The sequence below is a fragment of the Woodsholea maritima DSM 17123 genome, from assembly GCF_000382325.1.
GTDB classification, from domain to species: Bacteria; Pseudomonadota; Alphaproteobacteria; order Caulobacterales; family Maricaulaceae; genus Woodsholea; species Woodsholea maritima.
Window position 1 is genome coordinate 625,148 of record NZ_KB908056.1, and the last position, 57,671, is coordinate 682,818.

Consider the following 57,671-nt stretch of genomic DNA (forward strand, 5'->3'; position numbering starts at 1 on the left):
ATCCTCGCTTACGCTGCGGGCGGCCTTTGGCCTTGCGGGCTGATCGCCCGGTTATCCCAATCCTCGCTTACGCTGCGGGCGCGCGTTCGCGCTTGCGGGCTGATCGCCCGTTATGTCCTCCCCTGCGAAGCGGGGGAGGTGGCCTGAAAGGCCGGAGAGGGCGTTCTAATAAACGCAAGCCGGTTGAGGAAAAGCCTAGTCTGTCATCCCGGACGAACAACAGTGAGATCCGGGACCTATAAACTTTTCCATAAACGCTACAGATCCCGGATGTGCGCTTCGCTTTTCCGGGATGACACTATGGTTTTAGCGGCGAGTGCGCAGGTGCGCAGGCAAACCCTGTCTGATTTCGATTTGGACCCCAAATCAAGTCCGCAATGTCACGATACCCCCCAACCCCGACGCCTTAGCCTCATGTAGGCGATAGCCGGTCGCGCGCTAAAAGTCGCGATCCGGGATCTATTGAGTGTGCCATGAATGATCATAGATCCCCGATTAAATCGGGGATGACAGGTTGTGAGAGCTTTCTGCTTAAATATCTGGCAATTGTGGAATGGACCCCGGATCAAGTCCGGGGTCGTATTCTTAAAGCGGACTATTTTAAAATACCGGGCAGATTAAGACCGTGCTCACGCGCGCACTCTTTCGCGATGTCATACCCGGCATCGGCGTGACGCATGACCCCCGTCGCGGGGTCATTCCACAAGACGCGCTCAATCCGCTCGGCCGCTTCATCCGTGCCATCACAGCAAATCACCATGCCGGAATGTTGCGAGAAGCCCATGCCGACCCCGCCGCCATGGTGCAGCGAGACCCAGGTCGCGCCCGAGGCACAATTTAAAAGCGCGTTGAGCAAAGGCCAATCGGACACCGCATCCGAACCATCTTTCATGGCTTCCGTTTCGCGGTTCGGCGAGGCCACAGAGCCTGAATCCAAGTGGTCACGGCCAATCACAACGGGAGCCTTTAATTCACCCTTGGCCACCATTTCATTGAAGGCGAGGCCCAGGCGATGACGATCGCCCAGACCGACCCAGCAAATGCGCGCCGGTAAGCCCTGAAAGGCGATGCGCTCGCGCGCCATATCCAGCCAGTTATGAAGGTGGGTGTTGTCCGGCAACAGCTCTTTGACTTTCTGGTCGGTCTTATAAATATCTTCCGGATCACCCGACAGCGCCGCCCAGCGGAAAGGCCCAATACCCTTACAAAACAGCGGACGGATATAGGCGGGAACAAAACCGGGGAAGGCGAAGGCCCGCTCCAGCCCCTCATCCAAAGCCACTTGGCGGATATTATTGCCATAATCAAGGGTTGGAATACCCTGATCCCAAAACGCCACCATGGCCGCTACATGCTCTTTCATTGAGGCGCGCGCGGCGGCCTCAACCGCTTTGGGATCGCTTTCGCGTTTCTCATGCCATTCGCCAAGGCTCCACCCCTTGGGCAGATAGCCGTTCAAAGGATCGTGGGCGGAGGTTTGATCGGTCACAATGTCAGGGCGAACCCCGCGGCGCACCAGCTCTGGGAAAATCTCCGCGGCATTGCCGACCAAGCCTACGGACTTGGCTTCACCGGCGGCCGTCCAGCGCGCGATCATCGCCAAGGCCTCATCCAAGGTCTCGGCCTTCTCATCAACATAGCGGGTGCGGATGCGGAAATCGATCCGCTCTGGATCACATTCCACGGCCAGACAGCAGGCGCCCGCCATCACTGCGGCTAGGGGTTGCGCCCCGCCCATCCCGCCAAGGCCCGCGGTCAAAATCCACTTTCCGGTGAGATCACCTTGATAGTGCTGACGACCGGCCTCAACGAAGGTTTCATACGTGCCCTGAACAATGCCTTGCGAGCCGATATAGATCCAGGACCCGGCGGTCATCTGGCCATACATCATCAAACCGGCTCTATCGAGGGCATTGAAATGGTCCCAATTGGCCCAATGCGGCACCAGATTGGAATTGGCGATCAGAACGCGCGGCGCATCGGCATGGGTTTTAAAAACGCCCACCGGCTTACCCGATTGCACCAATAAAGTCTCAGTCTCATCAAGGGTTTTGAGGCTATCAACGATCGCGTCAAAGTCTTGCCAGGTGCGCGCCGCGCGACCAATCCCGCCATAGACCACCAGCTCATTGGGGTTCTCCGCCACATCGGGATCGAGATTATTCATCAACATCCGCAAAGGCGCTTCGGTGAGCCAGGATTTGGTGGTGAGCGTGGCACCGTGAGGCGCACGAATGGTGCGGATATTGTGACGCGGATCAGACATGGGAATTATCCTTTCTGGCCAAGGCCAAAGGCTTCCAACCCCTCAAGGAGCGGACGTAAATGAGCGCGAAGGCGCGCGGTTTTCGAAAGCGAGAGATCAAAGGGGCGTGTTTCATGGATCAGATAGGCGCGCTGAGCGATCTCCATCTGAACCGCATGAACATTCTTCGCGGGCTGGCCATAATGGCGCGTGGTCCAGCCGCCCTTGAAGCGGCCATTGACGACAGAGGTAAAGTCTGTCTGGCCCACTAGGGCCTGTTCGGCCAGCGCCTGAATGGCAGAATCACAAGACTTCCCTGAGAATGTGCCAAGATTGAGATCCGGCAATTGCCCCTCAAACAGGAACGGCAAACGCGAACGGATCGAGTGACAATCATAGAGAATGGCCACGCCAAAGCGATCCAAGGCCCGCGCGATCAAGGCGTCTAGGGCGCGGTGATAGGGCGCGTGAAACCGGCGCAAGCGCTCTTGAACCTCATCTTCGCCGGGGGCTTGATCCTCTTGCCAGATCGGTTTGCCTTCAAAGTCCACCTCAGGCACCAAGCCGGTGGTGTTCTGCCCCGGATAAAGGCTCCCCCCCGATGGATCACGATTAGGATCAATAACATAGCGATGAAACAAGGCCCGCACACGGCTCGCGCCTGGGATCAGATCATCATAGACGCGGTCGATATGCCAATCGGTATCGGCCAAGGTCTGACCGCGCGCATTTAACCGCGCAAACATCGTGTCGGGCACATAGGTCCCACTATGGGGTGAGGCGAGAATGAGCGGGCTATCGCCCTCATAAATATCAACCCAATCCGTCATCGAACTTCTCCAACGGATCAGCCATATGCTCATTCACATGGATGGCGAGTGAGGGCAGAACATCAATCACGGGAATGATCAACGCGCCGGTATGGACCAGCTGCGCCGCCGCTTCCAGATCGGGGGCGAGATAGCGATCCTCCTGCAATGTCGGACTGACCTGACGAATAATATCAATGGCCTTTTGAAGACGCGGCGAGGTGCGTAAAGGCGCGCGCAATTCAACCCCTTGCGCGGCACACAGCGCTTCAATGCCGACAATTCTTTCCAAATTCGTCGTCATATCCCACAAACGGCGGGCCCCGTGACAGGCCATGGAGACATGATCTTCCTGATTGGCACTGGTCGGGGTGGAATCGACACTGGCCGGATGGCTGCGCTGTTTATTTTCACTCATCAAGGCCGCAGAGGTCACTTCCGCAATCATAAAGCCTGAATTGAGCCCCGGCTTGGGCGTTAGGAAAGCGGGCAGACCAAAGCTGAGCGCAGGGTCAACCAACAGCGCAATCCGGCGCTGGGTCACCGCCCCGATTTCACTCACCGCCATGGCGATCATATCCGCAGCGAAGGCCACAGGCTCGGCATGGAAGTTGCCGCCCGAAATGATTGATCCATCAGTCAGGACCAGCGGATTATCGGTCGCGGCATTGGCTTCGCGCTGCAAAGTCTCCCCGGCCTGACGCAAAACATCCAGCGCCGCCCCCATCACCTGCGGCTGGCAGCGCAGGCAATAGGGATCTTGGACCCGCTCATCCCCATCCAAATGGCTATCGCGGATGAGCGAGCCCTCTAAAAGCTTGCGCAAGGCCTGACCGGCGGCGATCTGGCCAGGTTGGCCGCGCAACAGATGAATTTCTTCGTGGAAGGGCGCGGACGAGCCCATGGCTGCATCGGTGGACATCGCGCCGGTGACCAGCGCATTGAGCCCCGCCCACCAGGCCCGGAATAGCCCCGCCAAGGCCAAAGCTGTTGAGACTTGAGTACCATTGATGAGCGCCAAGCCCTCCTTGGCGGCCAGCGCGATGGGGCTCAACCCTGCGGCGCGCAAAGCCTCCCCACCGGGCAGAATGTGACCGTCATACTCGGCCTCGCCCTCCCCCATCATGACCGCGGCCATATGGGCCAGCGGGGCGAGATCACCCGAAGCCCCGACCGAGCCTTGACCCGGGATGACCGGATAAACCCCGCGCGCAAGCATGCCTTCAAGCAGCTCAACCAAGCTCCAGCGCACACCCGACGCCCCGCGGCCCAGCGAGATCAATTTGATCGCCATGATCAAACGCACGACCTGATTGGGCAGACGATCGCCCACACCGCAGCAATGCGACAGGATCAAATTACGTTGCAAAGTCGCGACATCTTCGGGCGGGATCCGCACACTGGCGAGCTTCCCAAAACCGGTATTGATCCCATAGACGGCTGCGTCCCCGGCGGCGACCTCGGCCACGCGCTGCGCGCTCGCCTCAACCTGGGGTTGGCAGGCGCGATCCAAAATGACTGAGTGATCAGTCAGATAAATATCCCTGAGATCATCAAGGGTTACAGAGCCTGGCACCAGGATCAAAGCTGTATCATCGCTCATGCTGAGCCTCCATAAAGACGAGAGTGCAAGGGGTTGAACCCCAGCCGATAGATCAGATCGATGGGCGCTGCCGCATTCCAGATCGCCAGATCGGCGCGCTGGCCCGGCGCAATCTGGCCCACCTCACCGGCCAGGCCCAAGGCTTTCGCCGCATGCACCGTCATCCCTTTCAGGGCTTCTTCCGGGGTCATATGAAACAGGGTGCAGGCCATGTTGAGCATCAAGAGCGGCGAGGTCACAGGCGATGAGCCAGGATTGCAATCCGTCGCAATCGCCATGGCGACACCGGCTTCGCGCAGAGCCGCCACGGGGGGCTTCTGGCTCTCGCGCAGGGTATAAAACGCGCCGGGTAAGAGCACGGCAACCGTGCCCGCTGCGGCCAGCGCACCGACGCCTTCAGGGCACAGATACTCCAAATGCTCGGCTGACAATGCCCCGCGCCGCGCGGCCATAATCGCGCCGCGCTGATTGGTCAATTGCTCGGCGTGCAGCTTGATGGGAAGGCCCAGCGCCTGCGCCTGATCAAAGACCCGCTCCATCTGCACAACGCTAAACGCGATGCTTTCACAGAACCCATCAACCGCATCGATCAGGCCCTGTTGATGGCCCGCAATCATGCCGGGCAGCACAATATCAGTGATGTAATCATCACCGCGGCCTTTATATTCGGGCGGGATCGCATGGGCGGCGAGATAGGTGGTTTTGATCCGAACCGGACGCAAGCTTTCCAATTGACGCGCCGCGCGTAGCAAGTTGAGCTCACTCTCTACGCTCAATCCATAGCCAGACTTAATCTCGATCGTGGCCACGCCTTCGCCGAGCAAGGCATCCAAGCGCGGCAAAGCGGCCGTAACCAAATCCTCAACGCGCGCATCGCGGGTCGCCTTGACCGTGGAGAGAATACCCCCGCCCGCCTTGGCAATTTCGCTATAAGGCCGGCCTTCCAGGCGCATTTCAAACTCACGCGCGCGATCCCCACCAAACACCAGATGAGTGTGGCAATCCACAAAGGCCGGAGTGATCAAACGCCCGTCATGGTCTTCACGCGGCCAGTTTTGATAGATCTCCGGCAAATCATCCTGCGCCCCGACCCAGACGATAGAGCCATCCTTAACCGCGATCGCGCCTTTATCTATCAAACCATAGGGCGCAGCGTTATCGACCAAAGTGGCCAAGCGCGCGCCGGTTAAAACTCGACCCGTCATGAGCTATCCTCAAAATACGAGGCCACGGCCCCGGTCCGGTGAAAAGGATTGCGCAACTTGATTATGTATGCACATATTTGTCAATCCGCTTCGCGATCACAAAACACATCAGGCGCGCCGTCATGACACAAGTTTGGGCAAAAACTGCATTAACATCTGAAGGTTGGCAAAATGACGTTCGCCTAACTTTTGACGAAAACGGCGTCATTCTGGCGCTGGCTGCGAACGCAGAACCGGCCAATGCCTTTAAATGCGATATCTTGCTGCCCGCCCTGGGCAATCTACATTCCCATGCCTTTCAACGCGCGATGGCGGGCCTCACTGAAGCGCGCGCCAGCCGTATGGGCGATGATTTCTGGAGCTGGCGCACCTTGATGTATCGCTTCTTAGAGGTGCTCGACCCCAGCGCCGTCGAAGCCATCGCCGCCCAGGTGCAAATGGAAATGCTGGAAGCGGGCTATGCCAGTATCGGTGAGTTTCACTATCTGCATAACCAAGTCGGCGGTGTGGCCTATGACCAGCCTGAAGAAATGTCCGCGCGCATCTTCGCCGCCGCCGCCCAGACCGGGATCGGCCTGACGCATCTGCCGGTGTATTACACCCGCGCCGGGATGAGCGATCAGCCGTTGGAAGGCGGCCAGCTGCGCTTTCGCCATGATCTGGGCAGTTTCGTGGAAATGCTCGATTACACGGCCAAGCTGTTAGACACCCACCCTCAAGATTATCGCCTGGGCCTTGCGCCCCACTCGCTGCGTGCCGTCACTCAAGGCGATTTGAAGACCTTGCCTGCGCTACGCCCCGATGATCCGGTTCATATCCATATCGCTGAGCAAATCGCCGAGGTTCAAGCGGTACAGGAACGCTATGGCGCACGTCCGATTGAATGGTTGGCGCAAAACCTAGACCTCAATCCACGCTGGTGCCTGGTCCACGCCACCCATATGACACCCCACGAAATCCAAACCCTGGCTCAATCGGGGGCCATTGCGGGACTTTGTCCAATCACCGAAGCCAATCTGGGCGATGGCGTCTTTGCGGGTGCGGATTATCTGGCCGCCAAAGGCATGTTCGGCATAGGCTCAGACAGCAATGTGCGCATCTCCCTCAGCGAAGAATTACGCCTGTTGGAATATTCCCAACGCCTGACCCATCGTGCGCGCAATGTGATGAGTGGCGAGCCCCATCTAAGCGTCGGACGCACCCTTTATGAAGGCGCGGCCCAGGGCGGCGCGCGCGCCTTGGGGCGCAAAGCGGGCCGGCTTAGCGTCGGTCAGCTGGCCGACATGATCGCGCTGGATGGCGAGCACGCATCTGTTATGGATCTTAAAGGCGATACCCTTCTGGATGGCTTCATCTTCGCAGGCGATGACCGCGCTGTGCGTGAGGTTTGGAGCGCCGGGCGACACATGGTCAAAGAGGGCCGTCACATCCATCACGATGCCATTGAGGCGCGCTTTAAAATCGTGATGCGCCAGCTTCGCCAGAGCCTGTAAGCCCTTCATGTCGCCCGCATCCCGCATCAAATCCTATAGCGATGTCAAGGCCGAGATCTTGCGTCGGATTGCGGCTAAAGTCTGGGCTGTGGGTGATCCCATCCCCAATGAGGAAGACTTGGCGCGTGAATTTCAATGCGCGCGCACTACGGTCAATCGGGCACTGCGCGAATTGGCCGAGGCCGGAATTGTGGAGCGTAAACGGCGCGCGGGCACACGGGTCGCCGAAGCCCCGGCCCAGGATATGCGCTTTAAAATCCCCTTGGTCGAAGATGAGGTCGCCGCCATCCCGGCGTGCTATCGCTATCGCCGTTTAATCCGAGAAACGCTGAGTGATGAGGCGATCGCCCACACGATGAAGCTCGCGCCCGACGCGCCGCTATTGCATATCTGCGCGCTGCATTATGGCGATGATGCGCCCTTCCAGATTGAAGAACGCTGGATCAATCTCAGCGCTATTCCTCAAGCGCGCGAAGAAAGCTTCCAAGATATCAGCGCCAATGCCTGGCTGGTGCGTGAAGTGCCGCTTTCGCGCCTCGACACTCAACTTTATGCCAGCGCAGCCAGCGCAGAGATTGCAAAACGGCTCGCCATAAAAGCCCAAAGTCCGATTTTGGTGATTGAGCGCACCACCTGGCGCGCCGATCAGGCCCTGACCCATGCCAAACTAAGCTATCGCGGCGATCATAAGATTTCAGCAACCAGCGCTTAAAAACTGGCCTCCTCACCCTCACCGCTCATTTCAATAACCGCTTCAACAATTGAGCCGTCGCCCAAATGGATCACCTTGTCGAACGCCAACTCTTTGGCCATTAGAATGCCACGCCCACGATAAGCATTGGTATCAGAAGTTTTGTTCTCATAGAGACTGTAATCAAACCCTGAACCCTCGTCTTCAATAACGATGGTAATTAAACGCTCGCCCCGGCGAAAGCGAACATGGGCTTGGCGATGCGAGTAATGAGGATCCTTTAAACGGCGCTCGACCTCTTCACGCCATTGCCCCTCTTTCAACAATCGGTCTTTGGTCTCTGCATCGATTTCTAAATTGCCGTGCTCAATGGCATTGATCAACAACTCTTGAAGGCCCACAGCCACCAATTCCTGTTGCGGACACGCCAAAGACAACATCGTGGATAAATTACGCGCTTCCTCCAGTGTGCGGATGGAGAACTCCCCTGAAATGATAGAGCCAATGGCAGATTTACGCCTCTGAACATCTTTTTTCAGGGACAAGACCTGTTCGCGAAATTCCCCCGCTGCGCGGATCACAGACAGGATTGACCCCACATCGGAATCCGGGCGGAGTAAAAAGTCTGCCCCACGGCGGCTCGAGGTATTTTCTGTCAATAAAATGGTTTGAAACGCATCGGCCATATGCGCCTGGTCGGCATTCAAACGCGCGACGCTTTCATCATTAAAAAGGGCGATACCGACGCGCTCTACGGGCGGATCCATCTGACAATATAGACGATATTCATCTGGATCATCCAAAGCCTCGCAAATGGCTTGACTTCGAATTTGATCATCAAGGGCAATCCATATGACCTGCCCTGTCCAATCGTCAGTGAGAGAACCATTCGTCATTCGGCCTCCAATGTCACCAGAGTTAAGTCATCACGCCAAGGCCCCTCCAGCGTGCCAAACTGGCCCTCGACAAACTGCGCGGGAAAATCCCTCCAGTCGATCTGACGTCGGACAAATTGTGCACGCGCTCCCAACTCACGATCTGTTATCTGCTCATTCTCATTATCAAAGTCTTCCACCAAAGCGTCACTATAGAGCATAAGGCAATCGCCGGGCTTTAAGGATATAGTTTGATTAGTGTAACTCGCTTCTTCAATACACCCTAAAGGCAAGCCACTGGCATCGCAGATATCAACTGCGCCGTCCTGACGCAAAACCAAGGGGGATGGCGCGCCGGCACCGGCAAAAGTCATGGTCAAAGTCCGCCGATCATAAATGCCGTAAAAGGCTGTGGCAAAATGCTCTACGGGGAAAATTTCATACAAGAACCGGCTCATATGGCTCAGCCATTCCGCGGGCAAACATGAAATCTTGGACATTTCCTGAACAAGCATATGAAGGCGAAATGCATTAATCGCCGCACTGACACCATGCCCGGAAATATCAACAACAAGCACGGCGAGACGATGCTCATCTAAAGACCAAATGTCCCAAAAATCACCGCCAATCTGATCTGAAGGTTCAAAGAATGTCGCAATCTTCAAACCGTGACGCGTCCCTAAGCGTTCAACGCTGTCAGGGTCTTTAAATAAAGCACGCTGCATGGCTTGCGCAGTACGCAGTTCATCAACCATGCGTGATTTATAAGCCTTCAAGGTCTCAATGACGCGGCGCTTTTCCAAGTGCAATTTAATGCGCGAAATCAACTCTGGCGGATTAATAGGCTTAATGACAAGATCAGACGCCCCGACGTCAAAGGCCTTTGCGCGATGTAGATTGTCCTCTAAACCCGATTGCACCAAGATCGGACATTCAAGTTTAAGAACCTCACGAACTTCCTGGCAGACTTCGAATCCCGATTTACGAGGCATGACGAGATCAAGAATAATGATATCAGGGGGATGTGCAGCGATCTTCTCCAAAGCATCCACCCCGTCAATAGCAAACAAGATGTTACTAAATCCCGCAGATCGCAAGACCGAGGCGATTAGATTACGGGTTGAGGCCAAATCATCAACAACCATGATTGCTGAATCATAAACTTCAAGACTGTAATTTGATGGAGCAGAATCACTCACTGCGCGTCCATTCAATTAACTTTTATTATCTGATCAATCTTGGACAGTTGAAGAACTTTTTCCACATGCCCCTTAACACCACTTAGCCTCATGGTCTTATTGGCCTTTTTTGCTTTATCATTGGCCAAAATCAACATCCCAACCCCCGCAGAGTCGATCATCGTCAATTCAGCGAGACTAACTTCAACTTGATTATTGTCGCTCTCATTGATCGCGCGAATAACGCCCTTAAACTTCTCATGATCGTCAAAAGTTAAAATTCCCGTCAGCGCAATATGCAAATGGGAGTCACGCGGTGAGCAAGCATAATCCATCTCAGACCTCAAAACAGTTCGATGTTGTTTTCACTGACATCTTCTTTTGGAGAAAGCCCTGACGAGACTTTTCCTGTCAGGGCTGCTTCAAATGTTGAACGCACTTCACTTAAAGTTATACCGCTTAAAATGTTCTGACAGAGCGCGTCACATGCCTCATCATCGTAATAATCCTCAGGCTGATCGCGCATAAACTTCAACAGAATATCCAGAACCCCAACAACCGCATCACTGCGTTGGCGCATGCGATCTTGAAACTGCATAGTCGTCACTAAGTCATTGATCTCATCAGTAATTCTGCTTGAAGCCGTCGCAGAGTCATCAATAGCCCCCTTTAAAACCTCATTACGCTCGACAAGAGAGTTTAATACGACTTGCAAATGCTCACGCGCATCGACCTGCCTGGATAAATCCATGGCCCCGATTTCATTCATTTTATTATATTCATCACGGATTTGCTCAATAACTTCATTAATATTATTTTGCACAACATCGATACTCGAGCGCATCCGATCCGCAAGGGCGTCAATACGACTTGCAAGAACATGCATCTCATGCGCCACAACTTGGAACCCGGCCCCAGCCTGTCCTGCGCGACCCGCTTCAATTTGAGCATTCAAAGATAACAGGCGACTTTGGCGATTAATCGCTTCGATTTCCGCGACACAAGAGCCTAATTCTTTGACTTCATCCAAAATCTCATCAAGAGAATAAATAAGGGACACACCCTGTTTAGAAAGAATAAGAATTCGATCTGTAATTTCTTCAAGTGTATCCTGAAGCAGTTTTGGCAAATCGATAAGATCAATTACTTTACCGTCGTATTCCACAACGCCGATTTGGCTAATGACTTGTGACAGTCTTACATTTTGCGCCTGTGAGGCATCAACAAGAGATTGGAATAAGGACGACAAGCGACCGGTGTTGAGCTCAACATCGCGCGCACTTTCGCCCAGAACCATGTTAACACTGTTGAGAGTCCCAATCGCCAGTTTAGCAAACGGAGAGCGCACCCCACCTAAGGAGGAACCCGTCAAAAGATTGTTATAATCTAAATTGACAGCCATATCAGATCCTCATCGCCTGGGTTGAACGCCCTGCGACCCACTTCAGAATTTCTGAGGCGATGACCTCTAAAGGCACCTGTTTTTCAACGCCGCCGCCTTCAAAGGCCGCCTTGGGCATACCATAAACGAGAGAGCTTGCCTCATCCTGGCCAAGGGTTTTCGCTCCCGCCTGCTTCATATGGAACAGACCTTCAGCCCCATCCCGGCCCATTCCCGTCAAAATCACGCCGATGGCATTTGGTCCTGCCGCTTTTGCAACTGAATCAAACATCACATCCACGGAAGGGCGGTGATTATTGACCGGTGCCGCATCCGATAAGCGGCACACATAATCAGCTCCACTGCGCTTCAAGATCAGGTGCGCATCGCCCGGTGCAATCCAAACTTGCCCAGGCATAACGCGACGGCCCTCTTGAGCTTCACCAATCTTCATCGGACAGATTTTATCTAAGCGATTAGCAAAACTCCGCGTAAAACCCGCCGGCATATGCTGGGTAATGATGACAGCTGGACTATTGGCGGGCAAACGCTCCAGCACATGACCCAGGGCCTCAACACCGCCCGTAGAAGCCCCGATCGCAATCACCACTTCACTGGATGCGATCGGCAAAAGCTCAAGGGCTTGCCTTTCCTTGCGAGGTTGATAGGCCCTGACCCGGGTGCGCGCGGCCATTCGCAGCTTCTCAACAAGCTTTTGGCTTAAAGCCTCCATACCCTCGCGGATATCTCCGCTCGGCTTGCTGATAAAATCAACAGCCCCCATGCTTAAAGCTCGTAAAGTGGCATCTGCGCCCGCTTGGGTTAAAGATGATACCATCACGACAGGCATCGGACGCAAGGTCATGATTTTTTCAAGAAAAGACAGACCATCCATTTGCGGCATCTCGATATCTAAAGTAATCACATCGGGATGAAGGTCTTTGATCATTTGGCGCGCTATGAGGGGATTAGACGCTGTTCCAACAACATTAAACCCAGGAATTTTTCCAAGGATTGTTTGGAGTATCTGTCGCATAAGCGCAGAATCATCGACGATCAATACCCGTATAATCTTATCCGGCACGTCGACCTCCTAAAATAGCTCTATGCTACCCTTGGCTTTTTCCAATACCGGCGGAGCCAAACTTAATTTGGACTCACGCTTCGCGATCTCTTGCACATCCCCACCCTGGATAAACCGTCGCCAGGATTTTCCCGTATGGGGATCGAACAGAATACGACGCCCCTTATTTCCCCCTAAGTCACTAGCTACAATGCGCAAATTCTCTTTTGCCGCATAAGAGCGGATGAAAGTTGCATTCTTAGAGCCAATCGCCGCGACATTGCCTGATGCGCCAACATTCGCCCCACCAAACACCTTACACTCCAAGCGACTACGAATGGCTCCAGACTTCATCAAATCATTGATGAGGCCTTCCATCGCGTGATTTCCATAGCGAAGAGCCAGGCTTGCTCCATCCCACAATCCCTCATTGTCGTGGGGCAGCATGAAATGGTTCATACCGCCAATTTTGACGAACGGGTCATACACGCACGCCGCCACACAGGACCCTAAAACCGTAGCTATCAACTCACCCTGATTATAGGAGATATACTGCCCACCCGGCATGATCTTTACGATCCAGCGATTTGAACTGCTGTCATGATAGCGGTGAATATTGATACCCTCGGAAGTCTTAAGCTTTCGTCCTGCACTCATACCATCACCCCCCCTTCATTGGGCGCTGATAGACGGTACGCCCCAGGGGCTCTAAGTCGAGATCTCTGCTCGCCAAGGTTTCCGAATGCCCCAGAAATAAAAACCCGCCTGGAGGCAACAATTGAATGAAACGTTGGATCAGCTTATTCTTAGTGGGCGGGTCGAAATATATTGTCACATTGCGACAAAATATTGCATCAAATGGCCCTTTCATCGGCCAGTTGCCATGTAGATTGAGACGGTTAAAGCGAATATGACTTTGAAGCTGTTTGTCAACTTCAATCAAATCCTGGCCTAAACTGCGCATATAGCGATGCTTCACCTGAGCGGGAATGTCACGTGCTGTATCTACACTATATTGCCCGCGCTTGGCGTGCGAGAGCACGGTTGTATCAATATCCGTCGCTAAAATCTTCCAGTCAAAGTCGAGATCAAAGGCATGGGCCATGGTCATCGCAATGGTATAGGGCTCTTCACCCGTAGAACAGCCCGCTGACCAAATTCTAATTTTGGAAGGCGCACCCCGGGTAAGTTGCTTTCGCCATTGCGCAGCGGCCGTGCCGCGCAGAAAGTCAAAATGGTGACGCTCTCTAAAAAACTTGGTATGGTTCGTCGTCAACGCATTGACAAGATTACTAAATTCTTGATTATCTTGACCCTCTGCCAAATAATCAAGATAGGCCTTAAACGTCGTCAGGCCTAGATCACGAAGCCGCCGTGTCAAGCGGGCATACACCAAGCCCCGCTTTTGATCGCTCAGAGAGATCCCCGCGCGATCATAGATAAAAGTCTTGATCTTTTGAAAATCCGCTTCACTCATCGCGAATTCACGGTTTTCAAAATTCTGATTTTTATCGCTTTTTGAAACGGAGAGCGCCATTATTGTCTCACTGATTGACCGAAGTTATCTTTAGAATTCGCTCCAATCATCGTCATCAAGGACACTTTCAGCGAGCGCGGTCTGTAATCCACGCGCTCCACTGGTCTTCTTCATCGCGCGAGCGGGCGACGCCGCAGAGGTTTCTTGTGCCGCAAAACGGTGCGAGCCGCTGGCTAAGCCGGCAACTTTAAACCCACTCAAGCATTGATTCATTCGAGTAACTTGAGAATTCATAGTTTTAGCGGCGGCCGCATTCTCCTCAACCAAGGCGGAGTTTTGCTGGGTCATTTCATCCATCTGGGTAACCGCACTATTGATTTCCTGTGCGCTCGAAGCTTGCTCGCGGCTCGCGGCCGAGATTTCAGCGACGATGTCAGCGACCCGACGTACCGATTCAACAATTTCTTTTAGAGATTCACCCGTCTTGTTGACCAGATCGACCCCACCCTTAACTTGACCGGTAGAATCGACAATCAAATCCTTGATATCTTTTGCCGCCTGGGCAGAGCGCTGTGCCAAGGAACGCACTTCAGACGCCACCACAGCAAAGCCCCGTCCCGCATCACCGGCACGCGCGGCCTCTACCGCTGCATTCAAGGCCAATAAATTCGTCTGGAAAGCGATCTCATCAATCACCCCAATAATGTCAGAAATGGATCGTGAAGACGCTTCAATTTTGCCCATCGCAAGCACCGCGTTTTCAACGACGCTGCCCCCGCGGGTTGCTGCATCACGCGCAGCAACGGCAAACTGGCTCGCCTGTTCGGCATTATCCGCATTCTGATTAATCGTTGAGGTCATCTCTTGCATGGATGACGCCGTTTCTTCCAGGTTCGCAGCTTGTTGTTCCGTGCGTTGTGAAAGATCATTGGCTCCTGTGGAAATTTCTTCGGCCGCACTCGCCACCTCTGTCGCCGACACTGTGATTTCTTTTACAGTATCAGATAAGCTATCAACCGAAGCGTTATAGTTATCCTTCAAGGACCCATAAACACCCTTGTAATTATCAGTAATACGTTGAGTTAAGTCACCTTTGGCCAAGGCCTCCAGCATATCACCAAATCGATTGAATACACTGCTTACGGTATCGCTTAGATCGTTAATTGAAGCCGCCAGAGCGAGATGAAATCCTACTTTCCCTTCTGTAGAAATTTTATGCGAGTAATCACCCTCACTTACGGCTTGAACGACAGATTGAATTTCAACTTCAATCGCTTTTTCTTTCGTCTCATCTCGCCATTCAACAACTGTTCCCAACCGCTTGCCATTATCGTCAAGCACTGGGTTCGCTATTAAGTGGAAATGACGTACCCCAACCTTAATATCGGCTTCGTAGGTGGATCTGAGATTCTCAATCAATCCGCGCTGATGGGCCGGATTTTTATGGAAGATATCCATGGTTTGACCAATCAGATTATTCGCATCAAAGCGGGACAAGGCCTTGCGTAAATCCGCTTCAGCCTCTCGCATCATCTCCATCTGACCTTGGTTCATATAAACAATGCGCGCATCATCATCGGCAACCATGACATTGGTTGAGGTATTGTCCAAAGCCGAACGAATGCGAGAATTTTCCGCTGCCACTTGGGCTTGCTTACGTTCTTGTTGGCGCAACTTGGTGACGTCTGCCCATTCGACCACAGTGCCTAAACGGTTATTGTCATGGTCAAAAATTGGACTTGCGATCAAGTCAAATTCACGTCCACCCACCTGCAATGACGTGCGGTATGGCTCTTTCAGACGATCTAATAATTGGCGCTGATGGGCCGGATTTTTATGGAATACATCGATATTGGCCCCGATCAATTTATTAGCATCAAAGGACCTCAACTCCGTACGCAGATCCGCTTCGGCATCGCGCATCATCTGGCCCATGGCGGGGTTCATATGAACGATGTCATAATTATGATCCGCCAGCATGACACTTGTCGTCGCCGCATCTAAGGCAGAACGAATACGTACATTCTCGGCTACCTCTTGTGCTTGCTTGCGCTCACTTAAACGTTGCTTGGTAATATCCGCCCATTCAACAACAGTACCCAGACGGGTATTGCTGTCATCAAAAATTGGGCTAGCAATCAGTTTAAACTCACGTACACCAATTTTTAGCTCCGTGTAGTAAGGCTTGGTTAAGCGATCGAGCATAGCGCGTTGATGGGCAGGATTTTTATGGAATTGGTCGATATTCGTACCAATCAACTGGCGACTATCAAAATTATGCAGTTCTGAACGAAGATCATCTTCGGCCGCACGCATCATCTCTTTCATCGTGGCATTCATATAGGTGATGTTGTACTGGGCATCCGCAATCATCACATTCGTCGTTGCGCAATCGAGCGCTGAGTTTAAACGCGCCTGGCGTTCATCATTCACTGGCGACACCGGCGCGGCAGTCTTCGGCTCAGAACTCAGCCCATAACCCCAGGCCGCATAGGCCCCGGCTGCCGGGACAGCAATCAGCAAGGCTCCCAACCAGCCATAGGTTTGCGCGAGAAACCCCGCCACGATGATAATCGCCAAACTGGCCAAGAAAGTTGCTGCCGTCAGAACTAGCCGCTTGGTGTGGAGTTCAGACGCGTTCACTGGGGCAGTGGATGTAGAATACATAGTCATGACAAACACCTAAGGGCTTAATGTTCCTGGGATGAGCTTTGCGATGCGTGCTCGACCTGCGCGCTGACACGGGCAAGCAGATGATCAAGATCGAGCATGGCCACCATATGCTCGCCTTCCGTCAGAAGTCCGCTGAAGGCTTTATCGTCATCATGGCTGTGCGTGTCAGGCACAGCCTGTATCGCGGTATCCGCAACGGAAAGAATGTCGGACACCGCGTCAACCAACAGGCCAACCAGCCGATTCTTAACCGCTACGATTACAATCACATGACGTTGCGAGGCTTCTGTAAATCCACCACCAAGGCGCCGGCTGAGATCAATGATCGGCAGAACAGATCCGCGCAGATTGATCACACCACGCACATAATCAGGTTGGTTGGGAAGCCGTGTGGTCTCCGTCCAGCCCTTGATTTCGCGCACCGACATGATGTCGACCGCATAATGCTCCTTACCGGAGGCGAAACTGATATATTGCTGACGCCCGGCCTGATTGGGGCGCAAGCTATCGAGCGTTTCATCATCCACATCTTTGAGGACAGTTTGCATACTCATGCGCGCATCCCTTTTTGTTTAAGTGCGTTAGGGGCGTCCTGGCTGGGGGGATTAATTTCACTCAAGCCATCCACATCTAAAATCAAACGGACCCGGCCATCGCCCAGCACCGCCGTACCCGCGACCCCCGCAATAGCGCGGTAATTGACCTCCAGGCTTTTGATGACGACTTGTTGCTGACCTAAAACCCCATCCACAATGAGACCAATTTTGCGGCCCAGCTCGGTCTCGGTCACCACCACCATCTGGCGCAGCGGCTCGACATTATTTATGGTGTCCGTTCGTAGAGCTGTACCCACATCGATCAAACGAATGACTTCCCCGCGCAGCGACATCACCTGGCCGCTATCGGGCATATCGCGCAGGTCAGAGGCTTTAGGACAGACCGTTTCCACAATCGCAGAGAGTGGGATGACATAGGTCTCCGCGCGCGCCGAGACCAACATTCCGTCCAGCACCGCCAAGGTCAGCGGCAAGGCCATCGTAAAGATTGACCCTTGACCGGGTATGGAATCCACACCGATCCGCCCACCCAGCTTTTGAATATTGCGCCGGACCACATCCATGCCGACGCCGCGCCCGGACAGGTCAGACACCTGATCGGCGGTTGAAAACCCCGGCAAGAAGATGAGGTTTTCGATCTCTTCCTTGGACATGTCCGCGTCCTGAGACACGAGCCCCTTTTCCTTGGCCTTTTTAAGAACTTTTTCGGGGTTCAAACCGCGGCCATCATCGCCAACGCGGATCAAAATCCGCCCATTGCGCTGTTCGGCTGTCAGACGCACCACGCCTTCTTCAGGCTTGCCAGCGGCCTTACGCTCTTCAGGGGTTTCCAAGCCATGATCCAAACAATTGCGGATCATATGGGTTAAAGGATCGCTTAGCTCTTCAATGATGGTTTTATCGACTTCGGTCCCTTCGCCTTCGATTTCCAGACGCACACGCTTACCCAGCTTGGCTGCAATATCACGCACGACCCGGGGGAAACGAGAGAAGACCGCGCGCAAGGGCTGCATGCGGATCGCCATCACCCCCTCTTGAAGGGCACGGGTGCGTTGGGTGAGATCTTCTAAGCTCTGCAGCTGGCGCACATGGCGGATATCAACCAGCTCTTCCAGGCTTTGCAGCGCGACGGCCTGGGCAATGACCAGCTCACCCACCATGTCGACCAAGCGATCCACGCGAGACAGATCGACGCGAATGGAGCTGACTTTGTTTTGCCCCGCATTGGGATCTTCCAGGGCTTGAATGGCTTTCACCGGACTTGCCGCCTGCGGCGCAGGCGCACTCTTGGTCAAATCAGCGCCCTTTTCCTCGACCACATAGGGCGTGTCGGTCAGCTCATCAACATCATCATCAATGCATGTGATGGTAAGGTCGCACTCATCTTCAACAAACTCGAAGACCTCACGAATATCGCCTTCATTGCACACCGCCAGCAGATCCATATCCCAGGCGAGATAGGCCTCTTCCGGGTGGAAATCTTTAAACTCGGGAATGGCGCTGACATCCGCTTTGACCGTTAAGGCCCCCAGCCCGGCCAGAGCATCAATTAAAAGATAGGGCTCGTTCGCGCTTTCATAGAGCCCGCGATGGGGGCGGAAATGTAGGGTGAAGCGCTTTTCAGTGGTGTCACAATCGGCCTGCGGGATAATCAAATCCAATGGCATATCAGGCGTGTCGCTGGCGCGTTTCGCCATATCTTTGAGGTCTTCTAAGGCCTCATGCTCGACACCCTCAGCGGCCTCAACACCATTTTGTGCGGCGCTGACTAAGCTATGCAGCACATCACTGCAGCGCAGCAAAAAGTCAGGATCATCATCATCTAGAAGAATGCGCTCTGAGCGCACCAAATCCATAACCGTTTCAAATTCGTGGGAAAAGCGCACTAAGCGCTCAAATTTAAATGCTCCCGCACCGGCCTTGATCGAATGGACAGCACGAAACATCCGGTCCAGCACATCTGGGTCGTTTTGGCCCGGTAGAAGGCTCGATGTTGCCTCCTCGAGGTGCTCCAACAGCTCTGCACACTCTTCAAAGAAGGTCTGACGGAACTGCTCAAATTCATCCATAAAGCGCGCTCCTAACGACAGACCTTGTGAACCACATCCAGCAATTGGCTGGGTTCAAAGGGTTTAACGATCCAGCCCGTGGCTCCGGCTGCTTTACCGGCAGCCTTCTTGGTGGCATCAGCCTCCGTCGTAAGAACGAGAATGGGGGTTGTTCGAAATCTTGGGTCGCTACGAAGCTTGCCAACTAAAGTGATCCCGTCCATGCGCGGCATATTGATATCCGTGATGACCAGATCAAACAGTCCCGTGGCGCTCCGCGCTATTGCATCCACCCCGTCTTCAGCTTCAACGACCTCGAAGCCCCCGCGTTTGAGCGTGAAAGACACCATGTCGCGCATGGTCTTTGAATCATCGACTGCCAAAACCCGCCGCGTCATGTCATCCCTTCCATTCCTGCAAATACTGGCTCAACCCTAAACGCCCCATCGTGTCTGCCATCGCCGTGGATGGCTCCTCAACAACCAGCTCAACCCCTAGATTTTTTTGCGTCTTAGCGATGGCCAGCAACAGCTGCACCGCCGGCGTGTCCAGCCGCGTCACCTCACTGGCTTTCAGATGTAAATTTACCCCGCTGTGAATATACGTTTCGAGGTCATGAAACACGCTATCAGCGGCCAGGGCATCAAGGCGCGCCGGTAGGGTATATTCCTCATAGGGCAGAACCGATCCGCTCATGCAGCGTCCCTCAATGCGTCAAGCGCTTCATCTAAAGTTTCAGATAAATTCTCTTCATCATCAGGAGCTTGCCCGCTGGATAAGGCTCTCTCGAACTGACCCGCTAGCTGACCTAACCGCATCAAACCAATATTCATCGCGGCCCCCTTCAAGGCATGCGCAATTTCACACGCAGACGAATCATCACCCTCAATGCGCAACTTTTGATAGGTGCGCACTAAATGGTGCAGCTCGACGGCAAACTCCTCCTGACACGCTGAGAAGCCCTGATCGCCGAGCGTGTTTTTCAATATATTCAACATGCTAGTGTCGATCGTTGTCATGGCTTTCCAAGTCATAAACTCTACCCCAACGCGTGCACCGTCGATATTCGCAAGTCATTCAGTGTTTACATTCACCATATAAATTTTACGGATTTCTCTAATGAAGCCCTAACGACAGCATTTAAATTTCGCGCGAAGGGGAAAGATTTGGGCGCTAAATCTCCCAAAGAGCGAATAATTAGAAGACTTAGCCTCGGTTCAAAACTGTCTAGTGACCAAAAAAAACGGCACCCCTGGTGGGATGCCGTATCATGAGTTTCTGATCGGTCGTGAGATTAGAACCCGTCTTGGAGGGACGATTAAATCTCCATCCCATTCAGCCTAATATAATGTACGTGGCCCATGGCTTTGCGCTCAAACAAAGCGAACACGCGAACAAGCCTTCACCCCGTCGATGAAGATGATCTTGTAAACGACCAATGATTTTTCAGCCATCACTTACACAAAGCGCACGATCATCCTCAGCGCCCCGCGCATATGATTAACCCGCCATCCACCCAAATTTAAGTTTCAACCGAGGATGCGCCCTAGGCCGCCAAGCGCGCGGGTAAAAACAAAGTTTCAATCGCACCACGGAAGGCTTCAACCGCTTTTGCGGGAGACAGTGCGCCCAACGCCCCTTCACGCCCCGTCATCCCCCGGATCAAACTTTGCACGGTGAAAACAATCACCTCGCTATCAAGCTCATCGGAGAGCACACCTGCGCTTTGAGAGCGCTCTACAGCGCCTATCAAAGCTTCACGCAAGGCCCCGCGCGCCTCGTCAAACACCGCAGCGACATCAGGATTACGCCCGGCTTCGGCCGCGAACTCCAAGGTCAACCGGCCATAATCAGAGCCATAAATGATCTCAACCAGGGGCGCCGCAAAATCATTGAGTGTTTCAGCGACGTTATGGCTCGCGCTGAGCGCTTCAATAAACCCAGCTAATTCTTGCCGGTCCTGTTCAGCCAACCCCAAAATGATATCGCTTTTGCTGCGAAAATAGCGGTAAAGCCCCCCAGGGCTTAACTGCGCCGCCGCGCAAATATCGTGCACACTCGTCTGGTGAACACCTTTTTCTACAAAACACCGCGCAGCAGCTTCTAAAACTTCTTCCCGGCGGCGAGCATGTAATGCTTCATCTTTTTTACGCACAATCTTATGTCCTACCCAGATGCTCTTGTCTGTCCCAAGCTTTGAGCCAAGAGCATTTCCCATGGACCGTGATGTCGCGCACAAATTTGGCATGACTGAGGCGAATGCCCACTTTTAAAATTCAAATGCAGCGCGAAATTTATAATTCAATAAATTGCGAATAGCCTTCAAATTAATGAACTAAAAAATATTATTGAATAAGATGATACAAGAAATTTTCTTTCCTTCTATTGCCTCAAACCATTTATTTTTCCATCACACTAAATGCGGCTGGAATTCAATCCTGAATTGATTTTCAGCCAATCACCAGGCTATGTCGGTCAAAATGCGGTCAAATAATGGCAAAATATTTCATAAATCTGCAGACCCGCCCCTGCCTGGTCCTTACCTCAGCCCTCTTGAAAGCCCAGGAGCCTGCATCCCATTTTTATCAAGACTTGAACCGCCCTAGCGTGGGCAGTAAAGGTATTTAAATTTCCAAGCAGAGATTGAATATGAGCCACCCCATTCGCCAATCAGCCATTTTAACTCATCTTGAAGAAAAGCGCGCCGCCAGCATCGCTGAACTGGCGGAGCAATTCAACGTCTCTGAAGAGACCATTCGCCGCGATGTGCGCCAATTAGAAGCTGAGGGTCATGTGCAAAAGCACCATGGCGGGGTGCGCTTACCCGACAATATATTCGAAGCCCCTTATCAATTGCGCATGGGTGAAGAGGGCAGCGCCAAACGCGCGATTGGCGCAGCCGCCGCAGATTTGGTTGAGGATGGCATGACGGTGCTCATCGATAGCGGCACGACGTCGTGCTGGGTCGCCAAGCACTTGACACGTCAACGCAATCTATCAATCGTAACGAACGCGATCGAGGTCGCACGCGAAGTCAGCGGGCGCAACAATAATCGGGTTTACTTGGCGGGCGGAGAAATCAGCACCGATTATCGCTCTGCCTTTGGCCCCAGTGCCATTGATTACGCGCGTCAGTTCAGGCCGGATCTCGCCTTCTTCTCAATCGGCGCGCTAGACCCAGATCGGGGGCTGTTAGACTTTCACATGCCTGAGGCGGAGTTTAAACGCGCCGTCATGCCCATGGCCCAAAAAAGTGTTATCGTCGCGGACCATACAAAGTTTAACCGCAAGGGCCTGATTATCACCGCCCCATTTGAGGTTGGCGATATCTATGTCTTTGATTCGCAGCCCGATGCAGCCTTACAGGGGCAATTAAGGGACAAACACGTCATTATCGCCAGCCCGCTCTAAAACTCTTGCCATGTGGAAGAGTGTAAATCACGCATGCATTTAATACATTTATCCTAAAGCCTTCGAGAAACCACACACAAGCCGTACCCCTTCTTTATTTTTATCTTGCATCCTAAAGCCTTATTACACTGAAATAGATTCAGCGAAATGAGCCCGGCGCGATGGATAGGGTGCGAGCGCGTATGCCAGACGTTTTGAAGTCCCTTAACGCCTCGATTCAATTGCATGTCGCCTTGGCACTTGCTGTCTTCGCGCTTGGCTTGACCTTGACCGGATTAATCGTTCATCAAAATGAGAAGCGCACAGAAGAAGCGGTCATCTTGGCCACGCAAACCCAAGGCCGTTCCATTGCCAATTTGGTGCAATTTCAAGTCGCCCAAGATGTGCAATCCGTAGACCGGGTTGCCCAGCGGTGGGCCAGTCGCCAAGGCGGCACCCCAGAATTTGAATGGCGCGCCGATGCGCAAGTTTATGCCCGAAACAAGTCCTGGATGAGAGCGCTAGAATGGGTAGATGAAGACAATATCATTCGCTGGGCGGAGCCTGCTGCCGAAAATGAGATGGTCATTGAGCTTGATCTGGACGGAGACCCCTTACGATCAGAAGCGCTGACGCGCGCGCGCACCTTCAATATTCCAACGCCCTCACATATTGGGGATTTATTGCAAGGCGGGCGAGGGTTTTTAATCATCGCTCCCATATCTCGCGACGATCATATTCAAGGCTTTATCGTTGGGGTCATTGATCTGACCATCTTGATGGAAAACATCCTTTCAAAAGAGGCTAAAGAAGATTTTGTCTATACCTTAGGCGAATCCGAAACATCCCTGGTTACACTCGAACATAAGCCAGCCCATAAGGGTTATTTGCCTGCCATCCACATCGTACGCGTCGCAGGTATGAATTGGCAGCTAACGACCCAACCTAGTCGCGATTTCGTTACCGACAAAACCCAAGCCCGCCAGATTATTATTTGGGCAATCGGCCTGGTTCTTACCTTTGCCTTTATCGGGCTGATTTTAAGCCTTAATCTGCTCCAGCGCCAATCGCGAAGACTAGCCCAAACCATCAGCTCCCTTGCGCGCAGTGAAGAGCGGTATGACTTAGCCGTACGCGGTATGTCGGTGGGACTTTGGGATTGGCGCATTATCAAAAATACGCTTGAGCTATCCGCGCGCGGCAAGCAGATTTTAGGCTTGGATCCCGACTTTAATTTTGAGGAAGCTGACGCCTTTTTTCAACGGATCCACCCGCATGAACGCGCCCATTGCGATAGCGTTATCCAAGCGCATTTCACCGCCGACACACCTTTCGATATTGACCTAAGGTTCAGACATCAAGACGGCTATTATGTTTGGTGCCGAATGACCGGCATGGCCAGATGCGATGATCAAGGCATGCCCGTACGCCTCGTCGGCTCACTTCTCGATGTCAGTACAGAAGTGGAGGCCTTAAACGCGGTAAGGCGCAGCGAGGAACGTTTTCGCGCTGTCACTGAAACATCGATGGATGCTCTTATCGTGATTGACAGCCAAGGCCTCATCAGTGATGTCAACCCCGCCACTAAAACCCTTTTTGGCTATGACCCCCACGAAGTCCTTGGCCAGAATGTCAAAATGCTGACCCCTGAAGGTATTCGCGAACATCATGACGATTATATCACGAACTACCTTAATACCGGCAAAGCCAAAGTGATCGGTATTGGGCGTGAGACTCGCGCCCAACATAAATCGGGTAGCACATTCCCCATTGATCTAACGATTTCTGAAATCTTTACCCATGGCGAGCGCTTCTTTGTCGGTACAGTCCGCGATCTGACCGAGCGAAAGAATGCGGAAAAAGAGCGAGAAACCTTTATTGCTCAGCTTGAAAATACCATCACGGAGCTAGAGCGTTTTACCTATGCCGCGTCCCATGATCTGCGCGAACCCTTACGCATGATCAGCAATTTCGCACAAATCCTATATTCACAATATAAAGAGAGCTTCGACCCAGACGCTTTGAAATATCTCAAGATTTGTGTCGATTCCTCGCATCGCATGCAGGCCTTGCTCGATGATCTGATCGTCTTTTCTCGCCTGGATGATAATTCCGGATCATTCGTAGATTTAGATCCCAAGGCGGCGCTCCAAACGGTGCTTGAAAATCTATCAGACCCGATTGCGGAGAAGAATGCCTGCCTGGATATTCAAAATTTACCCGAAACTTTAGCGACCAATCCCGTTCGCTTTATACGCTTATTCCAAAATTTAATTTCAAATGCTATTAAGTATTCTAAGGACGCTGAACCGCCTCAAATTGCGATTTGGGCCGAGCCAGAAGAGAACGGTTTCCTCTTCCACGTCCGCGATAACGGAATAGGGATGAAGCAAGAGTATTGTGAGCAAATATTTCAACCTTTTAAACGCCTTCATAAGTTATCACGCTATCCCGGCACCGGAATGGGATTGGCGATCTGTCGCAAGATCATCACCAATCTGGGTGGTAAGATCTGGGTGACAAGCGAAGAAGATGAAGGCAGTCATTTTTACATTTACTGGCCACAACCCAACCCTGTAGACTTACCCAAAAAGGAAGAAGGCGATGCTCCTGGATAAGATGCAACCGATCGATATCTTATTGGTTGAAGATAATGACAATGACGTTCTTCTAACCAAGCTTGCCTTTGAAAACAGCAAGCTGGCCAACCGGATTTTTATTGCGGAAGATGGGGAGGAAGCGCTCGATTTCCTCTTCAAGCGCGGTAAGCATGTCGATGCCCCGCGCCCGGATATCGTTCTTTTGGATCTCAACCTGCCAAAAATCGACGGCAAGCAGGTCTTAGATATAGTCAAATCTGATGAAGATTTACGTACCATTCCGGTTGTGGTTCTAACCAGTTCTGAAGCGGAACGCGACATCTTGGAGAGTTATAAGCTGCACGCCAACAGCTATATGACCAAGCCGGTTGATGTTCAAAAATTCGTGGAAGTGGCCGGGGCCATCGAGGATTTTTGGTTCACCGTAGTGGTGCTGCCCCCCGAAGGCCCCGAACTGGATGACGCCTAAGCCTTAGCGCGGTTTCAAGCTTTGTGCCCGTTTGGCATTTTCCGTAATCTGGCTCCACTCCCCAGCCTCTATCGCCTTCGCCGGGGTGATCCAGGATCCACCGACACAGGCCACATTGGGTAGGGCCAGATAACTCGGTGCCAGGTCTTCGCTGATCGAACCGGTAGGACAAAAGCGAATATCGGGAAGCGGGCCCGCAATGGATTTCAGCCAGGGCGCACCGCCGGATTGTTCAGCTGGGAAGAATTTCAGCGCCTCAAAGCCCATGGCCTTGGCGCTCATCGCTTCACTGGCGGTGGAAACACCGGGTAAGCCCGCGACATCACACTCCAGCATAGCCTTCGCCAGCGCTGGCGTTAGACCGGGTGAGACCAGAAAGTCTGCCCCCGCATCGACACTGGCCTTGACATCATCTGGGTTACGCAGCGTACCCATGCCCACATAAAGCTCCGGCACGGCGCGCTTCATCTCAGCCATCGCCTCAAGCGCGCAATCGGTGCGCAAGGTCATTTCGATGACGCGTAGCCCACCGGCCGCCAAGGCTTCAGCCAGGGGCGCAGCTTTAGCCACATCATGAAGGGTAAGAACGGGAATGACGCTCGCCGCGTCTAACACCGCATGTACTTTAGCTTGGCTCATCCTTCGCCCTCCCCGGCGAGATTTGGAATGGCAACCGCGCCCGCCTCAGCCTCACTGACCAGCGCGCGGAAACCAGAAAACAGCTCACGCCCCATGCCCGAATGTGACGCGGTGAGATCATGCTGGGCCAGATCACGCGCGGCCCACTCATCCGCCTCCACCTTGGCCTGTAAAATCCCGGCATCGCTGTCCAGGCGAATAATGTCACCATCGCGAACCTTGGCAATCGGGCCTTGGGCTTCGGCTTCGGGGCAGACATGAATGGCCGCCGGAACTTTGCCCGAAGCCCCGGACATACGTCCATCGGTGACCAGCGCAACTTTAAAACCACGATCTTGTAAAACACCCAAGGGCGGGGTCAGCTTATGCAGCTCTGGCATGCCAATGGCTTTTGGCCCTTGAAAACGCACCACGGCAATGAAGTCCTTATCCAGCGCCCCAGCCTTAAAGGCCTCAATCAGCGCATTTTGCGAGTGGAACACGATCGCCGGGGCCTCCACCACGCGGTGTTCGGGCTTTACAGCCGAAACCTTGATGACGCCGCGGCCCAGATTACCGCTGACCACGCGTAGGCCGCCATCTTTGGAAAGGGGATTAGAGGCCGGGCGCACAATATCCAGATCGCCGCTTTCTTCTGGCGGTTCACGCCAGACGATATCCTTACCCTCTAGACCAGGTTCTTTAGCAAAACCCGCCAGATCATCCGCCCCCAGGGTCAACACATCGCCGTGCAGCAATCCTGCGCCCAATAACTCGCGGATCAAGAAGGCTAGCCCCCCCGCCGCATGGAAATGGTTCACATCGGCCGGGCCATTGGGATAGACCTTGCACAATAAGGGCGTGACATCGGCCAGATCGGCAAAATCCTGCCAATCAATGATAATCCCCGCCGCGCGCGCAATCGCCGGTATGTGGAGCGTATGATTGGTCGAGCCCCCGGTCGCGTGCAGGCCGATAATGGCGTTGACGATCGCGCGCTCATCAATGGCTTCACCGATAGGGCGAAAGCCGCCCTTTTGCTTGGTGATGGCCGCCGCACGGTGCGCGGTTGCGCGGATCAAGGCTTCACGCAAGGGCGTGCCTGGATTTTCAAAGGCCGAGCCTGGCACATGCAGCCCCATAATCTCCATCAGCATCTGATTGGAATTGGCCGTGCCATAGAAAGTACACGTGCCGGGGGAATGATAGCTCGCGCTTTCGGCGACCAGTAATTGATCACGCCCCACCTTACCCTCGGCATAAAGCTGACGGATACGCGCCTTTTCCGGATTGGGAATACCCGAGCGCATGGGACCGGCGGGCAGGAAGAGGATCGGTAAATGACCAAAGCTGAGCGCGCCCATCACCAGACCCGGCACGATCTTATCGCAAACCCCTAAGCAGATGACGCCATCAAAGGTATCATGAGAGAGCGCAACCGCAGTGGCCATAGCGATGACATCACGGCTGAACAGCGACAGCTCCATCCCATCGCGCCCCTGGGTCACCCCATCGCACATGGCAGGCACACCGCCGGCAACCTGGCCCACCGCGCCCACTTCGCGCAGATAGGTTTTGATCTTGTCAGGATAAGTCCCCAGCGGCTGATGCGCGCTGAGCATGTCATTATAGGCCGTTACGATACCAATATTGGGCCAGGTCTTTTCCAGCTGGACCTGTTTGTCCGCGGCGTCACTGGCGGCAAAGGCGTGGGCGATATTCCCGCAATCCAGCGAAGCCCGCGCCGGACCCTCTTCTCCAGCGGCACGGATTCGCGCCAGATAGGCCGCGCGCGTCTTGGCGCTGCGCTGGCGAATGCGATCGGTCACCTTGGCGATGACAGAATTGAGCGGCATAGACATAGTCGTCGTCCTTTATTGATCGATCAGTTAGGGAGCCCAATGGGTGTGAAGATCAAAGTCCGGATCGCGCAGCAGTGCGCGCACCGGCATTTCGGCAATCTCGCCCGGACCACAGGCAATCTCGAAGGCTTCGCGCTTGGCAGCGCCCTGCAGCATCAACAAGGTGAGCCCACATTGATCGAGCGCACGCCGGGTCAAGGTGATGCGTTCCACATGCTCGCCCGTAACCTCGCTTTTATGCGCGCTCACCGCGGCCAAACGCTTGGCCCCATAAAGCGCATTATCAAGGCCCACCGCATCGGGGAACCATGACGCGGTATGACCATCCGGGCCCATGCCCAGCACCGCCACATCCAAGGGCCAATGCAGCCCATCAAGGCGAGCCTCAACCTCGTCGAGCCCCTCATGAGGGCTCGGCGCATCGCTCTTTAAGGGGATGAAGTGCGCCTTGGCGGCCTTATCGCGCAACAAAGTCGCGGCGATGAAATCCGCGTTCGAGCCCGGCTCACCGCGATTGACCCAGCGCTCATCGACCAGCACGACCTTGACCCGCGACCAATTGAGATCGGTCTTTGAGAGCGCTTCATAAAGCGGTTTGGGCGAAGACCCGCCTGAGACGGCAAAGGCCGCCTCACCGCGCTGGGAAATCGCCTTATCCAAGGTCAGGGCCAGCGCCTCTGCCAGGTCTTTGACCATGGCCTGCGCGCTGTCATGACGGGTGAATTGATACATATTAATATCGGCTACCATCATACCACTCGCGTTCATCGCGTCCGATCAACAGATCCGACTGGGACGGGCCATCACTGCCCGCGGAGTATTCATAAAGCTCGGCATTATCCTGGGCCCAGGAATTGATGATGCCATCAACCCAGCTCCATGCTGCCTCAACCTCATCACGGCGCATGAACAGCGAGAGATTGCCGCGCACCACGGCCAGCAACAAACGCTCATAGGCATCGGGATAATTGGCCTCAAACGTGTCGGCATAGCTCAGATTGAGCGGCACATAACGCATGCGCATCCCGCCCGGGCCGGGATCTTTGGTCATCAACATCATCTTCACACCCTCATCCGGTTGCAAACGGATGACCAAGCGATTGGGATGGAGGCGCCCTGCCCCGACAATATCATGCGGAACGGGTTTGAACTGGATCACAATTTCAGACCGGCGCGAAGCCATGCGCTTACCGGTGCGCAAATAGAAGGGCACACCCGCCCAGCGCCAGTTATCGACATGAGCTTTGATAGCAACAAAGGTTTCGGTGTCGCTGGAGCGGCCCAGCTCCTCTTCATAACCCGAAACGGGCTCGCCCGCGCTGACCCCGGCACGATAATGGGCGCGCACGACATTATGGCGAATATCCCCGGCGGAGATTTTGCGTAAAGCGCGCAGCACTTTCAGCTTTTCATCGCGCACCGGATCGGAATCAAGGCTCGACGGCGGCTCCATCGCCACCAGACAAAGCAGCTGCAGCAAATGGTTCTGCACCATATCGCGCAGCGCCCCGGCCTTATCATAATAATCCGCGCGCTTACCAGCCCCCAAGGTTTCAGCCACCGTGATCTGAACATGGTCAATGCCGGTAGAATTCCAGATCGGCTCAAACATCCAATTGGCAAAGCGCAGGATCAATAAATTCTGGACGGTTTCTTTGCCCAGATAATGATCAATGCGGAAGATCGAGTTTTCCGGGAAAGCCTGGCAGACCGCCTTATTGATCGCCTTGGCACTTTCCAAGTCTTTGCCAATGGGTTTTTCCAGCACAATCCGGGCATTGGGCGTACATAGACCTTCGGCCTTTAAAACCTCACTGATCGGACCATAAAGCATGGGCGGCAAGGCGAGATAATAAAGCCGGATCTTGCTTTCATCATCAGACAGCTTGGATTTTAGATGTGTCCAATGCTCGCCGGTTTCGGTTGCGTTGACCGCAACATAGCTTAAATGCTGCGCAAAATCGGCCCAGCTTTTGCCCTTGGCTTCCTTGGCAATATGGGTGCGAGCCCGTTCGCGATACTCCTCATCACTCATCTCATCGCGCGAGGCGGCGATGATACGCGAGCGCTCCGGGATCTGACCATCGACCCAGCGATGGTAAAGCGCGGGCATCAATTTGCGCAGCGCCAGATCCCCCGTGGCCCCGAACACCACGATATCAAACGGTTCAACTGGTATCAGCTCAGACATGTCGTGTTTCCCTCATTCAGACATGGGACAAGGCGGGCGTCCATTGACGCCCGTCCCTCCCCCTGGCCTGTATTCTTTTTTAAGTTTAGAGCGCGAAGCGCTTCAAATAGCGGCCATCGGCCACCAGGTAATGATGTGCGCCATCCTTGGTGCCTGTGCCCACGGGCCAGACCTTCTCTGCGCGCAGGGCCTCGATTGAGACCGCCGTCTCATCTGTTAGATCAACAATGAGACGATTTCCTGCCGCCAGGATGACAGATTGAATATTTGCCAAGCCGCCCAGGGCGACCTGCAAGGGCTCTGGCAAGCCCTGCGCCAGGACCGTTTGGCCCTGATAGGTTTGAGCTTTATCCTCAACCACCGGTGCGGGCGCGGGGGCGCTTGATGACCCGCCTTCACTTTTCTTCGCCGCATCCAGCTTATCTGCAATCAACTCCGCCGTTGGCCCGACCACAACCTGCAACGTCGTAGGAGATGGGGCGACAAAGCCCTTGGCCCCCAATTGACGCAAACGGTCCTGATCGACTTTATCTTGACTGACGATGTCGAGGCGCAAGCGCGTGGTACAGGCACCCACACGGGTCACATTCTGCGCCCCGCCCAAGGCATCCAAGAAGGCAAAACCTTCATCACCAAACGCCCCGATCGGATCAACAGTGCTGGAGGTTGAGATCGCCTCTCGGCCCGGAGTTTTAAGGTCGAAAAGCTTAATCGCCGCGGTAAAGAGCGCAAAATAAATCCCGCCATAGACCGCCCCAATCGGAAGGATCCAAAGGGGGTTCGTCCCGGCCTTGAAGTTCAAGGCATAGTCAAAGAAACCGGCCGAAAAGCCAAAGCCCATTTTGACATTTAAGAAGTCCATCAAGGCCATCGACACCCCGGTCAACACGGCGTGAATGACATAAAGCGCCGGTGCCAGGAACATAAAGGCAAATTCAATCGGCTCTGTCACCCCGGTCAGGAATGAGGTTAAAGCCATCGAAATAAACATGCCGCCCACTTCCTTACGCCGTTCAGGCAGGGCTTGACGATACATCGCATAACAGGCCGCCGGCAGACCGAACATCATCACTGGGAAGAAACCGGTCATAAAGCCACCCGCATCAGGATCACCGGCAAAAAAGCGATTAAGATCGCCCGTTGCACCCTGATAATCCCCCAGAACGAACCAGGCGAAATTATTGATGATGTGATGCAGCCCCGTCATAATCAGCAAGCGGTTAAGCGTGCCGAACAGGAAAACGCCAAATTCGCCCAAGCCGACAATGCCGCGCGAGACCGCTTCCATACCCGCATCAAGATAGGTGATGGTAAGACCGAAGAAGAGCGCCATCGCCATCCCAGCCACAGCCGAAACGATGGGCACAAAGCGCTTTCCGCCAAAGAAGGCGAGATATTCAGGCAAGCGAATATCGTTGAATTTGTTATATAAAAGCCCTGCCCAAATCCCCGATAGAATACCCATCGGCACCCACATCAGCTTGAGCGTGTTTTTGATATAGTCGGCCGCCACGACGCCCTGATAGGCCTCTGGCACCCCGGCAAGGGTTTGCGGCGGTACGCTGATCAAGGTTTCTGCGCCAAAGCGCGTCACCAAGAAGCAAACAAGACCGGCCAAACCGGCCGCCCCATGGCCGTCTTTAGAAAACCCGACCGCGACCCCGATGGCGAACAATAATCCCAGATAGGAAAAGATCGCATTGCCCGAAGCCGCCATGAAAGGAATGTCGAGAAGGTCAGGTTGGCCCAAGCGCAGCAGAAGACCGGCCGCGGGCAGAACCGCGATTGGCAACATCAAGGCCCGGCCCAGGCGCTGTACCCCAGAGAGTGAGAATGACATCGTTTATTCCTCCCTTACAGCCAGCGATCAAGATCGGGCCATTGCGCGGCGATATGGGCGCGCACATCCTTGGCACTCATCAGGGTTTGCACGGTTTTCGCCGCCGCCTGACAGTCTTCGGTTTTCAAACTACGGATAATGGCTTTGGTCGGGGCAATCATGGATTCCACAACCGAAAGCTTGGTGATCCCCATCCCGATGAGGATCGGCACCGCCAAGGGATCAGAGGCGAGACCGCCGCAAACACTGACCGGGGTATGGGTTTTCTGTCCCACTTCACCCACACGGGCAATCATACCCAGAACGGCCGGGTGCATGGCATCGAGCTGCCCCGCCAACGCCGCATGACCGCGATCCATGGCCAGGGTATATTGGGTGAGATCATTGGTCCCGATGGAGAAGAAATCAGCGACCTGCGCGATTTGCTCGGCAATCACGGCGCTGGCCGGGGTTTCGATCATCGTACCGATCGCAGGCAGGCTGGAAATACCCAAATCATCGGCTTCTTCACGCACGACCGCGCGAAAATCAATCAGCTCCTGCGGGCTTGCCACCATGGGCACCATGATCTGGATATCGCGCTGGCGTGAAGCGCGCAGCAAGGCACGCACCTGTGCCTTCATCAAATCAGGCCGGACAAAGAAGGTCCGCACACCGCGTAGGCCCAGGGCCGGGTTTTCTTCATCGCCCAAATCCAAGAAGGGGACCGGCTTATCACTGCCGACATCCATAGTGCGAATGACCACGGGCTGGCGCTTCAAACATTCTGAGATCGCAGCATAGACCTCTTCCTGCTCATCCTCATTGGGCGCTGTGCGCCGATTGGTGAACAGGAATTCGGTCCGGAGCAAGCCACACCCCTCCGCCCCGTGGCGGATGACGCTGGAGGCTTCATCAACACTGGCCAGATTGGCAAAGACATGAATGCGCTGACCATCCTGGGTCGAAGCAGGCTCCAAGGCCTCCAAAGCCGCCTTGGCATTGGCCTCCTGACGGCGCTTGCGCTTAACCTCAAGATCTTTGATCAAATCATCGGCCGGGTTCAACACCAGGCGCGCCTGACCGCTATGGATCATCGCCTTGGTGCCCGCTTCGATGTGCAAAAGCTCATCGCCCAGAGCAACGAGGGCCGGAATATTTTCCGCCGCAGCCAAAATGGAAACGTGCGAGGTCGCGCCGCCCGACGCCAGTGCCAGACCCGACAGCCCCGCCTTGGCGTAGAACATAAATTCTGATGGCATCAAATCATCCGCGATCACAATCGCGCCTTTGATCGCGGCCACATCATGAATTTCCACATCACCATAGAGGATTTTGAGAACCCGCGTTTCGAGATCTTTCAAATCCGCCGTACGCTCGGCAATGCGTTTATCGCCACTGGCGCGCAGGATTTTGGCTTGCTCGCCAATCGCCGCGCGCCAGGCTTGGCCTGCGCTTTTCCCCTCAATGATAAAGCGCTGGGCCGGTTCGATTAAGATCGGGTCATCGGCCAGCTCGCCATGGGCTTCCAACATGGCCGCCTGCTGACCGCGCGCCTGAACGGCTTCCTTATGGATATCGCCTTGTAATTGCTTCAAGGCCGCATCGAGTTGAGCTTGCTCATCTTGCGCACTGCCTTTGGCATCAGGGATATCCATTTCAAAAGGCTTATGGACATAGATCGGGCCTAACACCATGCCGGCACTAACCGCGACGCCCTGAAATTGGCCCGGCACGCTGGCATAGCGCAAAGGCGCTTTGGGCGTCTCCGCCCCGCCTTCGCGCTCAACCGGGACAATCTCATCGCCCGCACCGTTGCGAATAAGGGCTGAAATCTCTGCCAAGAAGGCTTCGCTGCCCTCACCCTTGATTTTGATCGTGACGCTTTCGCCATGGGCCACACCCAGACCCATCAGGCTCGCCACGCTTTTACCATTGGCGCTGGCTAAACCCGCTGAAAAGCTCACTTCACCTTTAAACGTTTTTGCAAGCTTGGCGATCTGCGCGGCCGGGCGGGCATGAATGCCATCGGCCATCTCGATCACGACTGAACCTTCAGCCAGCGCCCCAGCGACAGAATGCAAAGTCGCGCCCTTGGTGCTCGCTTCGCGCTCTTCCAACGCGATGATTTTGGTCAAGGGCCGACCATGTTCGATAAAGCCCGCTTCAGGGGCATCCACCCAGCGATAGCTGTCACTGTTCAACAGAATAATCGGTGTAATCAGGCTTTTTGCGCCCAGGGCCACACCATTGATATCAAACCGGACCAGCGGCGTACCCGGATCCACCTTCTCACCCACAGCGATCAAAGGCACAAAGCCTTTACCGCCCAGGCTCACCGTTTCCAGACCAATATGGATCAGGATTTCTGCGCCATTTTCCGCGCGCAAAGTAATGGCATGCAGCGTGCGCGCCAGGCCAATAACCTCACCCGCGCAAGGCGCACAAATCGTATTGCCTAAAGGCTCAATTGCAAATCCAGGACCAAGGCTTTCACTGGAAAACGCTGGATCGGGTACAGTCTTTAACGCTGAAACAAGACCTTCAACCGGGGCGATAAAGCTCATTTCCGCCATGGTGGGCTCCGCTTGGATGGGGGCTGGTGTGGGCATGATCGGCCTCATCCTTTTAAGGGTTCAAACGCACAGCATCGATCACCCACAGGGGATCAAGCTGGCCAGTATGGAAAACAAAACACAGATCGCTGGGGCCCGCGCTGGTCGCGAGATCCGCCCTCAAATCCGTCAGGGTCAAATTATCCTGCGCCGGGGCAAGATCGAGGCGCGCAATCTCCTCACCCTCACAGCCCCCGGCCAAAACCCGCAAGGCTTGGCGATCGTCTAACAAGGGTCGCACCACGACATTATGAATGTCATGCATCAGTTGGAAATTATACGGCACTTGGCCCACAGTGACCGTGATTGAGCTTGCCTCATTCACCGGTGCCTCAGGCCAGATCCAGCACGGATCCATAATATTGACGCCAAAATTGGCCCGTGGGCCATGGATCGGCGCATCATCAACCAGATAAATCACCAGATCATCCGCGCACATCGTCAATTGGTCATCGCGGCGCGCATAGCGGGCATTGCGCGTCACCTCAAAATCCACAATATCGCTGAGGCGACGATCGCCATCAAAGGTCGCGGCACGCAAACGCCCTGGACGATCCACCACAATCGGACCCGTGGCCAACGATGATGAGGGCGTAGGACGGCCCTGCCAGCTATAGCGAATATCGCCAAAGCCGGCTTGGTTGGAAAGTTGGATCTGATCAGGTTGGCCCTGCGCATCAAAGCGAATATCGGCCAACGGACGCACGGCGCTGTCGGCATAATCCAAACCCATCTCGCGATAGCGCGATTTAAACCGCGACAAACGGGTCATGAAGCCGTCGAAATTGCGGCTCTCCGGCGCACTCCAGCCCAACTCTGCCAGGGCAGAGATACGCGGGAAGGCCATATGAGTGACATCTGTTTCCTGACGCATATGCTCAGTCCAGATATTGGCCTGCACGCCTAGGATATGCTTGCGTTGATCCTGGGTCAGGTCACCCCCAAAAGGATCAAACTCATAAAGCTGGCGCAAAGTCGTCAAACGCCCCCGGCCGGGCGTTTCATGCGCCCCATTGGCCTGACGATAATCAAGATACAGATGGGAGTTGGGCGACAAGATCGCATTTTTACCCTGATCGGCCGCCGCCTTCGCGCCCTCTAGCCCGCGCCAGGACATGACGGTCGCATTATCGCTAAGCCCGCCTTCAACAATCTCATCCCAGCCTACAAGCGTGCGGCCATGCGCGGTCAAAAACTCATCCAGACGACGCGTGACATAGCCTTGCATATCATGCTCATTCGCGATGCCCAATTCGGCCATGCGCGCTTGAACCTCTGGGGAGGCTTCCCACTGATCCTTGGGCGGCTCATCCCCGCCGACATGAATATAAGGGCTGGGGAAGAGCTCAATCACTTCGCTAAAGACATTCTCCAGGAAGGTAAAAGTGTCTTCATTGACGTTGAAAAGATAGGGATAAACGCCCCAATCAGCCATCACGGCGCTGGGCGGATTGTCAACCGAGGCCAGCTCTGGATAGGCCACGACCGCCGCCAAAGCATGACCAGGAATATCAATTTCAGGCACGATTGTGATATGGCGCGCGGCCGCATAAGCGATGATATCCCGGACCTGATCCTGGGTATAATAGCCGCCATAAATCGGTGCTTCTTGGATGTCTGGATTATGCTCGGGATCATACGCTTGACCCGCAGGGACGCGAAAGGCCCCCACCTCCGTCAGGCGCGGATATTGCGCAATCTCCAAGCGCCAGCCCTGGTCATCGGTCAAGTGCCAATGCAAGGTATTGAGCTTATGAAGCGCCATCCAGTCGATGAAGTCCTTGATATAACCCACAGATTGCATATGACGCGCGGAATCGAGCATCACCCCGCGCCAAGGAAATTCCGGTGCATCCTCGATCGTAACAGTCTCTAAGCTCAACAAAGGCTCTGCACCCCAATCGGCCATCAATTGCCAGAGGGTCACAGCGCCATAAAAGAGACCCGCTTCATCGCTAGCCAGGATCTCAATCCCGCCGGGACGGATCGCAAGACGATAACCTTCCGCCGCGATGTCTTGAGCCGGATCAAGGTGCAGCTGGATTGCGCCATAGGGCGCTTGGCCGTGAAAGGCATGAGTGGGAAGCCCTCGCCCAGTGCTCATACGCACCCATTCAGAGAGTTGATCGGCCACCCGACCCGCCGCCTCATCGCCCGCACCATAGGCCAGCGGCGTTACGGGGCGCACTTGGAATGTGCCTTGCTCATCCACCACATGGCGCGGCGCTGGAATAACGGCCACCACATCGCCTTCTGCCGCCCGATCGGGCACAACCTCGCGCGAGCACGCCGAGAGTGCCAACGCCCCCACCAGGCCTAAGCCCAGAAGCGCCGTTTTAGAAAGGTGAGACAAAGAAACGTGTGGTCGTTGAATGGTCATGAGGCGATTGGCCCTTGTTGTAGGCGAAGAAACGTATTGACGGTCAGACGGCCCTTTTTGGGATCGGCCACCAAAGGAAGATCATCGGGGATGGAGCCCGAATGCAGCATGTTAGAGGGATAAACCACCAGACGATTGCGCCGCGCGCGAACCTCGCCCACGCGCTCAAATTCAGCCATATCACCATTGACATAGCGCGCCGGAGCATGGCCATTTTGGCTTAGATCCTGGGCCATGGCCTGGGTATAAACCCCAACCCGATCAGGGGTAATCCGCTCAAACCCCGTCTGGCGATGACGATAAAAACTGGTGCCGCCAAATTCCTCATCACGCAAATAATGCAAGATCGCCAATTGCTGCGGATCGGGCGTGTCAAAATGCGGATAGCGTTGAGCAAGGCTTAAATCTTCTGGCGGCGTGGTTACGATGGACAGATCACTGCCCGTAACGCGCACCTTCGCGGCCGCAGGAAAGCCAAACACCTGATGAAACAGCGGATTTAGCAGGTGAAAAATCCAGGCGACATAGGCGCGCGGCATCGGCGCACGCACACCCGGATAGGCATTACCCGCCGCGGGAACCGGCGCATATACCGCATCTTGACAGGCATAAGCCTCCAGCGCGTCAATCTCGTGTAAAGCGGGATCAAGGATCAAAACCGGCAGACGCTCCTGGCCCATCAGCTCAATCCGCACCTGAAGATCAGGATGCGGGCTTAGACCGCTTAACCGCTCCGCAACCGGAATATCGCCCGCCGCCGCACTCATCCGCGCATCCCAGCGCGCAGTGGCGCACCAAAGCTTTGGGTTTGCAGCGCCTCGATCAACGCACGGTGATCGGGCAAGGCCTGAATGGCCCGCGCACCGGCCTGCCGGATGGCGGCAAATTCACGCTTGGCCTGTTCAATATAGGGATAGGCCGCTGCATTATCGCTGAGGTCAGGGCCGCGCCCTAAGCCCAGCAAAATAAACTCGTAATTGATATGGCGGAAGGTTTCATGCACGCTGGTGAGATCATACTGACTGGGCATACGATAGGCCCACACATCCAGCTTATCTTTCAGCGTTTGTGGCCAGCTTTGCGGATTGCGATTATCGCGCCAAAACGCCGTATCATCCCGGTTCGATAGCGCAAAATGCATTTTTACGAAGTCAATGGCGTTTTCAAACCGCTCCACCATGGCGCGGTTAAAGACCTTGGCCGCAGGTGCCAAGGAGCCACGCCGGGCAAATAAATCGCCCAACAAAGTCGCGGCCGCCTCCACTAACAAGATACCGGTGGATTCCAAAGGCTCCAAAAAGCCCGCCGACAGCCCAATCGCGACACAATTGGCTTTCCATTGCACTTTGCGATAGCCGGTCTGCATGGCGAGGTGACGGGCCTCACGCCCCTCGGCGATCGGGCCCAAATACGTGCGCAGCACGTCTTCCGCGCGGGCCGGATCGGTATGGCGGCTCGAATAGACATAGCCCACGCCGCGGCGATCTTTTAAGGAAATTTCCCAGGTCCAACCGTTTTCTTGGGCGCTCGAACGGGTGACACACGGTATGGGCTGATCGGCGCGCTCATAAGGCACAGGTAAAGCCACTGCGCGATCACAAAAGAGAATATCATCAATCGGCGTCAGATCTTGGCCCAAAGCTTTGCCTAACAGATGAGCCGAAAATCCGGTACAATCGATGAAGAGGTCGCCTTTTATGACACCGCGCTCTTGGGTGATCACATGATCAATCTCGCCGGTATCATTAAGCTCAACGCCTTGAACATGGTCGAGAATATGGGTGACCCCCTTCTCCAGACCCACAGATTTCAAGAAATCAGCAAACTTAAAAACATCAATATGATAGGCATAGTTCAGCGGGCCCGAAAACGCCTCATCGCTTAAACGCTTGGGCGCTTTACCCGCTCTGTAGACATCATATTGCGGGGTTACGGCCGCCGCAAACTCACAGCCCAATTGGTCCGCCATCAAGGACCAATAAGGCGATAAATTCACCCCACCCATCTGGCGCGGTGATTGGAAGGGGTGGAAGTAGCTTTGCCCCTCACCCTCACCATTTACATACCAATCGGCGAAATGAATGCCCTGTTTGAAGGTCGCATCGCACGCGCGCATGAAGGCGGCCTCATCCACGCCCATGGTCGCCAAGCTTAAGCGCAAAGATGGCAGTGTGCCTTCACCGACCCCAATACTGGGCACGATGGGCGATTCAATCAGCGTAATGGCCACGCCACCGGGCCGAGCACAGCCCAAACGGCTGGCTAACAGCCCTGCTGTCAGCCAGCCCGCGGTGCCGCCCCCCACGATGACAATATGATCGCGTTTCTGGGTCATTGCAGACATAAGTGTTGAGTATAAAAACAATGGGCCAGCTGCCTAGAGGCAACTGGCCCACGCCCGTCCCCTTAGTAAGAGGCTTTTACGCCGAAGTAGAAAGTCCGGCCGTTGTCATACAAACGTGCAGGACGGCTTTCCAATTCGTAGTATTGCTCAAGCGTTTCACCAGTGATGTTCACCGCTTCCAACGTCAGAGCAATATTTTCATGCGCATACCAGGTCACAGACCCATCCAAAGATGAGATTGGCTTGTGGTAGAGGTCCATGTTCCGGTCTACACCGAGATAGAACTCACTACGGTAGTTGTAAGATAGACGCGCATTAAGCCAATCATTCTCAAAGTAACCGATCAAGTTGATCGCATGTTGAGAGTTTTCTGGGATTGGATCACCATTATCAGCTTCCGCATCAGAATACGTATAGTTCGACACAAACCCGAAATTATGCGGCAGAGGCTGTTGATAGCTGATCTCAACACCTTGGTTACGACCACCAGCGCCGTTTGAAGCGCGTGTGATTTGGTAATCACAGGTATAAAGGTCGGCGTTTGAAGCTACAGGTGTTGCCACACAGTTATTTGCAGCATTGGTCACACGACCATCCGTTGCCCCATTCGGGATCGTCAATGCATGACGTTCCGTCACAGATTTGTTTGAAATATAAGATGCAATATCTTTATAGAACACAGCAACGGACAGCATGCTGTCATCACTTGGATACCATTCAAAACCGAAGTCAAAGGCGGTTGCACGGAATGGGTCCAGCTCTGGGTTACCACCGCTACCCACAAGCAAGCTATCAGTCAGAGAAACAGCACCGGTCAGCTGGTTATAGTCTGGACGCGCCATGACCCGTGAAGCGGACGCCCGCAGAACCATGTCTTCATTCAAATCAAACACAAAGTTTGCACTTGGCAAAATGTCATCATAGCTACGGCTGTCATAGGTACGCGCTGATGGACCGAAGGGGTTATCAAACGCGCCTGGTGTACCGGCAGGTACGCCAACATTGTATGACATCACGGTGTGTTCAGTATTCACATACCGCACACCAATGTTACCGCGAATACGATCAACATTGAACTCTGTCATAACGTAAGCGGCTTTGATCTCCTCCGTGATCCCAAACGAAGAGCCTGGGTTCAAGAAGTGAAAGACATTGGCTTGGTCATAGATTGAGCGAATAGCACCTGGATCCGCCAGAAGATAGGCATTCAGTGTACCAGAACCACCAATACCATCAAGGAAATCGCTCGGGGTAGACTGACCGGTATAAACCGTCGCCAAGCTACATGTGCTATTCCCACACTCAGCAACATTAGCGCCACCAATCAAGTAATTGGCCCGACCAGCAATAAAGTCAACATCACGGTCATGCTTAGCGTACTTCGCACCAACTTGAATGTTAGAGAACGGACCCTCACTGAATTCATGGGTCACATCGCCATACGCGAAGAACTCATCATCCGTGTTCGATACGTTTTCCAAAGACGCCCAACCCAAAGCCAAAGCCTGCGCATCGGCAGCTGAGTTTGGATCAATATCGGTGAACGTAACTTTCGGCGTACCAGAAGTCAGGTCATAGCTAACACCGGTTGAAGCATTAACTTCCCAGAATGGCTGACGATTAGTGCCACCTTCAGCATGGGTATGACCAATTTTACCGTGCAAAGTGGTGCCTTCGCCAAACGCATATTCAAAGTCGAAATCGACAGAGTTTACCTTGGTCGTGGCTTCACGCACGATGGTGTCATAAACAACACCATTAGTGCCTGGAATTGCATCCCACGTGGCGCGCAGCAAAGTCCCATCCGCACCCTGCTCAGTGTTGTAAGGCTGGCCCGCAGGTGCCATACGCGCACCCCAGAACATATAGTTATAGTTCACATTGTTCGCATCCATTTCCGAATGGAATGCATTCAACGTGCCTTCAAACTGGCTATTAGGGCGGAATTGGATGGCGATATTGCCACCCTTACGCTTACGCGTTTGATTGAACAGCGCAGAGCCAATCAGATCAGGCACAAAAAGGCTTTCCCCACCCTGATCAGCAATATTACGCGCGGTGTAACCTAAAACTTCAATACCATCACGGCGCAATTCGCGCTCTTGATACATTGCCGCAGCAAGAATACCAATGGTCTCGTTTTCATTTTTCCAGCTGACCAAGCCTGATACATAAGGTGTAGTTTCACCGGCGAGGTCATTGTATGCGCCCTGCGCAGACAAGCGGAATTCAAGGCTATCAAGATCCAGTGGTTTACGGGTCTCAATATTCACAGTACCGCCCACGCCGCCTTCATCGATATTGGCTTGGCTGGACTTGTAAACCTGAACATTACCGACGATTTCTGATGGCAACATCAAGAAGTTAAAGCTGCGCGTTGCAGAAAGCTGGTCAAGAATAAACCAGTCTGCGGTCGCCACATTATGGCCGTTCATCTGCGTCAAGTTACGGTTAGAGGCAACACCGCGGATTGAGACGCGCTCACCTTCACCATACTCACGAGAGATCGAGATACCTGGCAGACGCTGCAAGGATTCAGCGACGTTTTTATCGGGGAACCGCCCAACATCTGTCGCAGTAATCGCATCGATAATGGCATCCGAATTGCGTTTTTGCGCAATGGATTGCTGCAGGGACTGACGGATCCCTTGCACCACGATGACATCATCAACTTGTGAATTGGTTTCACTCTGAGCGAGCGCCGTCCCACTGGCCAACCCAGCAGTTAAAACAGACATACTCGCCATGCATAATAGGCTTTTTTTCAAGCTCGGCATGATAAGTCCTCCCCGAACATTTATCCCTCAAGCACCATACCAATTTAGGAGCCCGGGGAATTTGTATTGTTCCAATTCATAAGAAGGCATGAAATGAAATCCCTTTCAAGTCGAATCTTGAAGTTTTTTTGAAGATTACATCTAAAATTTATTGCTGCAGCGCAACAACAAATTGAGGGTTTGACATTGGCGAAAGGATACCAATTATAGATACCAATTAAGAAAGAGACGAAAATGGGCCAAGAGATCATTTTCCGAGCTCTCAATAACGAGAGCGGGGAGCCGTTATATAAACAACTTCAGCGCAATCTGCGTGAAGCTGTCGAAAGCCAGGCTTTGGCGCCGGAAAGCATGTTGCCGACCGAGCGTGAGATTGCTGAGACCTTAGTGATCTCGCGTGTCACCGTGCGCAAAGCCGTTGAGGGCTTGGTCAAAGAAGGCCTGCTGACCCGTCGTCAGGGGGCGGGCACTTTTGTGGCCGGGCGTATTGAAAAGAATTTCGCGACCTTAAGCTCTTTCACCGAAGACATGGAAGCGCGCGGGCGCAAGCCCTCCAGCCAATGGATTTTGCGTGAAAAAGGCACCGTCACGCCCGACGAATCGCTCAGCCTGGGCCTTAGTCCTGGCACACCGGTTTTCCGCTTTCACCGCCTGCGCATGGCGGACAATGAGCCCATGGCGGTTGAATTTACCACCATTCCCACTAGTGCCCTGGGTGATATCGATAAGGTTGATACCTCACTCTACAGCGCACTGGAAGCCAATGGCCATCGCCCTGCGCGCGCATTGCAACGTTTGCGCGCCATTCCTTTTGAAGGGCGGATCGCAGAAATCTTGAAAATTCAACCCGGTAGCGCCGGGCTCTATATCGAGCGCCGTGGCTATCTTCAAACCGGACAAACCGTAGAGGTCACCGAGTCGTATTATCGCGGTGACGCCTATGACTTCATAGCAGAGCTCAGCACCGGAAGTATTGAGCCGCGAAAAAGGGGAGCATAGTCCAGATGGTATCCTTGGGCTCAACACAAATGCATAAAGAAGCAGGCGAAGCCGGTGAGGTTTGCCGCCGCTTGCTCAGCCGCAATAAAGATCTTTTTCAAGAGCTTGGTGCAAAATTTCGCGCCAATCCACCAAAGGCGATTATCACCAATGCCCGCGGCAGCTCTGATCATGCCGGCGTCTTCGGCAAATATGTGTATGCGACCCAACTGGGCATACCGGTGATTGCGGGCTCGCCGTCTTTAGCCTCGGTCTATGGCGCGCCCATGCAGGTTGAGGGCATGTTGACGCTCTCGATCTCACAATCGGGTCAAAGTCCCGATATCGTGCGTTCTGCTGAAGCTTTAGGCAAAGCGGGAGCCGAAACCCTCGCCTTCGTCAATGTTGAGGATTCCCCGCTGGCACGCGCCAGCACCCATGTCATTGCGCTCCATGCCGGTCCTGAAACCAGCGTCGCGGCGACAAAAAGCTATATCGCGTCTTTAGTGGGCCAACTGGCCCTGGTGGCCCATTGGAAACAGGATGACGCGCTTCTGGCGGAGCTTGATCGTCTTCCAGACCTCTTGGAAAAGGCGGCCCAAGCCAATTGGGGCACCGCCTTTGCTGAGCTGCAATCGGCCCGCGGGCTATATATTCTAGGGCGCGGGACCAGCCTGGGCGTCGCCAATGAAGCCGCGCTGAAGTTCAAAGAGACCTGCCAGATCCACGGCGAATCCTTCTCCACCGCCGAATGCAGCCACGGCCCGCTCGCTTTGTTGGGGCCAACCTTCCCGGCTTTGGTCTTCGTTCAAGACGATGCCACAGCAGAAAGCGCACGCCATTTGATCACCCGCATGGTGGATATGGGGGCGAAAGTTTTGGTCGCCGGACCAAAAATTGAGGGCACCTTGCATTTGCCTGTGCCGGAGGCCCATCCTTTGCTGCAACCGATCTTGATGATCCAAAGCTTCTATCCGGCCGTTGCCGATCTGGCTTTAAGCCTGGGCTGTAATCCCGATCAGCCCCCAGCGCTGCGCAAGGTTACGGAAACAGTCTAATGGTCACACGCTTCACCCACGGCCAGATCTTGCTGCCTGACGGCTTCTCGCCTGAGGCAGAGGTCGAGGTGCACGCTGGCGCGATTGTCGCTGCGGGCCCCTTACCACCCGCCGGGTCTGACACAGAGATCATTGACCTTCAAGGCGATTATCTGGTTCCGGGCTATATTGATGTTCAGGTCAATGGCGGCGGCGGGGTGTTGTTTAATGATCACCCGACCTTAGAAGGTGTGCGCACCATTGCTGCGGCCCACCGCAGCTATGGCACCACCGCCATGATGCCAACCTTGATCAGCGATGCCTTGAGCGTTGTCAAAGCCGGCATCGAAGCCGTCGATCAAGCGATCGAAGCGGGCGATGATAACATTTTGGGCATTCACATCGAAGGCCCCTTTTTGAGCCCGCAAAAATGCGGCATCCATGATCCGAAGAAATTCCTGGTCCTCGATGATGAGGCCGTAGACATTTTATGCAGCCTGAAACATGGCCGCACCCTGGTCACTATTGCGCCGGAAATGAATGAGCCCCATCACATTGAAACGCTGGTCAAGCGCGGTGTGATTGTGGCCTTGGGCCATACCAATGGCCGCTATGAAGATGCCAAAGCCGCCTTGGCGGCCGGGGCCAGCGGTTTCACTCATCTTTATAACGCCATGTCCCCCATGCAGAGCCGTGCACCCGGCGTGGTTGGGGCGGCGATGGAGAACCAGAACGCCTATGCCAGCGTGATTGTTGATGGGCGTCATGTCGATCCGGTGATGTTGAAACTGGCGCTGAAAGCGCGCCCCCATGATCGCTTCATGCTGATCACCGATGCCATGCCCAATGCTGGCACCGACCTGGATCATTTCATCCTTCAGGGCCGTAAAATCTATGTCCATGATGGTGAGTGCCGCGATGAAGACGGCGTCTTCGCCGGGGCGTCTCTGACCATGGATGATGCGGTGAAAAATTCTGTCGCCCTGCTCGACCTCTCCCTCGAAGAGGCGGTGCGCATGGCCAGCACCTATCCGGCCCGCTTCCTAGGCCTTGATCATCGTTATGGTCAAATCACACCGGGAGCCAAGGCTCATCTTCTCCGCTTGAATAAGGCCTTCGATGTTGTGGGTGTCTATTCGCAAACCGGGTGGGTCATGAGAAAGGCCGCTTAGCATTTAAAGTTCCCCAGTTACTGGCTGCAACTTGCACCCAGCTTTCCAAAGGAAAGCTGGGTTTTTTTTGGCTTTGGAACCCCTTCGGCGACCTCAGCATTATCTAAAGGACACTTTTTACTTGAGGGTTCAATGCTCGTTTTTCTGGAATGGCTGGCCACGCTAAGCGGCATTACCGCCGCCATCATGGTCTCAGCCAATTTGGGCCAAAAACCAACCGGCATTGGCTTCACCGTCTTCACCCTCTCTTCTATCAGCTGGATTTGTGTCGGTGTGATACAAGGCGAGCTCCCGTTGACCTTACAAAATGTCGTCCTAACCCTCGTCAATGTGTTCGGGATATATCGCTGGCTGATTTTAAAGCCCCAGCGCAAGAAGGACGCCCCCGCATGAGCTATAACCACCCTTTAGAAGAGGTATTGCGCACCGCCATTGAAGATACCCCATCGGATAAGGTCTCATTAGGCGACCTTCTAGACCTCTATGATAATCGCTCTTTCGGACCGATATTCACCCTGCTTGGGCTTCTGGTGGTTCTGCCCCCTTTGGGTGCAATCCCAGGCCTTCCTGCGGTTTGTGGCGTGTTGATTGCGCTTTTTTCCCTGCAAATGTTGATCGGGCGTAATCATATCTGGGTCCCGAAAAAGCTTGAACGTCTATCCCTGTCTAAAGACGCGCTAAAAACGGCAGAAGATAAATCTAAATCTGTCCTGGGTACCATTGACCAAATGCTCACCGAACGATTGACCTGGGCGATCTCTGAACCGGCCCGCAAAATCGCCGCCGCCCTGGTCACCCTGCTCGCGCTAATCATGATCCCCTTAGAACTGGTTCCCTTTGCTGTGGCAGGGCCGGGAGCTTTGATCGCGCTGTTTGGCATTGCCATTTTGGCCCGCGATGGGGCATTGATACTGGCAGCGTTTATCCTCACGGCTCTAGGCGCTGGAGCCCTTGGCTATTTCCTTGTGACTTAACCCCTTCAGGGGCCCGGCCTTGTCACATCGCGCGCAATCCGTTATTCGCATGCGCAACATAAAGGGTGACCTTTAAAGATTTCCGGGCATGGGGGCGAGTGTCACGGCGTTTCAGACTTTCTGAACGCACGCGCGCGCATAACCCAGGCATGCGATGAAGGGCTGGGCCGAATGCATTCTATTCTCGATTCCGATTGGATCGCCGACATCAAGGCGACCTGGTTTTCCAATGTCCGCCGCGATGTTCTGTCCGGCCTGGTCGTTGCCCTCGCCCTGATCCCCGAAGCCATCGCCTTCTCCCTGATAGCCGGGGTTGATCCGCGGGTTGGCCTGTTCGCGTCATTCTCTATCGCTGTCATTATCGCCTTTACCGGCGGGCGCCCGGCCATGATTTCGGCGGCAACCGCCGCCACCGCCGTTCTGATGGGCTCACTCGTGCGCGATCATGGCCTACAATATCTGCTGGCCGCGACGGTGCTGGCCGGATTGCTGCAAATTGGCTGTGGAGTTTTAAAGCTCGGCTTTGTGATGCGCTTTGTTTCGCGCTCGGTGCTCACCGGATTTGTGAACGCGCTGGCGATTTTGATCTTCCTCGCCCAGGTGCCGGAAATGATCAATGTGCCCTGGCTGACCTATCCCCTGATCCTCGGCGGACTTGGGATCATTTATGGCTTGCCCTATATCACCAAGGCTGTGCCCTCACCCTTGATTTGCATCCTGGTTTTGACCGCGATCACGCTTAGCCTGGGCCTTGATGTGCGAACGGTCGGCGATATGGGCCAATTGCCCAATGCCTTGCCGCAATTTCTGATCCCCGATGTGCCTCTCACCTTAGAAACCTTAAAGATCATCTTCCCCTATGCGGCGGCGGTGGCCGCGGTGGGTCTGTTGGAATCGCTGCTGACCGCGCAAATCGTTGATGATTTGACCGACACGACCTCGGACCGGAACCGCGAATGTATCGGCCAGGGTATTGCCAATACCGCGACCGCCTTTATCGGCGGCATGGCCGGATGTGCGATGATCGGCCAGTCGATGATCAATGTGAAATCGGGCGGGCGCACGCGTCTATCCACCCTGTGTGCGGGTCTATTCCTGCTCTTCCTAATCCTGGTTCTGGGCGAATGGGTGGCACGTATCCCCATGGCGGCCCTGGTCGCCATCATGATCATGGTCTCTATCGGGACTTTCAGCTGGTCTTCCATCCGCCATCTGCGCACGCATCCCAAAAGTTCTTCGCTGGTGATGATCGCGACAGTCATTGGTGTGATCGCGACCCATAACCTCGCCATCGGGGTGTTGATCGGCGTGCTCCTCTCAGGGATTTTCTTCGCCTGGAAGATCTCGCAAATCTTTGCGGTCCGCTCTGAAGCTTCAGACGACGGACGCACCCGCACCTATACCATCGAAGGCCAGCTCTTCTTCGCCTCGACCGAGGACTTTATGAAAGCCTTTGATTTCAAAGAGGCCCTAGATGAAGTGACCCTGGATCTGACCAAGGCCCATATCTGGGATATTTCCAGCGTCTCTGCGATTGATATGGTGGTGTTGAAATTCCGCCGCGAAGGCGCAAATGTGCATCTGATCGGTATGAATGAAGCGAGCGAAACCATCGTCGACACGCTGGGCGAGCATCACAAACCGGGTGCCCTCGACAAGCTGAGCAGCCATTAAGGAGCGTCGTTATGACCAAGATTATCGCCCTGATTGATGGCTCAGCCTATACCCAAAGCGTTGTGGAATTAGGCGCTTTTGTCGGGGCCAAGACCGAGGCCAGCCTGGAGCTGGTCCACGTTATCACCCAGCGCTATCTCGCCAAAGGCCCCGACAATCTCTCCGGCAGCCTCTCTCTGGGTGCGCGCTCGGCCTTGTTGGATGAATTGACCCGCCATGATGAGGAGGCTGGACGCCTGGCCCAATCGCGTGGCCGGGTCATTCTGGATGCGGCGAAAGCCCATGTCGAGGCCAGCGGCTTTACCACAGTCACCGCGCGTCTGCGCCATGAAGATTTGGTCGAAGCGGTCCATGATCTGGAAGGCGAGGCCGATCTGATCATTCTGGGTAAGCGCGGCGAGCATGCCGACTTTGCCAAAATGCATCTCGGCTCCAATCTAGAACGCGTGGCGCGCGCCAGTCATAAGCCCGTTCTGGTCGCGGCGCGCACCTTTACGCCCATCACCCGCGCCGTCATTGCCTTTGATAATGGGACCAGCATTCATAAGGCGATCGCCCATATCAAAACCGGAAAACTCTTCCCCGGTATCGCCTTGCATCTGGTATGTGCGACAGAGCCCGACAGCACGCTAGCGCGCGCCCAGGACGAGGCGGCAGAGACCCTGCGCCAAGCCGGATTTGAGGTGACAACCGTTTGCGCCCCTGGTGAGCCTGAACATGTCATCGGCGATTATATCAAAGCCCAGGATGCTCATCTGTTGATCATGGGGGCCTATGGTCATTCGCGCATCCGCAGCCTGATCATCGGCAGCACCACTACCCATATGATCCGCCAATGCCGCGTTCCTGTGATGTTGTTTCGCTAGGCGTGTGATCGGCTCGCTTCGCAGCAATTAACATAAACATGGGTCCCGGCTCTGCGCTTCGCTTGGCCGGGAACGCGCTTATACTCAACGATCACGCGACCCCGGACTTGATCCGGGGTCTAAAATCGAACCCATAGGGTTTGCTAGGACGACCGTCCGCCCGTAGCGAAGCGAGGAGCCTTAAGAAACGCCCCCTCCGGCCGTTCCGGCCACCTCCCCCGTAAACAGGGGAGGATAATCGGGCGATCAGCCCGCAAGCGCGAACGCGCGCCCACAGCGCAGCGAGGATTGGGATAACTGGGCGACAGCCCGCAAGGTCAAATGTCCTCAAATAGCCGACAGGCGATAAGACAAATAAAAAGTGCGCGCCCGCAGCGTAAGCGAGGATCTCATGAAAAACTGTCATCCCGGCCTTGAGCCGGGATCTATAACCGCCCCCTCCCGGCCTACGGACCACCTCCCCCGTAAACAGGGGAGGATAAGGTACACACTTGTCATCCCCGACTTGATCGGGGATCTATTGAGTTTTATGGCAAAGTTTATAGATCCCGGATGTGCGCTAGCGCTTCTCCGGGATGACATTTAAGGAAACAAGATGTCATCCCCGACGTGATCAGTGGTCCACAATCGAACCCAAAAGGGTTCGTAAAACCAAAGACGGCAGGGAAACAAGAAAAGAACATGAACTCTGTCATCCCGGGCAAACGCAGTGCGACCCGGGATCTGTTGAGCGCGCCAATTATAGAGATGGATCCCGGCTCAAGGCCGGGATGACAGATTAAAGGGTTACTTCATTCCCTGCCAAGCAAAACCCAATTAGCCACTCTCCTGCCTCACACCCTTGTGAGGACATCGCGCGCTTGGCGTTGCGAATGATGTGCGATAGAAGACGCGCGTGTCGACAAGGGATAAACGCGTGCACGCTGGATTACGTCTTGTGATCTTGATGATGTCACTGCTGGCGCTCAGCAGTGAAGCCCTCAGCGCGACTATAGCCCATGGCGACCATCACCCCAATCATGTGCGCGATCATGAAGCCGGTCTTCATTCTGCGCCCGACAAGGGTGAGCATCAAAGCCCGCACACCAACCACGCCTGTGGCATGTGCCATCATATTTTGATCAGTTTTAGCCCTTATCGTCCCACCCTGATGGCCCCACGGGCCATGGGCTATCGTCTGATCCAAGAGCGCACACCCGTGCGAGCCTTTGCCCCCCCGCTTCAGCCTCCGATGGTTTGATCGAAAGTTCACCCTTTCGTTTTCAAGACATTGGAGAGTTTTATGATCCTACGATCACGCGATACATCTGTCGGGATGTATCTGATAGAGCGCTGGCGCATGCTGGTTGCCCTTGGCCTTGCGGCCAGCCTGGTGGCGTGTTCGCCATCCCCTCAATCTGAACCCCACGCCCATGAGGGCGAGGAAGACCATGGCGAGGAAGACGGCCATAGCCATAACGGCCATGATCATGACGAGGCCGATCATGATGAAGACGCGCTTGTACTCAGCACCAATGAGGCCGCAGCCCTGGGCCTATCGCGTCTGACGTTACAGCCTGCCCGCCTGACCCAGAGCTTGGATCTGCCCGGTGAGGTGCGTTTTGACGAAAATCGCCTGGCCCATGTCAGCCCGCGCGTGCCCGGCCTGGTACGCGAAGTGTTCGTCAGCGAAGGCGATGTCGTAGACGCCGGTCAAGTCCTCGCCCGGCTCGATAGCCGTGCCCTGGCCGATGCGAAAGCCGACTATCTTTCCTCGCGGGCCATGCTGGCGCTGGCCCAATCCGCCTATGAGCGTGAACACTCCCTGTTTGAGCGCCAAATCATCCCGGAAAGCCGCTTTTTGGAAGCTGAACAAGCCCGTGAGGAAGCGCGCATTCAGGCCCGCCGCGCTGGCCAGCAACTCTCCGCGCTGGGCGTCGATGAAGCCGCGCGCGCACGGCTTTCCCATAATGAAAGTGACCTCACCACCTATGAAATCCTTGCACCCCTGCCCGGTACAATTATCGAGCGTCATGCTGTGCTGGGCGAAACCTTAAGCGATGACAACCAAGACCCCGCCTTCATCATCGCCGACACCACCCAAGTCTGGGTCGATGCCGCGATTTATGGCGATGATCTGGGGCGCGTGCGTCCCGGCCAACGCGTCTTGTTAGATATTGGTGATGGTGCCCCGATGCTGGAAACCACCATTAGTTTTGTCAGCCCCGCCGTGGGGGAGCGCACCCGCACGGGCCGCGCGCGCATGGTCATTGATAATCATGACGCCCGCCTGCGCCCCGGCATGTTCATTACCGTCAAAGTTCAATTTGAAGGCGCACACGAAGGCTTGATCCTTCCGCCCAGCGCGCTGGTCACCTTAGAGGGTGCCCCCCATGTCTTCGTCATCGAAGGCGAGCGCTATGAAGCGCGTGAAGTGACCCTTGGCGCGCGTACACCCAGCGGCGTTCAGATCAACGCCGGCCTGAGTGTGGGAGAAACCATTGTCAGCGAAGGGGCCTTTGGCCTGAAAGCGGAATTACAAAAAGGCGCATTTGGAGATGGTCATGCCCACTAACCCAACGCCTTTAACAGGTTTAGCCCAAGGGCTCCATGCCCTGATGGGCGCGCGCCTGATCGCCGGACTGCTATTCTTCGGTGTGATTGCGGGCGGGATCTGGACCTTCCGCACCATGCCCGTCGATGCCTTCCCCGATGTCACCCCCACCCTGGTGCAGGTCTTTACCCAGACCGAGGGCCTCGCCCCGGAAGAGGTGGAGCGCTATGTCACCTATCCGGTCGAAGCCGCAATGAATGGCCTGCCGAACGTCGATCATATCCGCTCGACCTCTAACTTCGGCCTCTCCGTCGTGACGATTTATTTCGATGATGGCACGGATATTTACTGGGCGCGCCAATTGGTGGGCGAACGTCTGACCCAGGCCAGAACTGACATCCCCGAAGGCTTTGGCGATCCGGTGATGGGCCCGATCACTACCGGGCTGGGCCAGGTCTTGTTCTATGTCCTGCAAAGCGATCGCCCCGATGTGGATTTGATTGATCTACGCACCACCCAAGACTGGCTGGTAAAATTCGATCTCCAGACCGTGCGCGGCGTCACCGAAGTGCTTTCACTCGGCGGGTATGAGCAGCAATATCAGGTCCAGATCCATCCTGAAGCCTTGCTGCGCTATGACCTGACTTTAGGCGATGTTTTAAGCGCGGTGGAGCGCAATAACGCCAATGCCGGGGCGCAATTCCTGATCGAAAATAGCGAGCAATATACTGTACGCGCTGTGGGTCTGGCCGAAGATATTCCCGATCTCGCCCAGATCATCGTCAAGGTCGATGAGGGCGTGCCGATCCGCCTGCGCGATGTGGCCGACATTACCCGCGGCGGCGACCCACGTCAGGGCCTCGCCACCATGAATGGCCAGGGCGAAGTGGTGGCGGGCCTGGTCCTGAAACTCATCGGCAGCAATACCAATGCGGTGATTGATCGGGTGAAAGACCGCCTCAGCGCGATCAATGCAAACCTGCCCGAAGGCCTTTCAACGCTGGCTTATTATGACCAATCAGAACTGGTTACCCAGGCCGTCACAACCATGACCACGGCCCTGTGGCAAGGCGCGCTCTTGGTCAGTGTGATCTTGTTCGTGTTCTTACGCGGCTGGCGCGCCAGCCTGATCGTGGTCGCCTCCATCCCCTTCTCGGTCGCCTTTGCCCTGATCGCGATGCGGCTCAGCGGGGTGTCAGCCAATTTGATGTCCTTAGGCGGCATAACCATCGCCATTGGGATGATGGTCGATGGCGCGGTGGTGATTGTGGAAAATGCGCAGCATCATCTCAATCGCCACGCTGATACGGCCGATAAAAGACGTACGCTGGCCCAGGCCTGCGGCGAGGTTCTAAAGCCCCTAATCTTTGCAATTGCCATCGTCATCGTCGTCTTCCTGCCGATCCTGACCCTGAATGGGGTGGAGGGGAAAACCTTCCGGCCCCTGGCCTTGAGCGTGGCCTTCGCCATGACGGGATCGCTGATCTTTGCGGTATTTTTAGCGCCCATGGCCGCCTGGCTGGGCCTGAAACCCAAAGCAACGCAAAGCGAGGACGCTCAAGGTCCGCTCTCTCGCGCACTAACGCCTATCCTTGGCCATTTTGTGCAGCATAAATCTGCGGCCCTGGGGCTTGCCGGGGTCATGCTGCTGGTCGGGGCGTTGATCTTCCCCCGCCTGGGATCGGAATTTACCCCGCGCATGAATGAGGGGGACATTTTGGTCCGCCTGACCATGGCCCCCTCGATTGCCCTTCCCGATGCCCGCGACAGCGTCACCCGGTTTGAGCGCGAATTGCTGTCAGCCTTTCCTGAGGTCGAGCGGATCGTCACCCGCGTCGGGCGCGGTGAGATTGGTGCCCATGCCGACCCGGTCAATAGCGCTGAAGCCTTCGTCGCCTTGAAGCCTAAATCTGAGTGGCAAACCGCCCGAACTCAAGACGGCTTATTGTCAGCGATGAGTGCCCATTTCGAGGATTTCCCCGGTGCGCAGCTCAATTTCACCCAGCCCATTGCCGCCGCCACGGATGAGCTGTTGACCGGCACCAAGGCCGATCTCGCGATTAAGCTCTTCGGTCCGGATATGAGCATTCTAGAAGCCAAAGCCGCGGAGATCAGTGCGATCATCCGGCAAATGGATGGCGCGCGCGATGTTCAAGCGGACCAAGTCAGCGGTTCGCCGCAGCTTCGTATCGCCATCGATCGCCAAGCCATCGCGCGCTATGGCCTCAATGTCTCTGATGTGCTCGACACGGTGCGCACCGCCGTGGGCGGGTCACAAGCGGGGCAGATTTTTGAGGGTGTGCGCCGTTTCGACATCATTGTGCGCTATCGCGAAAATGCCCGTGACAGCGCCGAGACCCTGGAACGCATGACCATTCCGGGCCCCAATGGCGAGTTGATCGCGCTGAGCCAGCTCGCCCGATTGGAGCGGATTGAAGGTCCGCGCCAGGTGACCCGTGAAAACACTCAGCGCTTTATCACCGTTCAGACCAATGTGCGTGAGCGAGATATGGGAAGCTTCGTCGCGGAAGGTCAGCAAAAACTGAGGGCTGAGATCGACCTGCCGCCGGGTTATTTCATCCAATGGGGCGGGCAATTTGAGCTGCAGCAAAAGGCCAATGCCCGCTTTGCCATCGTCATTCCGGCGACTTTGGCTTTGGTCTTCTTATTGTTGATGATCAGTTTTGGCCGCTGGATCAGTGCCGGATTGATCCTGGCCAATATTCCGCTCGCCCTGGTGGGCGGGGTCATGGCCCTATGGCTGACGGGACAGAACCTCTCCGTGCCCGCATCGGTGGGCTTTATTGCGCTTTTTGGCATCGCCCTGGGCAATGGCATGGTCTTGACCGCCTTTATGGATCAAGAGCGCGCACGCTTTAGCGATCTCAAAGAGCTCGCCTTAAAAGCGGCCCTACGCCGGATGAAGCCAGTCTTGATGACCGCCACAACCACGGGGCTCGGCCTGTTACCCCTCCTCTTTGCCAGCGGTATTGGCTCTGAAGTGCAACGCCCCTTGGCGGCCGTGGTGACGGGTGGGCTGATCACTTCGACCCTGGTCACACTCTTCGTATTACCCAGTCTTTATGCCTGGGCGACGAAACGGGTCTAAACCCTTCCCGCTCTTTTACCATTTTGTGAAATATCACATCAGTAAAAGAGCGGGACTTTACCCTTCACACGCGCCATAAGCTGGAAATGTGGCATTGCCGCCTTAATTTCGGGAACCCAAAACGTCTCGCTTTCATTATGAAATCTGATGGGGTTATTAGACTCCTATTTTAGAGCGCTTCAGGGTAAGATTTGAAATCTTGGCCAATATCGCCTATGGATTACCCCACCACCGTCGATCGACGGGCTTATGCCTGTCTTCGCAGGTCCATTTTCGTGTCAGCGGGAAAGACGTGCGAAAGCTGAAACTTCGGCTATAGTCCCCCTCGGGGACGTTCATCACGAACCGACACAATAATAAAAACATATAACTGAACGCGCGAGACACCAATGCAAATAGAAGCCCTGATTTCCTTGGCTGGGTACTTCATTTTAATGATGGGGATCGGCCTATACGCTTACAAAAAATCCACTGATGACGTATCGGGTTACATGCTGGGCGGACGCCAGCTCAACCCTGCCGTCGCCGCCCTCTCCGCCGGGGCCTCCGATATGAGTGGCTGGATGCTGATGGGCCTTCCCGGGGCCATCTATAGTGAAGGTCTGGGGGCCGCCTGGATCGGGATTGGCCTATTAATCGGGGCCTATTTCAACTATCGCCTGGTGGCACCACGCCTGCGGGCCTATACAGAAATTGCCGAAGACGCGATCACAATTCCCGATTTCTTTGAAAAACGCTTCAAAGATAAATCGCGCACCTTGCGGGTGCTCTCTTCGGTCGTGATCATTATCTTCTTCACCCTCTACACCTCTGCCGGTGTGGTCTCGGGCGGTAAGCTGTTCGAAGCCAGCTTCGGGATGAGCTATTATGTCGGCCTTTTCGTCACCGCGGGTGTGGTCGTGGCCTATACGTTATTTGGCGGCTTTCTGGCCGTCAGCCTGACGGACTTCGTTCAGGGCGTGATCATGTTCATCGCCCTGGTCATGGTGCCGATCACCACCTTGATGGTGCTCAATGGCCCTGCGCCTGCGCTTGAGGCCGTCAATCAGGTCAATCCGCATTTCACCTCCCTCATTAGTGGGGTCACGGTCATGGGCGTTATCTCGGCCATGGCCTGGGGCCTTGGCTATTTCGGCCAGCCGCATATCATTGTGCGCTTCATGGCCATCCGGACCTTAAAAGACGTCGCCGTCGCGCGCTGGATCGGGATGAGCTGGATGACGGTAACCCTGGTTGGGGCCCTGGCAACGGGCCTGTTTGGTTTGGCCTATATCCAATCCACCGCCGCGACCATTGAAGACCCGGAAACCATCTTCATCTATCTCTCGCAGATCCTGTTCCATCCTTTCGTGGGCGGCTTCTTGCTGGCCGCGATCCTGGCCGCGATCATGAGCACGATCTCATCTCAGCTTTTGGTCTCATCCAGCTCACTGACCGAAGACTTCTATAAAACCTTCCTGCGTCGTAATGCCGATCAAAAAGAATTGGTGCTGGTCGGGCGGATCTCGGTTTTGGCCGTGTCGCTGATCGCCATTGGGTTGGCGTTTGATCGTTCCAGCACGATTTTGAGCCTGGTCTCCAATGCCTGGGCCGGGTTCGGTGCCGCCTTTGGCCCCATCATTCTCTTGAGCCTGTTCTGGAAAGACATGACCCGCGCCGGAGCCGTCGCCGGGATGGTCACGGGAGCTTTAACCGTTCTCTTCTGGATCTACGCGCCGGTCTTGGCCGAAGGGGCAGCCCTTTCCAGCGTCATCTATGAAATCGTGCCGGGCTTTATTGTCTGTAGTGCTGTCGCTATCGGCGTCAGCATCGCCACAAAAAGCCATAACCCGCACATTCAAGAAGAGTTCAAAGTCGTGGAAGACGCCATCAAGCATGGTCATCTGCCCGATCCTAAAGATGTCTAAACGATCGCGCGTTTAGCCCTGAAAAGGCCTCGCCCTGGGCGGGGCCTTTTTCATGTTAGAACTGCGAATGAAAGCCTAAGGAAATCATGCGCCCGCTTTGAATATAGCTGCGCAAATCCTGATCATCCTTGCCGAAGGTGTACCAATAGATATGGCTATCAAAGAGGTTTTGGACCTCTAAGCTCACCTCAACGCTGTCACTAAAATGGTGGCTGAGCGAGAGATCGACAAAATGATAATCCTGCTCATAGGGATTATTGTTAAAATACTCATAGTCTTCAAGAAATTCTGATTGATAGGTGTAGGAGACATAGCCCTCCCATGTCGGGCTGGACCAATAAAGCTCACCATTGAAGAGGAGCTGGGGCGTCTCAAAAAATGGCAAGGTATAATCGCGCGGATGCCAGCTCAGCCCGGTATGCGTGCGCGAGTTTTGATAGGTCGCATTCACCCCGACCCCCAGCTGATCAAAGGGAGCGGGTAAAAAACGTAAGGTTTCGCGCGCCGAAGCTTCAATGCCATAAATGCGCGCTTGCTCACCATTTGTGACCTGCTCGATATAAAACCGGTCCGCCCTCGGGTTCGGACCCAGATCAAATCCCCCCACCAGTTCGTTCACATCAATATCAAATTGGGTGCCATTGCGAATAACACTTGACGACCCGCGGATCAGAAAATTCTCGATATGCTTATAAAATACCGCGATGGAATAGGCCCCTGTGCGGCCATGATACCATTCTAAAGACCCATCGAGATTATAGGTCTGGGTCGCTTTTAAGCCTGGATTGCCCACCTCTGCCCCGACCAGACGCCAGGCAAGCGGATCATCTAGCTCGTCTTCGGTTTCAGGATCGAAACGGTCATAATCCAAGGTCAAAGGCCGCGTCGCGCGCTCCACCGAGGGACGGGCATAAGATGTCCAGGCCGCCGCGCGCGCGATCACATCACGCGATACCGGATAGGTGATGTGGATTGACGGCAAGACCTGCGTATACTGATTATCGACCCTGTTGCGACGATAGGGGGCTGCAACCTCACCCAGCTCATATAGTCGGGTC

General features: G+C 54.7%; 45 protein-coding genes (1 of these 45 cut by a window edge). 16 read left to right on the forward strand and 29 right to left on the reverse strand.

Annotated elements, in window-relative coordinates:
* Positions 1-595 precede the first annotated feature (595 nt).
* The 4 genes from hutU to hutI are packed head-to-tail and all read right to left on the reverse strand — an operon-like array spanning position 596 to position 5,862.
* Positions 596-2,266, reverse strand: a complete 1,671-nt coding sequence (gene hutU, locus H151_RS0102945; protein ID WP_019960136.1) for a urocanate hydratase — start codon at positions 2,264-2,266, stop codon at positions 596-598.
* Between the two features lie 5 nt (positions 2,267-2,271).
* Positions 2,272-3,075, reverse strand: a complete 804-nt coding sequence (hutG, locus tag H151_RS0102950; protein WP_019960137.1) for an N-formylglutamate deformylase — start codon at positions 3,073-3,075, stop codon at positions 2,272-2,274.
* The gene (gene hutH / locus H151_RS0102955) at positions 3,059-4,657 is read right to left on the reverse strand and encodes a histidine ammonia-lyase (protein ID WP_019960138.1); all 1,599 of its coding nucleotides are present in this window, start codon (positions 4,655-4,657) and stop codon (positions 3,059-3,061) included. Before hutH ends, hutG begins: the two co-directional genes overlap by 17 nt.
* On the reverse strand, positions 4,654-5,862 hold the full coding sequence (hutI, locus tag H151_RS0102960; RefSeq protein WP_019960139.1) for an imidazolonepropionase: 1,209 nt from the start codon (positions 5,860-5,862) through the stop codon (positions 4,654-4,656). Before hutI ends, hutH begins: the two co-directional genes overlap by 4 nt.
* Before the next feature lie 122 nt (positions 5,863-5,984).
* On the opposite strand from hutI, the gene H151_RS0102965 reads away from it, so the two are divergent.
* Positions 5,985-7,355: a formimidoylglutamate deiminase gene (locus H151_RS0102965; RefSeq protein WP_019960140.1), complete on the forward strand. Its 1,371-nt coding sequence runs from the start codon at positions 5,985-5,987 to the stop codon at positions 7,353-7,355.
* Positions 7,356-7,362: 7 nt separating this feature from the next.
* Positions 7,363-8,067, forward strand: a complete 705-nt coding sequence (locus H151_RS0102970; protein ID WP_019960141.1) for a GntR family transcriptional regulator — start codon at positions 7,363-7,365, stop codon at positions 8,065-8,067.
* Here H151_RS0102970 and H151_RS0102975 read toward each other — a convergent pair.
* The 14 genes from H151_RS0102975 to H151_RS16805 form a co-directional block, all read right to left on the reverse strand.
* Entirely contained in the window at positions 8,064-8,942 is an 879-nt protein-coding gene (locus H151_RS0102975; RefSeq protein WP_019960142.1) for an ATP-binding protein, read from the reverse strand. The two genes, H151_RS0102970 and H151_RS0102975, sit on opposite strands and share 4 nt — an antisense overlap.
* The gene (locus H151_RS15305) at positions 8,939-10,066 is read right to left on the reverse strand and encodes a PP2C family protein-serine/threonine phosphatase (RefSeq protein ID WP_019960143.1); all 1,128 of its coding nucleotides are present in this window, start codon (positions 10,064-10,066) and stop codon (positions 8,939-8,941) included. The genes H151_RS0102975 and H151_RS15305 overlap by 4 nt, the downstream gene beginning before the upstream one ends.
* Positions 10,067-10,131: 65 nt before the next feature.
* On the reverse strand, positions 10,132-10,434 hold the full coding sequence (locus H151_RS0102985; RefSeq protein ID WP_019960144.1) for an STAS domain-containing protein: 303 nt from the start codon (positions 10,432-10,434) through the stop codon (positions 10,132-10,134).
* 8 nt (positions 10,435-10,442) lie between these two features.
* Complete coding sequence (locus H151_RS0102990) at positions 10,443-11,501, reverse strand: methyl-accepting chemotaxis protein (protein WP_019960145.1); 1,059 nt, start codon at positions 11,499-11,501, stop codon at positions 10,443-10,445.
* Position 11,502: 1 nt separating this feature from the next.
* Entirely contained in the window at positions 11,503-12,564 is a 1,062-nt protein-coding gene (locus H151_RS0102995; RefSeq protein ID WP_026353782.1) for a protein-glutamate methylesterase/protein-glutamine glutaminase, read from the reverse strand.
* 9 nt (positions 12,565-12,573) lie between these two features.
* Positions 12,574-13,200: a hypothetical protein gene (locus tag H151_RS0103000; RefSeq protein WP_019960147.1), complete on the reverse strand. Its 627-nt coding sequence runs from the start codon at positions 13,198-13,200 to the stop codon at positions 12,574-12,576.
* Positions 13,201-13,204: 4 nt separating this feature from the next.
* Positions 13,205-14,080: a CheR family methyltransferase gene (locus H151_RS0103005; RefSeq protein ID WP_019960148.1), complete on the reverse strand. Its 876-nt coding sequence runs from the start codon at positions 14,078-14,080 to the stop codon at positions 13,205-13,207.
* Between the two features lie 30 nt (positions 14,081-14,110).
* Positions 14,111-16,453, reverse strand: coding sequence for a methyl-accepting chemotaxis protein (locus H151_RS0103010; RefSeq protein WP_233354488.1), 2,343 nt, complete (start codon positions 16,451-16,453; stop codon positions 14,111-14,113).
* Positions 16,454-16,710: 257 nt separating this feature from the next.
* Positions 16,711-17,247: a chemotaxis protein CheW gene (locus tag H151_RS0103015; protein WP_019960150.1), complete on the reverse strand. Its 537-nt coding sequence runs from the start codon at positions 17,245-17,247 to the stop codon at positions 16,711-16,713.
* Positions 17,244-19,319, reverse strand: coding sequence for a chemotaxis protein CheA (locus H151_RS0103020; RefSeq protein ID WP_019960151.1), 2,076 nt, complete (start codon positions 19,317-19,319; stop codon positions 17,244-17,246). Before H151_RS0103020 ends, H151_RS0103015 begins: the two co-directional genes overlap by 4 nt.
* Positions 19,320-19,330: 11 nt before the next feature.
* Positions 19,331-19,696: a response regulator gene (locus H151_RS0103025; protein ID WP_019960152.1), complete on the reverse strand. Its 366-nt coding sequence runs from the start codon at positions 19,694-19,696 to the stop codon at positions 19,331-19,333.
* Position 19,697: 1 nt separating this feature from the next.
* A complete protein-coding gene (locus H151_RS0103030) occupies positions 19,698-19,994 on the reverse strand; it encodes an STAS domain-containing protein (RefSeq protein ID WP_019960153.1) in 297 nt (98 codons plus the stop codon).
* Positions 19,991-20,332 carry an Hpt domain-containing protein gene (locus tag H151_RS0103035; RefSeq protein WP_019960154.1) on the reverse strand — a complete coding sequence of 114 codons (342 nt, stop codon included), beginning with the start codon at positions 20,330-20,332 and terminating at the stop codon, positions 19,991-19,993. Before H151_RS0103035 ends, H151_RS0103030 begins: the two co-directional genes overlap by 4 nt.
* Before the next feature lie 512 nt (positions 20,333-20,844).
* The gene (locus H151_RS16805) at positions 20,845-21,453 is read right to left on the reverse strand and encodes a TetR/AcrR family transcriptional regulator (protein WP_019960155.1); all 609 of its coding nucleotides are present in this window, start codon (positions 21,451-21,453) and stop codon (positions 20,845-20,847) included.
* A 494-nt stretch (positions 21,454-21,947) separates the two neighbouring features.
* Between H151_RS16805 and H151_RS15315 the strand changes: the two genes are divergently transcribed.
* The 3 genes from H151_RS15315 to H151_RS0103055 all read left to right on the forward strand — a co-directional run bounded on the left by H151_RS15315 (position 21,948) and on the right by H151_RS0103055 (position 25,757).
* Positions 21,948-22,709 (forward strand): DeoR/GlpR family DNA-binding transcription regulator, encoded by a 762-nt coding sequence (locus tag H151_RS15315; protein ID WP_019960156.1) that lies wholly within the window; start codon positions 21,948-21,950, stop codon positions 22,707-22,709.
* Between the two features lie 161 nt (positions 22,710-22,870).
* Entirely contained in the window at positions 22,871-25,306 is a 2,436-nt protein-coding gene (locus tag H151_RS16810; RefSeq protein ID WP_083918388.1) for a PAS domain S-box protein, read from the forward strand.
* Positions 25,293-25,757, forward strand: a complete 465-nt coding sequence (locus H151_RS0103055) for a response regulator (RefSeq protein WP_019960158.1) — start codon at positions 25,293-25,295, stop codon at positions 25,755-25,757. Before H151_RS16810 ends, H151_RS0103055 begins: the two co-directional genes overlap by 14 nt.
* A 3-nt stretch (positions 25,758-25,760) precedes the next feature.
* Here H151_RS0103055 and eda read toward each other — a convergent pair whose 3' ends face one another.
* The 10 genes from eda to H151_RS0103105 form a co-directional block, all read right to left on the reverse strand.
* Complete coding sequence (gene eda, locus H151_RS0103060) at positions 25,761-26,396, reverse strand: bifunctional 4-hydroxy-2-oxoglutarate aldolase/2-dehydro-3-deoxy-phosphogluconate aldolase (RefSeq protein WP_040758312.1); 636 nt, start codon at positions 26,394-26,396, stop codon at positions 25,761-25,763.
* A complete protein-coding gene (edd, locus tag H151_RS0103065; protein ID WP_019960160.1) occupies positions 26,393-28,237 on the reverse strand; it encodes a phosphogluconate dehydratase in 1,845 nt (614 codons plus the stop codon). Before edd ends, eda begins: the two co-directional genes overlap by 4 nt.
* A gap of 27 nt (positions 28,238-28,264) precedes the next feature.
* The gene (gene pgl, locus H151_RS0103070) at positions 28,265-28,990 is read right to left on the reverse strand and encodes a 6-phosphogluconolactonase (RefSeq protein WP_019960161.1); all 726 of its coding nucleotides are present in this window, start codon (positions 28,988-28,990) and stop codon (positions 28,265-28,267) included.
* Complete coding sequence (zwf, locus tag H151_RS0103075; RefSeq protein ID WP_019960162.1) at positions 28,971-30,428, reverse strand: glucose-6-phosphate dehydrogenase; 1,458 nt, start codon at positions 30,426-30,428, stop codon at positions 28,971-28,973. Before zwf ends, pgl begins: the two co-directional genes overlap by 20 nt.
* A gap of 85 nt (positions 30,429-30,513) precedes the next feature.
* A complete protein-coding gene (nagE, locus tag H151_RS0103080; RefSeq protein WP_019960163.1) occupies positions 30,514-32,268 on the reverse strand; it encodes an N-acetylglucosamine-specific PTS transporter subunit IIBC in 1,755 nt (584 codons plus the stop codon).
* A gap of 14 nt (positions 32,269-32,282) precedes the next feature.
* Positions 32,283-34,859, reverse strand: a complete 2,577-nt coding sequence (gene ptsP, locus H151_RS0103085; protein ID WP_019960164.1) for a phosphoenolpyruvate--protein phosphotransferase — start codon at positions 34,857-34,859, stop codon at positions 32,283-32,285.
* Positions 34,860-34,875: 16 nt separating this feature from the next.
* Entirely contained in the window at positions 34,876-37,242 is a 2,367-nt protein-coding gene (locus H151_RS0103090) for a beta-N-acetylhexosaminidase (protein ID WP_019960165.1), read from the reverse strand.
* The gene (locus H151_RS0103095) at positions 37,239-38,009 is read right to left on the reverse strand and encodes a DUF6445 family protein (protein ID WP_019960166.1); all 771 of its coding nucleotides are present in this window, start codon (positions 38,007-38,009) and stop codon (positions 37,239-37,241) included. The genes H151_RS0103090 and H151_RS0103095 overlap by 4 nt, the downstream gene beginning before the upstream one ends.
* The gene (locus H151_RS0103100; protein WP_026353788.1) at positions 38,006-39,577 is read right to left on the reverse strand and encodes a tryptophan halogenase family protein; all 1,572 of its coding nucleotides are present in this window, start codon (positions 39,575-39,577) and stop codon (positions 38,006-38,008) included. The genes H151_RS0103095 and H151_RS0103100 overlap by 4 nt, the downstream gene beginning before the upstream one ends.
* Before the next feature lie 71 nt (positions 39,578-39,648).
* Entirely contained in the window at positions 39,649-42,363 is a 2,715-nt protein-coding gene (locus H151_RS0103105) for a TonB-dependent receptor (protein WP_026353789.1), read from the reverse strand.
* A gap of 234 nt (positions 42,364-42,597) precedes the next feature.
* On the opposite strand from H151_RS0103105, the gene H151_RS0103110 reads away from it, so the two are divergent.
* From H151_RS0103110 to putP, 11 genes are all read left to right on the forward strand, one after another.
* Complete coding sequence (locus H151_RS0103110) at positions 42,598-43,362, forward strand: GntR family transcriptional regulator (RefSeq protein ID WP_019960169.1); 765 nt, start codon at positions 42,598-42,600, stop codon at positions 43,360-43,362.
* A gap of 5 nt (positions 43,363-43,367) precedes the next feature.
* Entirely contained in the window at positions 43,368-44,399 is a 1,032-nt protein-coding gene (locus tag H151_RS0103115) for an SIS domain-containing protein (protein ID WP_019960170.1), read from the forward strand.
* Positions 44,399-45,550, forward strand: a complete 1,152-nt coding sequence (gene nagA / locus H151_RS0103120) for an N-acetylglucosamine-6-phosphate deacetylase (RefSeq protein WP_019960171.1) — start codon at positions 44,399-44,401, stop codon at positions 45,548-45,550. The genes H151_RS0103115 and nagA overlap by 1 nt, the downstream gene beginning before the upstream one ends.
* A gap of 132 nt (positions 45,551-45,682) precedes the next feature.
* Positions 45,683-45,943, forward strand: coding sequence for a hypothetical protein (locus tag H151_RS15325; RefSeq protein WP_019960172.1), 261 nt, complete (start codon positions 45,683-45,685; stop codon positions 45,941-45,943).
* Complete coding sequence (locus H151_RS0103130; RefSeq protein WP_019960173.1) at positions 45,940-46,524, forward strand: exopolysaccharide biosynthesis protein; 585 nt, start codon at positions 45,940-45,942, stop codon at positions 46,522-46,524. Before H151_RS15325 ends, H151_RS0103130 begins: the two co-directional genes overlap by 4 nt.
* A 171-nt stretch (positions 46,525-46,695) precedes the next feature.
* Positions 46,696-48,198 carry a SulP family inorganic anion transporter gene (locus tag H151_RS0103140; RefSeq protein WP_019960175.1) on the forward strand — a complete coding sequence of 501 codons (1,503 nt, stop codon included), beginning with the start codon at positions 46,696-46,698 and terminating at the stop codon, positions 48,196-48,198.
* 11 nt (positions 48,199-48,209) lie between these two features.
* Positions 48,210-49,064 carry a universal stress protein gene (locus tag H151_RS0103145; RefSeq protein WP_019960176.1) on the forward strand — a complete coding sequence of 285 codons (855 nt, stop codon included), beginning with the start codon at positions 48,210-48,212 and terminating at the stop codon, positions 49,062-49,064.
* Positions 49,065-49,980: 916 nt separating this feature from the next.
* The gene (locus tag H151_RS0103150) at positions 49,981-50,304 is read left to right on the forward strand and encodes a hypothetical protein (RefSeq protein WP_019960178.1); all 324 of its coding nucleotides are present in this window, start codon (positions 49,981-49,983) and stop codon (positions 50,302-50,304) included.
* Positions 50,305-50,346: 42 nt separating this feature from the next.
* The gene (locus H151_RS15335) at positions 50,347-51,618 is read left to right on the forward strand and encodes an efflux RND transporter periplasmic adaptor subunit (protein ID WP_083918394.1); all 1,272 of its coding nucleotides are present in this window, start codon (positions 50,347-50,349) and stop codon (positions 51,616-51,618) included.
* Positions 51,602-54,706, forward strand: a complete 3,105-nt coding sequence (locus tag H151_RS0103160) for an efflux RND transporter permease subunit (protein ID WP_019960180.1) — start codon at positions 51,602-51,604, stop codon at positions 54,704-54,706. Before H151_RS15335 ends, H151_RS0103160 begins: the two co-directional genes overlap by 17 nt.
* Positions 54,707-55,095: 389 nt before the next feature.
* Positions 55,096-56,613 carry a sodium/proline symporter PutP gene (gene putP, locus H151_RS0103165; protein ID WP_019960181.1) on the forward strand — a complete coding sequence of 506 codons (1,518 nt, stop codon included), beginning with the start codon at positions 55,096-55,098 and terminating at the stop codon, positions 56,611-56,613.
* Between the two features lie 55 nt (positions 56,614-56,668).
* Here the strand turns inward: putP and H151_RS15340 are convergent, their stop codons facing one another.
* A protein-coding gene (locus H151_RS15340; RefSeq protein WP_233354491.1) for a TonB-dependent receptor crosses the window boundary here: on the reverse strand, positions 56,669-57,671 show its 3' end. It continues 2,270 nt past the right edge of the window; 1,003 of the gene's 3,273 nt are visible here — the last part of the coding sequence; its start codon lies beyond the right edge, outside the window; the stop codon is at positions 56,669-56,671.

What these genes read in the sequence shown, in the direction of transcription:
- hutU (WP_019960136.1), bottom strand. Translation starts at nt 2,266, where the DNA reads ATGTCTGATCCGCGTCACAATATCCGCACCATTCGTGCGCCTCACGGT.
- hutG (WP_019960137.1), bottom strand. Translation starts at nt 3,075, where the DNA reads ATGACGGATTGGGTTGATATTTATGAGGGCGATAGCCCGCTCATTCTC.
- hutH (WP_019960138.1), bottom strand. Translation starts at nt 4,657, where the DNA reads ATGAGCGATGATACAGCTTTGATCCTGGTGCCAGGCTCTGTAACCCTT.
- hutI (WP_019960139.1), bottom strand. Translation starts at nt 5,862, where the DNA reads ATGACGGGTCGAGTTTTAACCGGCGCGCGCTTGGCCACTTTGGTCGAT.
- H151_RS0102965 (WP_019960140.1), top strand. Translation starts at nt 5,985, where the DNA reads ATGACACAAGTTTGGGCAAAAACTGCATTAACATCTGAAGGTTGGCAA.
- H151_RS0102970 (WP_019960141.1), top strand. Translation starts at nt 7,363, where the DNA reads ATGTCGCCCGCATCCCGCATCAAATCCTATAGCGATGTCAAGGCCGAG.
- H151_RS0102975 (WP_019960142.1), bottom strand. Translation starts at nt 8,942, where the DNA reads ATGACGAATGGTTCTCTCACTGACGATTGGACAGGGCAGGTCATATGG.
- H151_RS15305 (WP_019960143.1), bottom strand. Translation starts at nt 10,066, where the DNA reads ATGGTTGTTGATGATTTGGCCTCAACCCGTAATCTAATCGCCTCGGTC.
- H151_RS0102985 (WP_019960144.1), bottom strand. Translation starts at nt 10,434, where the DNA reads ATGGATTATGCTTGCTCACCGCGTGACTCCCATTTGCATATTGCGCTG.
- H151_RS0102990 (WP_019960145.1), bottom strand. Translation starts at nt 11,501, where the DNA reads ATGGCTGTCAATTTAGATTATAACAATCTTTTGACGGGTTCCTCCTTA.
- H151_RS0103000 (WP_019960147.1), bottom strand. Translation starts at nt 13,200, where the DNA reads ATGAGTGCAGGACGAAAGCTTAAGACTTCCGAGGGTATCAATATTCAC.
- H151_RS0103005 (WP_019960148.1), bottom strand. Translation starts at nt 14,080, where the DNA reads ATGGCGCTCTCCGTTTCAAAAAGCGATAAAAATCAGAATTTTGAAAAC.
- H151_RS0103015 (WP_019960150.1), bottom strand. Translation starts at nt 17,247, where the DNA reads ATGAGTATGCAAACTGTCCTCAAAGATGTGGATGATGAAACGCTCGAT.
- H151_RS0103020 (WP_019960151.1), bottom strand. Translation starts at nt 19,319, where the DNA reads ATGGATGAATTTGAGCAGTTCCGTCAGACCTTCTTTGAAGAGTGTGCA.
- H151_RS0103025 (WP_019960152.1), bottom strand. Translation starts at nt 19,696, where the DNA reads ATGACGCGGCGGGTTTTGGCAGTCGATGATTCAAAGACCATGCGCGAC.
- H151_RS0103030 (WP_019960153.1), bottom strand. Translation starts at nt 19,994, where the DNA reads ATGAGCGGATCGGTTCTGCCCTATGAGGAATATACCCTACCGGCGCGC.
- H151_RS0103035 (WP_019960154.1), bottom strand. Translation starts at nt 20,332, where the DNA reads ATGACTTGGAAAGCCATGACAACGATCGACACTAGCATGTTGAATATA.
- H151_RS15315 (WP_019960156.1), top strand. Translation starts at nt 21,948, where the DNA reads ATGAGCCACCCCATTCGCCAATCAGCCATTTTAACTCATCTTGAAGAA.
- H151_RS16810 (WP_083918388.1), top strand. Translation starts at nt 22,871, where the DNA reads ATGGATAGGGTGCGAGCGCGTATGCCAGACGTTTTGAAGTCCCTTAAC.
- H151_RS0103055 (WP_019960158.1), top strand. Translation starts at nt 25,293, where the DNA reads ATGCTCCTGGATAAGATGCAACCGATCGATATCTTATTGGTTGAAGAT.
- eda (WP_040758312.1), bottom strand. Translation starts at nt 26,396, where the DNA reads ATGAGCCAAGCTAAAGTACATGCGGTGTTAGACGCGGCGAGCGTCATT.
- edd (WP_019960160.1), bottom strand. Translation starts at nt 28,237, where the DNA reads ATGTCTATGCCGCTCAATTCTGTCATCGCCAAGGTGACCGATCGCATT.
- pgl (WP_019960161.1), bottom strand. Translation starts at nt 28,990, where the DNA reads ATGATGGTAGCCGATATTAATATGTATCAATTCACCCGTCATGACAGC.
- zwf (WP_019960162.1), bottom strand. Translation starts at nt 30,428, where the DNA reads ATGTCTGAGCTGATACCAGTTGAACCGTTTGATATCGTGGTGTTCGGG.
- nagE (WP_019960163.1), bottom strand. Translation starts at nt 32,268, where the DNA reads ATGTCATTCTCACTCTCTGGGGTACAGCGCCTGGGCCGGGCCTTGATG.
- ptsP (WP_019960164.1), bottom strand. Translation starts at nt 34,859, where the DNA reads ATGCCCACACCAGCCCCCATCCAAGCGGAGCCCACCATGGCGGAAATG.
- H151_RS0103090 (WP_019960165.1), bottom strand. Translation starts at nt 37,242, where the DNA reads ATGACCATTCAACGACCACACGTTTCTTTGTCTCACCTTTCTAAAACG.
- H151_RS0103095 (WP_019960166.1), bottom strand. Translation starts at nt 38,009, where the DNA reads ATGAGTGCGGCGGCGGGCGATATTCCGGTTGCGGAGCGGTTAAGCGGT.
- H151_RS0103100 (WP_026353788.1), bottom strand. Translation starts at nt 39,577, where the DNA reads ATGACCCAGAAACGCGATCATATTGTCATCGTGGGGGGCGGCACCGCG.
- H151_RS0103105 (WP_026353789.1), bottom strand. Translation starts at nt 42,363, where the DNA reads ATGCCGAGCTTGAAAAAAAGCCTATTATGCATGGCGAGTATGTCTGTT.
- H151_RS0103110 (WP_019960169.1), top strand. Translation starts at nt 42,598, where the DNA reads ATGGGCCAAGAGATCATTTTCCGAGCTCTCAATAACGAGAGCGGGGAG.
- H151_RS0103115 (WP_019960170.1), top strand. Translation starts at nt 43,368, where the DNA reads ATGGTATCCTTGGGCTCAACACAAATGCATAAAGAAGCAGGCGAAGCC.
- nagA (WP_019960171.1), top strand. Translation starts at nt 44,399, where the DNA reads ATGGTCACACGCTTCACCCACGGCCAGATCTTGCTGCCTGACGGCTTC.
- H151_RS15325 (WP_019960172.1), top strand. Translation starts at nt 45,683, where the DNA reads ATGCTCGTTTTTCTGGAATGGCTGGCCACGCTAAGCGGCATTACCGCC.
- H151_RS0103130 (WP_019960173.1), top strand. Translation starts at nt 45,940, where the DNA reads ATGAGCTATAACCACCCTTTAGAAGAGGTATTGCGCACCGCCATTGAA.
- H151_RS0103140 (WP_019960175.1), top strand. Translation starts at nt 46,696, where the DNA reads ATGCATTCTATTCTCGATTCCGATTGGATCGCCGACATCAAGGCGACC.
- H151_RS0103145 (WP_019960176.1), top strand. Translation starts at nt 48,210, where the DNA reads ATGACCAAGATTATCGCCCTGATTGATGGCTCAGCCTATACCCAAAGC.
- H151_RS15335 (WP_083918394.1), top strand. Translation starts at nt 50,347, where the DNA reads ATGATCCTACGATCACGCGATACATCTGTCGGGATGTATCTGATAGAG.
- H151_RS0103160 (WP_019960180.1), top strand. Translation starts at nt 51,602, where the DNA reads ATGGTCATGCCCACTAACCCAACGCCTTTAACAGGTTTAGCCCAAGGG.
- putP (WP_019960181.1), top strand. Translation starts at nt 55,096, where the DNA reads ATGCAAATAGAAGCCCTGATTTCCTTGGCTGGGTACTTCATTTTAATG.